General features: G+C 65.0%; 42 protein-coding genes. 14 read left to right on the forward strand and 28 right to left on the reverse strand.

The window, feature by feature from the left end; genetic code table 11:
• Window positions 1–273 (forward strand): MFS transporter (locus NP534_RS06555; protein ID WP_337994312.1); only part of this gene is annotated, 273 nt, incomplete at its 5' end.
• 38 nt (window positions 274–311) lie between these two features.
• Here the strand turns inward: NP534_RS06555 and purT are convergent.
• The 5 genes from purT to NP534_RS06580 form a co-directional block, all read right to left on the reverse strand.
• Window positions 312–1,493 carry a formate-dependent phosphoribosylglycinamide formyltransferase gene (gene purT / locus NP534_RS06560; RefSeq protein WP_274098197.1) on the reverse strand — a complete coding sequence of 394 codons (1,182 nt, stop codon included), beginning with the start codon at window positions 1,491–1,493 and terminating at the stop codon, window positions 312–314.
• A gap of 76 nt (window positions 1,494–1,569) precedes the next feature.
• Window positions 1,570–2,037 carry a VUT family protein gene (locus NP534_RS06565; protein ID WP_033700966.1) on the reverse strand — a complete coding sequence of 156 codons (468 nt, stop codon included), beginning with the start codon at window positions 2,035–2,037 and terminating at the stop codon, window positions 1,570–1,572.
• A 79-nt stretch (window positions 2,038–2,116) separates the two neighbouring features.
• Window positions 2,117–2,323: a DUF1289 domain-containing protein gene (locus tag NP534_RS06570; protein WP_033700967.1), complete on the reverse strand. Its 207-nt coding sequence runs from the start codon at window positions 2,321–2,323 to the stop codon at window positions 2,117–2,119.
• Window positions 2,316–2,840 (reverse strand): gamma carbonic anhydrase family protein, encoded by a 525-nt coding sequence (locus NP534_RS06575; RefSeq protein WP_033700968.1) that lies wholly within the window; start codon window positions 2,838–2,840, stop codon window positions 2,316–2,318. Before NP534_RS06575 ends, NP534_RS06570 begins: the two co-directional genes overlap by 8 nt.
• Before the next feature lie 57 nt (window positions 2,841–2,897).
• Complete coding sequence (locus NP534_RS06580) at window positions 2,898–3,497, reverse strand: CoA pyrophosphatase (protein ID WP_033700969.1); 600 nt, start codon at window positions 3,495–3,497, stop codon at window positions 2,898–2,900.
• A gap of 125 nt (window positions 3,498–3,622) precedes the next feature.
• Here NP534_RS06580 and NP534_RS06585 point away from each other — a divergent pair, with 125 nt between their 5' ends.
• The 4 genes from NP534_RS06585 to NP534_RS06600 all read left to right on the forward strand — a co-directional run bounded on the left by NP534_RS06585 (window position 3,623) and on the right by NP534_RS06600 (window position 11,145).
• On the forward strand, window positions 3,623–4,174 hold the full coding sequence (locus NP534_RS06585; RefSeq protein ID WP_274098198.1) for an NUDIX hydrolase: 552 nt from the start codon (window positions 3,623–3,625) through the stop codon (window positions 4,172–4,174).
• A gap of 21 nt (window positions 4,175–4,195) precedes the next feature.
• Complete coding sequence (locus NP534_RS06590; RefSeq protein WP_274098199.1) at window positions 4,196–4,750, forward strand: L,D-transpeptidase family protein; 555 nt, start codon at window positions 4,196–4,198, stop codon at window positions 4,748–4,750.
• A gap of 161 nt (window positions 4,751–4,911) precedes the next feature.
• On the forward strand, window positions 4,912–6,591 hold the full coding sequence (locus NP534_RS06595) for a ShlB/FhaC/HecB family hemolysin secretion/activation protein (protein ID WP_274098200.1): 1,680 nt from the start codon (window positions 4,912–4,914) through the stop codon (window positions 6,589–6,591).
• Window positions 6,592–6,618: 27 nt separating this feature from the next.
• On the forward strand, window positions 6,619–11,145 hold the full coding sequence (locus tag NP534_RS06600; RefSeq protein ID WP_274098201.1) for a hemagglutinin repeat-containing protein: 4,527 nt from the start codon (window positions 6,619–6,621) through the stop codon (window positions 11,143–11,145).
• Between the two features lie 207 nt (window positions 11,146–11,352).
• On the opposite strand, the gene NP534_RS06605 is transcribed toward NP534_RS06600, so the two are convergent.
• The 12 genes from NP534_RS06605 to NP534_RS06660 are packed head-to-tail and all read right to left on the reverse strand — an operon-like array spanning window position 11,353 to window position 21,813.
• A complete protein-coding gene (locus NP534_RS06605) occupies window positions 11,353–12,012 on the reverse strand; it encodes a general secretion pathway protein GspN (RefSeq protein ID WP_274098202.1) in 660 nt (219 codons plus the stop codon).
• Window positions 12,009–12,395, reverse strand: a complete 387-nt coding sequence (gene gspM / locus NP534_RS06610) for a type II secretion system protein GspM (RefSeq protein ID WP_274098203.1) — start codon at window positions 12,393–12,395, stop codon at window positions 12,009–12,011. The genes NP534_RS06605 and gspM overlap by 4 nt, the downstream gene beginning before the upstream one ends.
• On the reverse strand, window positions 12,392–13,477 hold the full coding sequence (locus NP534_RS06615) for a GspL/Epsl periplasmic domain-containing protein (protein ID WP_274098204.1): 1,086 nt from the start codon (window positions 13,475–13,477) through the stop codon (window positions 12,392–12,394). Before NP534_RS06615 ends, gspM begins: the two co-directional genes overlap by 4 nt.
• Window positions 13,474–14,064, reverse strand: coding sequence for a type II secretion system protein (locus tag NP534_RS06620; protein WP_274098205.1), 591 nt, complete (start codon window positions 14,062–14,064; stop codon window positions 13,474–13,476). The genes NP534_RS06615 and NP534_RS06620 overlap by 4 nt, the downstream gene beginning before the upstream one ends.
• Window positions 14,061–14,429, reverse strand: a complete 369-nt coding sequence (locus NP534_RS06625) for a type II secretion system protein GspI (RefSeq protein ID WP_274098206.1) — start codon at window positions 14,427–14,429, stop codon at window positions 14,061–14,063. The genes NP534_RS06620 and NP534_RS06625 overlap by 4 nt, the downstream gene beginning before the upstream one ends.
• Window positions 14,426–14,863 (reverse strand): type II secretion system minor pseudopilin GspH, encoded by a 438-nt coding sequence (gene gspH, locus NP534_RS06630; RefSeq protein WP_274098207.1) that lies wholly within the window; start codon window positions 14,861–14,863, stop codon window positions 14,426–14,428. The genes NP534_RS06625 and gspH overlap by 4 nt, the downstream gene beginning before the upstream one ends.
• A gap of 2 nt (window positions 14,864–14,865) precedes the next feature.
• Window positions 14,866–15,300 carry a type II secretion system major pseudopilin GspG gene (gene gspG, locus NP534_RS06635; protein WP_033700983.1) on the reverse strand — a complete coding sequence of 145 codons (435 nt, stop codon included), beginning with the start codon at window positions 15,298–15,300 and terminating at the stop codon, window positions 14,866–14,868.
• A 17-nt stretch (window positions 15,301–15,317) separates the two neighbouring features.
• Window positions 15,318–16,520: a type II secretion system inner membrane protein GspF gene (gene gspF / locus NP534_RS06640; protein WP_274098208.1), complete on the reverse strand. Its 1,203-nt coding sequence runs from the start codon at window positions 16,518–16,520 to the stop codon at window positions 15,318–15,320.
• A 3-nt stretch (window positions 16,521–16,523) separates the two neighbouring features.
• Complete coding sequence (locus tag NP534_RS06645) at window positions 16,524–17,972, reverse strand: GspE/PulE family protein (protein WP_274098223.1); 1,449 nt, start codon at window positions 17,970–17,972, stop codon at window positions 16,524–16,526.
• Window positions 17,972–19,729, reverse strand: coding sequence for a type II secretion system secretin GspD (gspD, locus tag NP534_RS06650; protein WP_274098224.1), 1,758 nt, complete (start codon window positions 19,727–19,729; stop codon window positions 17,972–17,974). Before gspD ends, NP534_RS06645 begins: the two co-directional genes overlap by 1 nt.
• Before the next feature lie 21 nt (window positions 19,730–19,750).
• A complete protein-coding gene (locus NP534_RS06655; protein WP_095064066.1) occupies window positions 19,751–20,176 on the reverse strand; it encodes a pilus assembly protein PilZ in 426 nt (141 codons plus the stop codon).
• Complete coding sequence (locus tag NP534_RS06660) at window positions 20,173–21,813, reverse strand: lipoprotein UxpA (RefSeq protein ID WP_274098209.1); 1,641 nt, start codon at window positions 21,811–21,813, stop codon at window positions 20,173–20,175. The genes NP534_RS06655 and NP534_RS06660 overlap by 4 nt, the downstream gene beginning before the upstream one ends.
• Before the next feature lie 225 nt (window positions 21,814–22,038).
• Between NP534_RS06660 and NP534_RS06665 the strand changes: the two genes are divergently transcribed.
• On the forward strand, window positions 22,039–24,117 hold the full coding sequence (locus NP534_RS06665; RefSeq protein WP_274098210.1) for a PhoX family protein: 2,079 nt from the start codon (window positions 22,039–22,041) through the stop codon (window positions 24,115–24,117).
• A 141-nt stretch (window positions 24,118–24,258) separates the two neighbouring features.
• Here NP534_RS06665 and gspK read toward each other — a convergent pair whose 3' ends face one another.
• A complete protein-coding gene (gspK, locus tag NP534_RS06670; RefSeq protein ID WP_274098211.1) occupies window positions 24,259–25,224 on the reverse strand; it encodes a type II secretion system minor pseudopilin GspK in 966 nt (321 codons plus the stop codon).
• Window positions 25,225–25,371: 147 nt separating this feature from the next.
• On the opposite strand from gspK, the gene tatA reads away from it, so the two are divergent.
• Genes tatA through tatC form a run of 3 tightly spaced genes read left to right on the forward strand, consistent with a single transcriptional unit; the run spans window position 25,372 to window position 26,650 of the window.
• Complete coding sequence (gene tatA, locus NP534_RS06675) at window positions 25,372–25,605, forward strand: twin-arginine translocase TatA/TatE family subunit (RefSeq protein ID WP_274098212.1); 234 nt, start codon at window positions 25,372–25,374, stop codon at window positions 25,603–25,605.
• Complete coding sequence (gene tatB, locus NP534_RS06680) at window positions 25,605–25,895, forward strand: Sec-independent protein translocase protein TatB (protein ID WP_274098213.1); 291 nt, start codon at window positions 25,605–25,607, stop codon at window positions 25,893–25,895. Before tatA ends, tatB begins: the two co-directional genes overlap by 1 nt.
• Window positions 25,892–26,650 carry a twin-arginine translocase subunit TatC gene (tatC, locus tag NP534_RS06685; protein ID WP_274098214.1) on the forward strand — a complete coding sequence of 253 codons (759 nt, stop codon included), beginning with the start codon at window positions 25,892–25,894 and terminating at the stop codon, window positions 26,648–26,650. The genes tatB and tatC overlap by 4 nt, the downstream gene beginning before the upstream one ends.
• 43 nt (window positions 26,651–26,693) lie before the next feature.
• On the opposite strand, the gene NP534_RS06690 is transcribed toward tatC, so the two are convergent.
• Window positions 26,694–27,005, reverse strand: coding sequence for an NGG1p interacting factor NIF3 (locus NP534_RS06690; protein ID WP_110741613.1), 312 nt, complete (start codon window positions 27,003–27,005; stop codon window positions 26,694–26,696).
• Between the two features lie 3 nt (window positions 27,006–27,008).
• On the reverse strand, window positions 27,009–30,908 hold the full coding sequence (gene purL / locus NP534_RS06695; RefSeq protein WP_274098215.1) for a phosphoribosylformylglycinamidine synthase: 3,900 nt from the start codon (window positions 30,906–30,908) through the stop codon (window positions 27,009–27,011).
• Between the two features lie 298 nt (window positions 30,909–31,206).
• On the opposite strand from purL, the gene mltF reads away from it, so the two are divergent.
• Window positions 31,207–32,664, forward strand: a complete 1,458-nt coding sequence (gene mltF, locus NP534_RS06700; RefSeq protein WP_033701000.1) for a membrane-bound lytic murein transglycosylase MltF — start codon at window positions 31,207–31,209, stop codon at window positions 32,662–32,664.
• 55 nt (window positions 32,665–32,719) lie between these two features.
• Here mltF and tadA read toward each other — a convergent pair whose 3' ends face one another.
• From tadA to NP534_RS06720, 4 genes are all read right to left on the reverse strand, one after another.
• Window positions 32,720–33,199, reverse strand: coding sequence for a tRNA adenosine(34) deaminase TadA (gene tadA, locus NP534_RS06705; RefSeq protein ID WP_186654254.1), 480 nt, complete (start codon window positions 33,197–33,199; stop codon window positions 32,720–32,722).
• A complete protein-coding gene (locus tag NP534_RS06710) occupies window positions 33,199–34,581 on the reverse strand; it encodes a multicopper oxidase family protein (RefSeq protein ID WP_274098216.1) in 1,383 nt (460 codons plus the stop codon). Before NP534_RS06710 ends, tadA begins: the two co-directional genes overlap by 1 nt.
• Window positions 34,582–34,721: 140 nt before the next feature.
• On the reverse strand, window positions 34,722–35,495 hold the full coding sequence (locus NP534_RS06715) for an APH(3') family aminoglycoside O-phosphotransferase (RefSeq protein ID WP_274098217.1): 774 nt from the start codon (window positions 35,493–35,495) through the stop codon (window positions 34,722–34,724).
• Window positions 35,492–36,604: an NAD(P)/FAD-dependent oxidoreductase gene (locus tag NP534_RS06720; protein WP_337994313.1), complete on the reverse strand. Its 1,113-nt coding sequence runs from the start codon at window positions 36,602–36,604 to the stop codon at window positions 35,492–35,494. Before NP534_RS06720 ends, NP534_RS06715 begins: the two co-directional genes overlap by 4 nt.
• 99 nt (window positions 36,605–36,703) lie before the next feature.
• On the opposite strand from NP534_RS06720, the gene NP534_RS06725 reads away from it, so the two are divergent.
• On the forward strand, window positions 36,704–37,171 hold the full coding sequence (locus NP534_RS06725; protein WP_274098219.1) for a GNAT family N-acetyltransferase: 468 nt from the start codon (window positions 36,704–36,706) through the stop codon (window positions 37,169–37,171).
• A gap of 76 nt (window positions 37,172–37,247) precedes the next feature.
• Here the strand turns inward: NP534_RS06725 and guaA are convergent, their stop codons facing one another.
• The 4 genes from guaA to NP534_RS06745 form a co-directional block, all read right to left on the reverse strand.
• A complete protein-coding gene (gene guaA, locus NP534_RS06730; RefSeq protein ID WP_027595681.1) occupies window positions 37,248–38,825 on the reverse strand; it encodes a glutamine-hydrolyzing GMP synthase in 1,578 nt (525 codons plus the stop codon).
• Window positions 38,826–38,944: 119 nt separating this feature from the next.
• The gene (guaB, locus tag NP534_RS06735; protein WP_027595680.1) at window positions 38,945–40,414 is read right to left on the reverse strand and encodes an IMP dehydrogenase; all 1,470 of its coding nucleotides are present in this window, start codon (window positions 40,412–40,414) and stop codon (window positions 38,945–38,947) included.
• Between the two features lie 86 nt (window positions 40,415–40,500).
• Window positions 40,501–41,058 carry a hypothetical protein gene (locus NP534_RS06740; RefSeq protein ID WP_033701006.1) on the reverse strand — a complete coding sequence of 186 codons (558 nt, stop codon included), beginning with the start codon at window positions 41,056–41,058 and terminating at the stop codon, window positions 40,501–40,503.
• A 46-nt stretch (window positions 41,059–41,104) separates the two neighbouring features.
• Window positions 41,105–41,860 carry a sulfite exporter TauE/SafE family protein gene (locus NP534_RS06745; RefSeq protein WP_274098220.1) on the reverse strand — a complete coding sequence of 252 codons (756 nt, stop codon included), beginning with the start codon at window positions 41,858–41,860 and terminating at the stop codon, window positions 41,105–41,107.
• Between the two features lie 97 nt (window positions 41,861–41,957).
• Here NP534_RS06745 and NP534_RS06750 point away from each other — a divergent pair, with 97 nt between their 5' ends.
• The 3 genes from NP534_RS06750 to NP534_RS06760 all read left to right on the forward strand — a co-directional run.
• Window positions 41,958–42,854 carry a LysR family transcriptional regulator gene (locus tag NP534_RS06750; RefSeq protein ID WP_274098221.1) on the forward strand — a complete coding sequence of 299 codons (897 nt, stop codon included), beginning with the start codon at window positions 41,958–41,960 and terminating at the stop codon, window positions 42,852–42,854.
• Window positions 42,855–42,973: 119 nt separating this feature from the next.
• Entirely contained in the window at window positions 42,974–44,353 is a 1,380-nt protein-coding gene (gene xseA / locus NP534_RS06755; protein ID WP_033701011.1) for an exodeoxyribonuclease VII large subunit, read from the forward strand.
• Between the two features lie 3 nt (window positions 44,354–44,356).
• Window positions 44,357–45,088: peptidoglycan DD-metalloendopeptidase family protein (locus NP534_RS06760; protein WP_274098222.1), on the forward strand; the 732-nt coding region annotated here is incomplete at its 3' end.

The following is a 45,088-nucleotide window of genomic DNA, read 5'->3' on the forward strand; positions in this document are numbered from 1 at the left end:
CTCGTCAAGAGTCAGCGGTACATGATGGGGGTGACCTTCGCGCCAATGGGGGCGTTGCTGCCCGAGCTGTTCCCGACCCACGTGCGTTATACCGGCGCGTCGGCGGCGTATAACCTGGGGGGCATCCTGGGGGCTTCGGCGGCGCCGTTCTTTGCCCAGAAGCTGGTGAGCATGGGCGGCTTGAGCTGGGTGGGCGGGTATGTTTCGGTGGCGGCGGTGATCAGTCTGATTGCCGTGCTGTGCCTTAAAGAAACCCGGCATACCGAACTGTGAAGACGCTGGGGGCGCTTTGCGCCCCCAGCCATTTCAGATCAGAACTCGACCTTGACCGCCTGCGAAGCACGGGTCGCCTTGGCCCGCGCCGCTTCGATCGATTCGTCACGCGCCAGGCACACGCCCATGCGGCGCTGGCCGTTGATTTCCGGCTTGCCGAACAGGCGAATGGCCGTATCCGGCTCGCTCAGCGCAGCACCGAGGTTGGCGAAACTGGTCTGCTGCGATTGCCCCTGCGGCAGAATCACCGCCGACGCCGACGGCCCGAACTGGCGCACCACCGGGATCGGCAGGCCGAGAATGGCGCGGGCGTGCAAGGCGAACTGCGACAGGTCCTGGGAGATCAAGGTCACCAGGCCAGTGTCGTGCGGGCGCGGCGACACTTCGCTGAACCACACCTGGTCGCCCTTGACGAACAACTCCACGCCGAACAGGCCACGCCCGCCCAGTGCATCGGTGACCGCCTTGGCCACTCGTTGCGACTCGGCAAGGGCCTTCTGGCTCATGGCCTGGGGCTGCCACGATTCCTGATAGTCACCTTTCTCCTGACGATGGCCGACAGGCTCGAGGAAGGTGGTGCCGCCGACATGACGCACGGTCAGCAGGGTGATTTCGTAATCGAAGTCGATGAAGCCCTCGATGATCACCCGGCCCTTGCCGGCACGCCCGCCTTCCTGGGCGTAGTCCCAGGACTGCTGCAGGTCGGCATCGCTGCGCAGCAGGCTCTGGCCCTTGCCCGACGAGCTCATCACCGGTTTGACCACGCACGGGTAGCCGACATCGGCCACGGCCTTGGCGTAGTCTTCGTAGGTGTCGGCAAAGTGGTACGGCGAGGTCGGCAGGTCCAGCTCTTCGGCAGCCAGGCGCCGGATGCCTTCACGGTTCATGGTGAGCTGGGTGGCACGGGCCGTGGGCACCACGGTGAAACCTTCGCTCTCCAGTTCGACCAGGGTCGCGGTGGCGATGGCTTCGATCTCGGGGACGATGTAGTGCGGCTTCTCGGCCTCGATCACCGCGCGCAAGGCAACGCCATCGAGCATGTTGACCACATGGCTGCGGTGCGCCACCTGCATGGCCGGCGCATTGGCGTAGCGGTCCACGGCGATCACTTCGACGCCCAGGCGCTGCAGCTCGATCACCACTTCCTTGCCCAGCTCACCGCAGCCGCAGAGCAGTACACGGGTCGCGGTGGGCGACAATGGGGTTCCGATACGGGTCATTTCAGGTCCTCGAAGGCGTCCGGGGCTGCGCCAGGCTAAGCGCCGCCCGCTGAAAAAGGACCCGTATTCTACACCATCAACCGACCGCGGCAGCCCGCCGGGCGCGAAATGCCATGGCCAGCCAAACGGCGGTGACACCGGCGAACTTAGAGGCCATGGCCGTGCCGATCACGGCAGGGGTCAGCGCGCCGATCATGCCGAAGAAAATGAAGGTATCGACCGGAATGCTCAACGCCGAGCTCAGCCACAGGCGGTCACGCAGGGGCCGACGAGTGATGCTGAACACCAGCCAGTCGATCAGCTCGGAAACGAAGAACGCCGTGGCGCTGGCCAGGGCGATGGCAGGCTCAGAGGTGATGTAGGACAGCACCAGGGCCACCAGCATGGCGACCAGGGCGCCATGCCCGAAGCGGGTCTGCACCATGTCGCGCAGGATGAACACCAGGCCACCCCAGGCGGACCAGATGATGTCCAGGTGCGGGGCGCTGGAAAAGGCGTAGTTGATCAGCACTACGCTGCTGATATAGGCGATGAGATAGAACATGGCGGGTAATCTGTGGGCAAGCCGTACAGATTACCGCTGGCTGCTTCGCGGGTAAACCCGCGAGGCAGCCAGCGCCGAATCATTGCCCCATGATCAACCCAGCGGCCACCGCCCGCTCATGGCACAGCTTCAGTACGGCGCGACGCTCGGTGTTGTCCATCCGCCCCCAGCGGCCGATTTCGGCCACGGTCCGCTGGCAGCCGGTGCAGATATCCTGCTCGTCCAGCGCACAGATGCTGACGCAAGGCGAAGCGACCGGACGTTCGACGGCAATGACCTCACTCATCGTCAGCCACCAGTTCGCGCGCATAGCGCTGGGCATTGTGCACATAGTGCGCGGCACCGGCCTCGATCATGCGCATCTGCTGCTCGCTCAGTTCACGCACCACCTTGCCCGGCGAGCCCATCACCAGCGAACCGTCAGGGATCTCCTTGCCCTCGGGGATGAGCGCATTGGCGCCGATGATGCAGTGCTTGCCGATGCGGGCCCCATTGAGGATCACCGCATTGATACCCACCAGGCTGTAATCGCCGACCGTGCAGCCATGCAGCATGGCGTTATGGCCGACCGTCACGCCCTTGCCCAGGGTCAGCGGCGAACCCATGTCGGTATGCATCACGGTGCCGTCCTGGACATTGCTGTCCTCGCCGATGTCGATCAGCTCGTTGTCACCGCGCAATACAGCGCCAAACCACACGCTGGCACGGGCCTGCAGGCGCACGTTGCCGATCACGGTGGCGTTGGGCGCGATCCAACTGGTGGGGTGGCTGTCGACCCGCAGGTCGCCCAGGCGATATTTCATGCTCGCTCCTCAGGATAAACGGCGGCGGTTTGTAGCAGACGGCGGGGTGGGCCCCGCTCAGATCTCGATGTAACGCTCCGGGGGTTGATGCAGGCTGATGCCGGCGTCATACAGCAGGTTGACCAGCTCGACGATCATGATCGCCGACAACCCCCAGATCTTGTATTCGCCGTAGCGGTAACTGGGCACATACCAACTGCGGCCCTGGTAATCGATACGGTGGGTATGGTCGCGCGGGTCTTGGCGAAAGAACTCCAGCGGCACGGTGAATACTGCCGCGATCTCGGCATCATTGGCGCGGTACTCGACGAAATCGGGAATAAGCCCGACGAATGGCGTCACTTTCAGGCCGTGCAGCGAGATCAGCGGGCTGAGCGGGCCAATCACTTCCACCAGCCCAGGGGGCAGGCCGATTTCTTCTTCGGCTTCGCGCAGGGCGGTAAACACCAGGTCCGGGTCTTCAGGGTCGCGCCGGCCACCGGGGAAGGCAACTTCGCCACCGTGGGTCGACAAGCCCTTGGCGCGCAGGGTCAAGACCAGTTCGGGCGCTTCGCTGCGGGTAATGGGCAAGAGTACCGCCGCTTCGGGAAACCGTCGGTCGGTTTCCAGTGATGCGGGTTCATGGTTGCTCATTCGGCGAAGTAGCTCGTCCAGCATTGCGCACTCTCGTATCCAAGGCCTGTCTTGCATGATGCACCAAAGCCGAGAAGCACCCAAGCCCTGTGCGCTTGCGGCCGCCCGGCTGCCACGCCAAGATAGCCCTGTCATAAGGGAAGATAAGCATGAAATTCTGCAGCGCGTGCGGCCAGCCGGTCATTCAGCGGATACCCGAGGGCGATAGCCGCCTGCGGTATGTCTGCGAGTATTGCCAGACCATTCACTACCAGAACCCCAACATCGTGGCGGGGGTCCTGCCCACCTGGGGCAGCCAGGTGCTGCTGTGCCGGCGCGCCATCGAGCCACGCCGTGGCTATTGGACCTTACCGGCCGGGTTCATGGAGAACGGCGAGACCCTCGACCAGGCCGCCCGTCGTGAAACCGTCGAAGAAGCCTGCGCCCAGGTCGGGCCCATGAGCCTGTACCAATTGTTCGACCTGCCGCACATCAACCAGGTGCATGTGTTCTTCCGCGCCGAACTGGCCGACCTGCGCTTCGATGTGGGTATCGAGAGCCTGGAAGTGCGGCTGTTCGAGGAGCATGAGATACCGTGGAGCGAGCTGGCTTTCCGCACCGTCACACGCACACTAGAATGCTACTATCGCGACCGCATCGGGCAGCACTACCCCATAGGCCATGAGTACCTGCCACCGATGAATGTCACGTCTACCACCTAACGTCATCAGGGATACCGTTTCATGCGCTGGTTGCTCGCCCTTTTCTGCCTTTGCGTTACCTCGGTGTCCCAGGCGGCCTTCACCGAGACCATCGTGCGCAAGCCCCTGCCGGCAGCGCAAACACCGTCGCCTTCGCAGCAGGCCATGCAACCGCTGATCGACAAGGTGCTGGTGATCAAGTCCGAGCGCCGCCTGCAACTGATCAGTCGCGGCGAACCGCTCAAGACCTACCGCATTTCCCTGGGCAAGCAGCCCAAGGGCGCGAAGGAACGCGAAGGCGACCGCAAGACCCCCGAAGGCCTCTATTGGCTGGACTGGCGCAAGCAGAGCGACCGCTTCAACCTCGCCATGCACATCTCCTACCCCAACATCAAAGATGCCGCACGCGCCACCCGCGAAGGCGTGAGTGCCGGCAGCATGATCATGATCCACGGCACACCGGTCAATGATGACTACCCCGAGTGGTACTTCCACACACTGGACTGGACCGAAGGTTGCATCGCCATGCGCAACCACGACATGCAGGAGGTCTGGGAGCTGGTCAAGGACGGTACATTGATCGAGATTCGTCCCTGACACGTCCTGCATGCCGAGTCATCCTGTAGGAGCTTTCGCACCCTAAACGAGAACCCGCCTGACAGCCGCTTAGGCAGGGTACTGCATCCAAGCCAATCACTTAATTCTTAGCATCCACGCAGACGAATACGAAATCCGTACGTCCTCTGCGGGGTGCTTGAATGCCGTACCGAATTCTCATCATTGCCTGCAGGCTGCTGGTCTGCTGCCTGACCGTCGTGATGACCAGCGCCCTGGCATTGGCCGACGACCTGGCCAGCCAACAGTTGCGCGATCAGCAGCAAACGCTGCGACAACTGGAACAGCAACAACGCCTTGAGCGCTGGCAACGGGTGCCTGCCGCGCAAGGTAATCAGCACAGCCAGAGTGCACAGACTGCCGACAGCCACTGCTGGTCGGTGAGCGGCGTGCGCCTGGCCGGCCATCGACACGTGTCGGGGACAGCACTGGAGGCGACCGTGGTGCCGCTGATGCAACCTTGCATGGGCATCGTCGATATCAACCGCCTGCTCAAGGCCATTACCCAGCGCTATGTCCAGGCCGGCTATCCGACCAGCCGCCCCTACTTGCGCCAGCCCCCCGAAGATGACGCCCCGCTGGATATCGTCATCAGCGAAGGTTTTGTCGAGTCGATCGAGCTCGGTGCCGACCTGCCCCTTTCCTTGCGCGGCGCTTTTCCTGACGTACTGGGGCAGCCGCTGTACCTCCCCGACCTGGAGCAAGGGCTCGACCAGTTGAACCGCCTGCGTGCCTACGACTTGAGTGCCGACTTGCTCCCCGGCGAACTGCAAGGCGGCACTCGCGTGCGCGTTCAGCCCCACAAAGTCGCCTCTCGGTGGCATCTGGACGGCCGCCTGGACAACCGCGGCAGTGAACTGACCGGCCGCCATCGCCTGAACCTCGGGGTCGGCCTGGACAGCCCGCTGGGCCTTAACGACGACCTGCGCCTGTGGCTGGCCAGCACCGTCTTCGATGCGCCGGGCACCAGCACGGGCATCACGGTGTACTACAGCATCCCCTACGGTCCGTGGACATTCGCCTTCAACGCCAGCCAGTTGCGTTACCACGCCCCCATCCCGCACGGGCAACAGACCAGCAGTGGCCGCAGCCGCTTCCAGGGCGTGAGCGCCGAGCGCGTGCTGTGGCGCAATCAGCAGGGCATGCTCAGCGCCAGCGCCCGGGTGGACCGCAAGCAGATGGTCAACCGCACCGGTGGCGTTGTCGTCGACTTGCAGAGCCCTACCCTCACCAGCGTCGAGGCCGGCCTGCAGTGGCTCTGGCTTGAGAACGGACTGTGGAACGGGTATGTGGGGGTCGCCCACGGCCTTGAGGGGCTGTCCAAGGACAACCCGGCCATGCGCAGCAACGGGCTGCGCAGCGATTTCGTCAAATATCGCGCCTCCCTCCTGCACCTTCGCCAAGGCGCAGCAGCGCAGCCCTGGCGCTGGCAAAGCGAACTGGGGTTGCAGTACAGCCCCGACCCACTGCCCGCCGTCGAACAACTGCTGGCCAGCGACGACTCGGCGGTACGCGGGTTCCGCCTGCACACTTACGCCGGCGCCACTGGCGCGGCCTGGCGCAACACCTTGAGCCGCCCGCTGAGCCCCGCCTGGGCGGCACCGTTGCAAGTGCGCCCCTACGTCGGCCTCGACCTCGGCTGGACCCGACTCGCCAGTGACAGCCCCGTCCTGCGCCTGGCCGGTGCAGCGGCCGGCATCGAAGTGAGCCTGCCCGACAGCCGCCTGCGCCTCGATTATCAACGCGCCCTGTACACCAGCGACCGGCCCCGCACGCTTCTGGAGCCGGGCTTCTGGGTACTGGAGTGGCACCTGAACATCTGATTCACCCACAACAAAGAGAACGAGAACATGCAAACACTCTCGCAGTTGACGTATACCCACCCCAATACCTTGCGTTGGGCCATCTTCCTCGCCCTGCTCGGCTCCAGCACCGCGCAGGCCACGGGTGGCCTGGAAGCGGCCAGCGGCCCGGCAGGCACCCCGCTCATCAACAACGGCCATGGCGTCCCGGTCATCGACATCGTTGCACCCAACGCTGGCGGCCTGTCGCACAACCAGTTCCTCGATTACAACGTCGGCAACCCCGGCGTGGTGCTGAACAACGCCACGCAGGCGGGCCAGTCGCAACTGGCCGGCGCCCTTGCGGCCAACCCGCAGTTCCAGGGCCAGGCCGCCTCGACCATCCTCAATGAGGTGATCAGCCGCAACGCTTCGCTGATCGAGGGGCCGCAGGAAATCTTCGGCCGCCCGGCCGACTACATCCTGGCCAACCCCAATGGCATCACCCTCAACGGCGGCAGCTTCATCAACACCACCCGCGCAGGCTTCGTGGTCGGCACCCCGGAATTCGAGGACCAGCAACTCAAATACCTCGACACCCTCAACGCCAGTGGCTCCCTGCAGGTACTCGACGACGGCCAGAGCAACAGCACCGGTGCCCTTGACCTGATCGCGCCGCGCATAGACAGCAAAGGCTTGCTCATGGCTGCCAATGAACTGAACGTCACGGTTGGCCGCAACCGCATCGAGCACGCCAGCGGGCAGGTGGTCGAACACCTGCCCGGCGAACAGGGCAGTGTCGATGCCACCCTGTTCGGTGCCATGCGTGCCGGGCGTATCCGCGTGCTGAGCACCGCTGAAGGCGCGGGGGTGCGCATGGGGCCGGCAAAGGTGCATGCCAGCGACGGTATCGACATCCATTCGGCCGGCGACCTGCACATCAGCGGCAAGGCGGACAACCCCAGCGAACTGCACAGCGAACGGGGCGCACTGAACCTCAGCGCCGCGCAAGACCTGACCCTGCGGGCCGTCGATGGGCAGGCGCAACAGGTGGTGGTCAAGGCCGGCCAGTCACTCACCCTGGATGCCGACAGCCTGGCAAACACTGAACACGACCGCGAAAACTGGAAGAATAAGTTTCTCTTCATCACCCGCGAAACCTACAACCGCGAGCGCACCACCACCCAAAACCAGCAGCACGGCACGCAGTTGCGCGGCCAAGACAGCGTAACGCTGCAATCGGGCGCTGACATGCGCCTGGTAGCCGCCGATGTGAAGGCGGGCGGCGAATTGAGCGTCGACAGTGCCGGCAAGCTGGACATCGTGGCAGGCATCGACAGCCAGCACATCAAAGAACAGGTACGCCACCGCAAGGACTTGTGGCGCGGTGACAGCGACACCGAGCAAACCCGGGAAACAGCCCGGGGCAGCACGTTGAATGCCGAGCGCATGGCCCTCACTGCGGCCGATACCCTCACGCTTCAAGGCAGCACGCTGCACAGCAACAGCGACATGCAGATCAAGGCGCGACAAGTCGAGATCGGCACCACTGCACTGCAGGACAGCGGCACACAGCGCAACTACCGCGGCGACCTGGTCTCCGGGACCTTCTTTGGTGATCGCAAGGGTAATGACAGCCAAGGGCAGACAGTGGTTGGCAGCAATGTGACGGCAGACGGCAAGCTGAACGTGACGGCCGACCAGGTCACCATCAAAGGCAGCAAGGTGCACGGCAAGGAAGATTCGGTGCTGTACAGCGAAAAGGGCCTGCTGGCGATCGAGGCCGACCACGGCAGCAGCACGTCGACTGACCATCAGAGCAACAGCAAACTGTTCGGCCTGATCGGCAGCGATAGCAAGGACACCGCACGCAAGGACCAGGTACTGCTCAGCGACGTTTCGTCCAGCAGTAACCTGCGCCTGGCCAGCGCCGAGGAACTGCGCATCCACGGGGCAAAAATCGAAGCCGGCAAGCACCTGCAGGTGCAGGCCAAGGGCGACCTGACGATCGACAGCGCGCAGTCGCGCAGCGAAACACAAACCGATCAACAGCAACGCGGCTTCAGTGTCGGCGCCAAGCAGACCCAGGAGGCACAGGACGGCAAACCGCAATCACGCCAGTACGAAGCCAGCGTGGGCTACCAGGTCGCCAACACGACGGGCAAGGTGCAGGAAACAACGCAGGTCGCCAGCGAACTGAAAGGCGCTTCGGTCGAACTGCAAAGCGATGCCCACCTGCAGGTCAATGGCTCCAAGGTCGTGGCAAGCGCTGGCGACCTCACTGTGGCCGCCAAACAGGTCAGCCTTGGCGCAACCCGTAATGAACGCGAGTACGTCAGCAACGACAGCCAGAGTGGAGGCAGCTTGAAAGTGACAGGGGGTATCGATCGGCTGGGCAGTGCCTTCGCAGGCCATCACAACACCCAAAGCCAGCTCGAACGCGACAGCACCGTCCAACGCAGCGAGTTGCAGGCCAGTGGGGACGTGAAGCTGGACGCCGAGCGTTTGCTTACCGAAGCGGCGCGCGTCGAAGCCGGCCAGCAACTGAAAGTAACCGCCAAGCACATCGAGAACCGTGCCGTGCAAGATACCCAAGAGCGTGAAAGCGTCACCGACAACTGGGCAGGCAGCCTGGGCGCCAGCGTCGAATACCGTGACCTGACCCGCCCCATCGAACGGCTGGTGCTGGGCGAAGAGGCGGCGCGCTTCCAGCAGGGCTCGCCTGAAGACGCGATGGTGGCGCCAAGCGCCGGTGCCGACATGACCATAGACCACCTCAAGCGCCTGGAAAACCAACGCCGCGGCTTTGCCCAGGTGAGTGAGTTGTCGGGGGCTGCAGTCGAGGTCAAGGCCGATGTCATCGATGACCAGGGCACCGCGTGGAAGGCTAACGCCGGCAAGCTCTTGATCGATGCCACGCAGCACCACCTGAGCGCCGCCGAAAACACCCAGGCCGATACCGTGCAGCGCCTGGCCTATGGCGGCGATGCCCGCGTGGACACCAGCACCGGCAACGATCTCAATGTACGCATTGCCGGTAAAGGCGGCTCGCTGGATAAACACGACCTGGCCAGTACCGCCGTGCCCGGCAGCCTCTATGGCCAACAGGGTATCCAGGTGCAGTTGGGCAGCGATGGCAAGTACGAGGGCACGCGCATCGACGGTGGCGACGGCGCTGTGGTGATGCACAGCGGCGGCACGCTGTCGTTGCCGCAGGCCACTGACCGTAACAGCCAGGCATCAAAGCAGCTTGACGGCAATGCCTGGGCCAAGGTCGGCAACCGCCCCGGCAGCACCGGCGTCGACACCCGTGGCTACCTGGATCACAACCAGCAGAACAGTGCGCAGACCAAGGCGCAGGTGGCGCAAATCGACGCCAAGGGCGCTGTGCATCTGAGCAGTGAGGCTGACCTTGTATTGGAAGGCACGCGTATCGGCAGCCGTGAAGCCAAGGTCGGCGATACCGTGCTGGAAAGTGGTGGCCGCTTGCAGGTCACTGCGGCCAGCAATACCCAGCAGGCCAAGGGCGGCAGCCTGGGTGGCGGCCTGGAGCTGGCAGCCAAGAGTGGCGCGACCAAAGGTGGCGGTGTCGGCGGTCACTTCAACCATGGCAAGCAGAACGAAGACGCCAGCCAGGCCGTCAATGCCAGCTTCGAAAGCGCGGGCAAGCTCACCCTCAGCAGCCGTGCCCGGGAGGACATCGCCGTGCACCTTGAGGGCCTGCAAGCCTCGGCCGAACAGATCGAGCTCAACGCCGCAGGCGGCGGCATGCTGATCGAAGCTTCGAGCGACCGCGAGCAACGCGACAACCTCGACATCACGGCCGGTGCCGGCTTCAACATGGCCAAGGGCGCTACCGATACCCTCGGCCTGCATGGCCGCGCCCAGGTGGCGCTGGACAAACGAGACAACCACACGTGGAATGCCAGCCAACTGCGCGCCGAAAAAATCCAGTGGCAAAGCCGTGGCGACACGCGCATCGAAGGTGCCAGCCTGGAAGCCGGGCGCATTACCGGTGATGTTGGCGGCGACCTGCGCGTTGCCAGCCGCAAGGACCGCGTCGACAGCTTGAGCGTGAAAGGCGACCTGCGCCTGAGCCAGGAGAAGAACCCGCAGGGCTACACCAACGCCGCCAACGCGCTGGCTGGGCCGCTGAGTGACAAAATCGGCAAAAAAGCCGGCGCTGCCTTGAGCAAGGCCGATCCTGGTTTTTCCCCGACTTTGCGCCTGGATGTATCACACCAACAGCGCGACACCGTGACCAGGCAGGCCACGCTCAAGGGCAGTGAAGGGCTTGATCTCAAGGTCGGTGGCGATGCCCGCCTGGTGGGCGCCCGGCTGCAATCGGGCAAAGGCGCTGTCGAGTTGAAGGCCAATGCCGTTACCCGTGAAACCTTGAATGGCAGCGACTACCGCCGCGATGTGTCGATCGATGCGTCCAACTCGCCGGTGGACCTGGGCACTGCGGTGGCCGAATTCACCAAGGGCAAGGGCGCTGCAGACGGGGAGAATGCGCTTGACCTGGGCCTACTGCGCACCAGCGGGCACAACCGCAGCGAGCAGTGGGTATCGAGCGTTCAAGGCAAGGCGGAATAACCCGTTGCCCGTCGACGCTTTCATGAACCCATCCATGACGTGATGACTTGGCCGGGATCCTGTGGGAGCGGGCTTGCCCCGCGAATAAGCCGCGCGGTGCCTGGCACCGGCTTGGCCGGTGTTCGCGGGGCAAGCCCGCTCCCACAGACCCTCCGTATAAATCAATAAGTTAGCGATCCATCAATGGCCGCGACCTCATTCAAGTGATTACCACCTGATCAGCCGCTGCCCCGTTGTCGCCTCTGGCCCCAGCCATTGCGCACCGCGCAGCAGCGGCGTCAGGGCGGCATCGGGCTGCAGCGCGAGGGTGACCTGGGCCTGTCGCTCCAGCAGGTGCGCATCCACCTGCAACTGATGCTGCCCCTGCTGCACCAACTGCCCCAGCACATGCCAACCACCTCGGCACTGCACCTCGAGCCATCCCTGCCCTAACCCCAACGACCAGGGTTCACTCAGCGCCAGGTCCGCGACACTGATACGCCCCTCGGCAGCCTGGCATTGCCGCCCCGCACCGTGCACCCGCAGCGTACCCTGCCATTGCCCGACCAGGCGATAGGCCGCAGGCACAGTCACTTGTGCCGCTGCGGGCTGAACCTCAAGCCCCCAACGCCAAGGCCAGCCTTCAACCCGCACCTGCCAGGCCTGCCCCTGAAAGCCCAATGCCCCTTGGCCCTGCAAACGCCAAGGCTGCACGGCCCACTGCAATGGCCCGAACGGCCCAAGTTGCGTCGCCTGCCCCTGCCACAAGCTGCCGCTCACTCCCGTAGCCGGCAGGCCGAACCCACGCACCAGCCAACTGGCCGGCAGCTCCACCAGCAAGGTCAGCACGAACACCAGCAGCAGCCACGCCAGGCCGCCCCGGCTCATGGCCGCAGCACCAGGTCAAAACGCAGGCCGTTGGGGGCTTGCTCCACCCCCCACTGCAACGGTTGCGCGCCCTCGCTCTGCAGCGAAACGACCCAGCCCAGCAGGGCCTGCTCATCGGCCACCTGACCCTGCATGTGCCAGGCTTCACCCTGTGCGACCACTTCCTGCAACTCGATGCGCCGCGCTTGCGCCGACTGGTGCAGACGCTCCAAGCTCAGCGGCGCGCCCCCCTGCAAACCTGCCGCCTTCTGCGCCAACGCCCGCCATTGGCCAAGCGCGTGCCATTGCGCCAGACCTTCGCGTACAACCAGCACGCTCGACAGCAGCGCAATCAGCCCCCCGGCCAGCGCCAGGCGATGACGCTGTACCCAGTCCCGGTTCATGTCGCCACCTCCAGGTCGAAAACCACACGGGTCGACGATGCATCCCCGTTCACTTGCACCTGTGCCCCGACAGCACTGGCCATCTCGCCCCAGGGCGGTGCGGCCCCCTCCCCCTCCAGGCGCACATGCCAGCGTTGGCCGTCGAAGCGCACGGCTTGCAGGCGCCAGCCGGGATGCTCTAGTAACCAGGCCTGCAAGCGCCCCTGCAAGTCTGCCAACTGACGTACACGCAATTGCTGCTGCAGTTCGGCTTCGCGCAGGCGCTTGAGCGCCTGCGCCGCCTGCCGCGGCCCTGCCTGCTCGCCGGTCACGGCAAGCACCTGGGCTTGCCAGAGCTTTACCTGGCGCCATTGCTGGACCAACCACAGGCTGCCCCAGGTGCAGGCCAGCAGCAGGCAGGCGACAATCAACTGACGCTGCGCTCGCGAGGGGCCAACAAAGGTGCGAGGTCGTCGCTGCTCGAACAGGCCAGGCAGGCTGTCGAGCGGCGCCAACTCGTCGGGCCAACGCCCCTTGAGCGGCACCCTGCGCAGTTGCGGCCAGGGTTCGACCCGCACATCGCCCAGCACATCAGGCCAGGCCAACCAGCGTTCGCCCGCGCCTTCGCTCAGCCCCTTCATCAAGCTGAACCCGCCCGGCTTCTGCCAGCACCAGGCCACACCCGCCTCAGGAGCAGGCAGCAACTGAAATTCGGCCCAGCAACACTCGACCGACACCCCCCATTCCACACACTGCCCGCGCCAGCCCTCCAGATGCTGACGCGCCACGGTCAGTAGCCGCACCTGCCCGGCTTCACGGCCCAAACACCCACACACCACCTCATCCGCGCCCTGCAGCAAGCGGTCTTCAAGCAACAATGGCCATTCTTCACGCCTGAGCCCCGGCGGTGCGGGCAACTGGAAGTGGCTGCAGTGCTCGGCAGGCACGATCAACGCCACCCGCGCCTGCAGGTTCGCCGGGGGCTCGCCCTGCCCCTGGCGCTGCGCGATACCGCCCTCGACCAGCAGCCAGTCCCAAGGGCTGCCTGGGCGCAACAACAGCCAAGGCCGGGCCGGCGAACGTCGACGCCAATCAACCTTCATGAACGCCCCCAGGGAATAACGAACGTGCAGACATACGGTGCTCCATCACGCTGCAGCTCCAGGCGCACACCACGGCCGGGGTGCGCCGGTTGATCGGAAGGCCAGGGCTGCCAGCGGCCGCCCTGGTGATACAGAACGTTCACCTTGCTCACCCCTTCAAGTTGCTCGCGCAATACCCAGCGCGCAGCAGTCGCGGCATACAAGTCGGCCGAACTCTCCAGCAACAGACGCTGCTCGCGCGCCTCGAAGCGCAAGCGCTGGCGCTGTAGGCGCGACCCGCCTTCAGCTTCAGGCAGGCCGGTGGCCGCCACCCACAGCAGTTGGCCGTTCGCGGGTTGCCAATCGAACCAGCGGCTGGCCAAGGGCAGACGCTGTTCGTACACCCGGCGCAGCACCGGGCTGTCGAGGCGCCGCTCCAGCGCCAGGCAAAAGTCCAGCACCGAGGTTTGCTGACTGCTCACCTGCAACCGCTCACGCACCTTCAGCCAGCCGTTGACCAATGCCGCCAGCATGATGCCGAGCAGCGCGGTCAGGGCCAGGGCGACCATCAGTTCGATCAGGGTAAGGCCTGCCTGATGCCGCTTCATGGGCGCTCCAGAAATACACTGTATTGGCCAAGCGGCAGCCGCTGGTCGCGGTCGCCGAACACCTGCAGTTCGCCCCGGCGCAGGTCACGCACGCCGGTGCGGCGCAACTGCATCTGCCAATGGCACAGCTGGCCGCCCTGGCTCAGTTGGCCGCCCACCTGGTTGCTGGCCGGCCAGTACTGTTCGACGACGAAACGGGCTTGCAGCTCGCGCGCGCACAGCAGGCCAAGGCGGTGCTGCTGCAGGTTGTCCTGCACCGCCAGGCGCTGGCGCAAGACCTGGCTGGTGATCACCGCCAGCACGGCGGCAATCGCCAGGGCCACGGTCACTTCCAGCAGGGTGAAACCGCGCTGCTGGCGCTTCATGGCAGTGGCGCCATCTGTAGCTTGCCATCGCGGCGCCAGGCCCATTGCTGGCTGCCTTCGGCCCATTGCCAGCGCACCGAGCCCGGCTGGGCCCAGCCTTGCGGCGTGAACAGAAGCTGCGGCTGCGCGCTGGCGGGCCAGTCCGGGCGCAGGCCCTTGGGCCAGTCGCCGAGCGCGACGGTCTCGACCACCCAGGCGTTGCCCTCGCGGCGGACAAACTCCGGCCGCTGGCCAGTCCAGCGCAACCCGCGCAACTGCCCGGCATGGCGGGCCAGCGCCGCCTGGGTCCGGGTTTCGGCCGCCAGGCGTTGCAGCGCTTGGTCGACATTCGTCTTGCCGCTGTCGAGCCAGGCCACGGCCAGGGTGGTCATCAACCCGGCGATGGCCAGCACCACCAGCAATTCGATCAGGCTGAAGCCTTGTTCACGGCGCACCCTTACAGCGCCCAGTTACCCAGGTCGGCATCCTGCCCTTCGCCGCCAGGCACACCATCGGCACCCAGCGAATAGACATCAACGCGCCCATGCTCGCCAGGCATGCGGTACTGGTACGGCGTCCCCCATGGGTCTTGCGGCAGGCGGCGCACATAGCCATCGCTGCGCCAGGCACGCGGTAGCGGCGCCTGCTCGGGCTTTTTCACCAGCGCAGCCAAGCCTTGCTCGTTACTGGGAAAACGCAGGTTATCCAGCCGGTACATGTCCAGCGCCTGTTCGAGTGTGGCCAGGTCTGCCATGACCTTCTGCCGCATGGCCTTGTCCTGGTTGCCGAGCACACTGGGTGCGACCACGGCGATCAACAGGCCGATGATGAAGATCACCACCATGATCTCCATGAGGGTGAAGCCACGCTGACGGTTACGACGATGCTGCATGGAAGTACTCCTTGTGTTCACAATTGCAGGCCCTGGTTGAGTTGCATGATCGGCAGCAGCACCGCCAGCACGATGAACAGCACCACGGCGCCCATCACCAGAATCATCAGCGGTTCGAAAAGCGCCATGGCGGTGTCCACCTGGCGGGCGAAACCGCGCTCTTGGTCGTCGGCCACCCGTTCCAGCATGTCGGCCAGGGTGCCGCTGGCCTCGCCACTGCCGACCATGTTCACCAGCAACGGCGGAAACTGTTGGCAGGCATCCAGCGCGCGGTGCAGGCTGGTGCCGCCCTGCACCTGCTGGCGCACCTGCTCCATGGCCAGGCGGATGCGCCGGTTGGAAACTGTCTCGGTGGCCACCTGCAGGGCTTCGAGCAGGGCCACGCCGCTGCTGCTGAGAATCGCCAGGCTACGTGCCAGCCGCGCGCTTTCCAGTACCTGCAACAGGCCGCCCACACGCGGCAGGCGCAACAGCAACTCATCACGGCGCAGGCACCAGTGCGGCTTGCGCAGCAGCCAGCCACCGAGCAGCGTCAGCAGCATCGCCAGGCCCAGCAACCAGGGCCCGGCGTGCACCAGCCCCTGGCTCAGGCCGATCAGCAAGGCGGTTATCAACGGCAGGCTCTGCCCGGCATGGGCAAACTGCTCGGTGAGCTTGGGCACGACGAAGGTCATCAGGCCGATTACCACGGCAAGCGATACACCCATCAGCACACAGGGGTAGATCAATGCAGTACGCGCCTTGTGCTGCTGGCGTTGCACCTGTTCCAGGTGATCGGCCAGGCGCGTGAGCACCTGGGCCAGGCGCCCGGAGCGCTCACCGGCCTCGACCAGCGCACAGTACAGGCCGCTGAACGGCGCCCCCTGGCGGGCCAGGCTGCGCGCCAGCCCCAGGCCTTCGGCGAGCGAACCGCGCAAGGCCACCAGCACGCTGTGCAAGGCAGGCTGGCGCAGTTGCCGTTCGAGGGTGGCCAGGGCATCGACCAAGGGGATGCCTGCACCGGTCAAGGTCGCCAGCTGGCGGGTCAGTTCGCACAGTTGCGCACGGCTCAGGCGCTGGCGGCGGGGTTGCCGCACGCCTGCCTCGTGGCGCTGCAACTGGCGGGCGAACAGGCCCCGCTCACGCAACAGCTGGCGCGCATGGCGCTCGCTGTCGGCCTGCAGGCTGGCCTTGTAGGTCTTGCCGGCCAGGTCGACGGCTTGATAACGATAGGTCGGCATGGCTCAGCCCTGTACCACGCGCAGCACTTCGGCCAGGCTGGTCTCGCCACGCGCCAGGCAATCGCTGGCCATGGCTACCAGGCTGCGCCGACGGTCGACCAGGTAGTCCTGCATGGCTTGTTCACTGGCGCCGTCGTACAGCAGCGCGATCAGGCCGGGGTCAAGCTCGACGAATTCGTACAGGCCCAGGCGCCCGACATAGCCGCTGCCCTGGCACTGCTCGCAACCGACGGCGTGGTAACTGCTGCCCAGCGCACACAGCTCGGGCCACAAGTCACGTTCGGCGGTTTGCAGCGGCTGCGCCACCGCACACTGGCACAGCCGCCGCACCAGGCGCTGCGCCAGCACACCGCGCAGGCACGACGCGATCAGAAAGGGTTCAATGCCCATGTCACGCAGGCGGGTCACCGCCCCCACCGCACTGTTGGTGTGCAGGGTCGACAACACCAGGTGGCCGGTGAGGCTGGCTTGCACGGCAATCTGCGCGGTTTCCTGGTCACGGATTTCGCCGAGCATGATCACATCCGGGTCCTGGCGCAGGATGGCGCGCAGGCCAGTGGCAAATGTCAGCCCGGCGCGTGGGTTGATGGCCGTCTGGCCGATGCCGGCGATGGCGTACTCCACCGGGTCTTCAACGGTAAGGATGTTGCGGCTGCCATCGTTGAGGCTGTTGAGGCTGGCGTACAGCGTGGTGGTCTTGCCCGAGCCGGTGGGGCCGGTGGACAGCACGATGCCATTGGGCCGCGCCAGGCAACTGCGCAGACCTTGCAGCACGGCGGCCGGCATGCCCAGGTTGTCCAGCGCCAGCAGGCTGGCCTGCTTGTCGAGCACGCGCATCACCACCCGTTCACCGTGAATGCCCGGCAGCGTCGAGACCCGCACATCGACCTCGCGCCCTGCCGCCCGCAAGGTGATGCGGCCATCCTGGGGCTGGCGTTTCTCGGCGATGTCCAGCCGCGCCATGACCTTGATGCGTGACACCAGCATCGCCGACAGCGCCCGCGGCGGGCGCAGCACCTCGCGCAGGTGGCCGTCGACCCGCAGGCGCACTACCAGGCTCTGTTCGAAGGTCTCGATATGGATATCCGAGGCACGCAGGCGCAAGGCCTGGCCGAACAGCCCGTTGATCAGGCGAATCACCGGCGCCTCGTCATCGCTTTCGAGCAAGTCCTCGATGCGCGGCATCTCGCTCATCAGGCTGTCCAGGTCGACCTGGTCGCCGATACCTTCGATCAGCGCTGCGGTGGCCGCATCGCCGCCCTGATACAGCTGTGCCAGTTGCTCGTCGAATGCTGCGGGCTCCAGGTAGGCCAGCGCACCGGGCTGGCCATGCACCCGCAGCAGCTCCTGCAACACCTCGCTGTCGGCGTCGCGGCGCAGCCACAATTGCCAGCCGTCTTGCCCGGGGGTCATGGCCAGGCCTGCCTGGCGTGCCAGCCGATAGGGCAACATCACCAGTTACCGCCGTCCAGGCGCGCCCGGCTGGCGGGGAACACCTGCAGCAGCGGCGTGGTGCCTTCAGCACCGGCAAGGTCCGGCAGTTGCAGCGGGGTGGTCTGCTGCAGGGTGCGGTACTTGCCTTCGCTGAGCCCGGCCAGGCTCGGCCCATCGCGCAGGATGCGCGGGCGAATGAAGACCATCAGGTTCTGTTTGGTGTTCTTGCTGGCGTCGGAGCGGAACAGGCGGCCCAGGTAAGGGATGTCACCCAGCAGCGGTACGCGCTGGTTGCTGGTACTCAGCTCGTCGCTGATCAGGCCGCCCAGAATCACCAGGCCGTTGTCTTCGACCATGACCTTGGTCTTGATCTCACGCTTGTTGGTGATCACATCGCTGGCAGCGCTGGAGTCGGCAATCGACGAGACCTCCTGGACGATGTCCAGGCGCACGCTGTTGTCGATGTTGATCTGCGGTTTGATCCGCAGCTTGACCCCGACCTCCTTGCGCTCGATGGTCTGGTAGGGGTTGGCGTTGTTCTGCGTCACCGAGCCGGTGACGAAGGGCACTTCCTGGCCAACCAGGATCGACGCCTCGGCGTTGTCCAGGGTCAGCAAGGTTGGCGTGGACAGCAAGTTGAAGCCGCTCTTGCCCTTGAGCGCATTGACCAGCATGGCGAAGTTGAAACCGCCGCCGAAGTGGCCGATGCCGGCAGTGGCCCCGGCGGTGGCAGACAACAGCTTGCCCAGTGCCTCGGTGTCTTCGCCGGCGGCAGCCCCGGCGATGTTGGCGATGTTCACCCCGTTGCTGCCGAAGTTGACGATACCGGCACCGAACTTCTCATCGGCGAACAGCCACTGCACACCCAGCTCCTGGGCACTGCTGTCGGACACCTCGGCGATGATCGCCTCGACCACCACCTGGGCACGGCGGATATCCAGCTGCTCGACGATGGCACGGTAGGCGGCCAGCTCGCTGTCGGGGCCGACCATGACTACAGCGTTGGTACCCTCTTCGTATTCCAGGCGAATGCCCGAGCCACCGGGGGCGGCCATCACCGGCCGGTCCTTGGCTTCGCCCTCGGCCACGCCTTCTGCCGGCGCCATGCCTTCCTGGCTGAGCCCGCGCAGCACCTTGACCACTTCACTGGCCGTGGCGTGCCGCAAATAGATGACTTGGGTACTGCTGCTGCCCGCCGTCTCGCTGGGGCGGTCGAGCTGACGCAGCAGGCTGGCGATGCGTTCGAGGTTGCTGCGCCAGTCGGTGACGACCAACTGGTGCGCCGCCGGGTACGGGGTGATCACCCCAACCCGTGGGTCGATCAATGGCTTGAGTATGCCAAGCACCTGCTCGGTGGCGGCGTTGCGCACATTGAATACGCGGGTAGCCACGCTGTCGCTGCCTGCGCCCTGCTGCCCGGCAGGCTCCACCGGCACCGGCTCCAGGCGCGCCGCCTGGTCGGGGACGATCTTCACGCTGCCATTGGGCAGGTCGACGGTGGCGTAGCCCTGGGCGCGCAGTTGGGCGAGGAAGATGTCATAGATGGCATCGGCGTCGTGCAGGTCGACGGTGCGCACGGTGACCTTGCCCTTGACCCGCGGGTCGACGATGAACGTGGTACCGGTGATGCGCGACACGCTGTCGATGAATTCACCCAGCTCGGTGTCGACGAAGTTCACCTCGTACATCGGCGTGCCGTCGTCATCGAACACCGGCTCCTCGGCGCTCGCAACCGGCAGGCCCACGGACAAGGCCAGGCTCAGTGCAGCCGCCATGCAGTATCTAACAGGCATCGTTCATCCTTGCCGCTTGAGGCCGGTCACGGCGGGGCGTGGCGGCCAGGGCAGGCGTTCGCGCCGCCCCTGGTTATTGAAAATCAGGCCATCGCTGTCGATGTCCTGCAGCACGATCCCCGGTGCCAGGCGCTGGCCGCGGGCCAGGGTGCGCACCTGCTGTTCGTAACGCAGCACCACCACGCTGGCCGACAACGGCTGGGCCTTGAGGCCACCGAGGTAGTGCAAGGGCAAACGGGTGATGACGATCGCGCCGTCGTCGACGGGCGCCTGCCAGTGGCCGACCATCAACCCCGGCAGTTGCGTCTCGGTGGCCGGCGAGCGGCTGGCCGGTTGTGGCTGGCGGCCCAGTTGCAACACGCACTGTGCAGCGAGCCAGCCGGCCAGGGTCAGGCAGCCACCGGTGATCAGCCGCGAAGCGAAGCTCACGAGGCCATCTGCCGGGGGTGCCAGCCTGGGTGACCCTGCACATAGCGCACTTCGGGCCATTGCAGCGCTGTCAGTTGCCAGTCAGGCGCCTGCCGTGCCAGCCAGGCCTCTACCCGTTGCCAGAGCGGCTCGCCGGCCTGCGACGCGAACTGCAGGCCAAACGTGCGGCACAACCCCTCGGTCGGCTGCAGGCCGCTGATGCGTTTGCCCTGGGGGCTGTAGCTGACTTGCCAGGCCTGGCCCTGCCAGCGCGGCAGGTCCTGGCTGTTGTCCAGCAGCAACGGGTCGCCGAACAGCTGTTCTGCGGCATTTTCCAGCACTTGCTCGACCTGCCGGGCTGGAGCCTCGACCACCGGGGCCGGGTAACCGCCGGTCAGGCTGATCAGGTGCTCACGGGTAATCGCTGTACCTGCCGCCAACGGGCAGTCGTAACGCAGGCCCGGCAGCAACACTGGCAGGCTGCCGTCATCGGCCAAAGCCTGATGCAGCAGGCGGTCCCAGCTGCCGCCACGGGTGTCACGCCGCCACAGCGCCTGGGGCGCCCGGGCCAGCGGTTGATCGAGCCACGCCGCGTGGCCGGCGCGCTGTTGGTTCAACTGCGCCTGCAATTGCCCGGCACGCACCTGCGCTGCCGGTGAAAGCGTCTGTTCGAACGCCGGGAAGAAGCGCCCCTCGAACTGCCATTGCCCCGCCACCTGCTTGCAGCGCAAGCGAAACGCACCGCTGCCCCGGCAGCCGGCGAACAGCACCGGCACGCGGCGGCCGCTGGCCTGGGTGGCCTGCACCGGCGTTGGCCACAGGTCCTGGCCACGCGCGCACAGCAACAGGTCGATGGCCGGCAGCCGTTCAGCCAGCCACAGCCCCGGCCCGGTACCGACATCGGCCAGGGCCACCACCAGGTCGGCCTCGCGCCGGGCCTGTTGGAAAACCGGCAGCAAGGCCTGATACCACTGTTTGAGGGAGGCTTTCTGGTCTTGCGCGTAAGGGTCGGTGACGCCGACCACGGCAATACGCGCGCCGCCCCGTTCGAACAGCTGCAGGGGTTCGAGCCCAAGGGCCTGGCGTTGTTCGTCAGCGAGCCCGGCGCCCAGCGTAGTGGCAGATGCCTGGCGGTAGAGTGCTGCGCTGCGTTGTGGCCAGAGCACGCGCTCGTCACTGCTGACCCGCGCTTCGCTGCCCAGCAGTTGGCTGCCCTGCACGCCACTTTCACCCTGGGTCAGGTAGGCCAGGCCGCTGCCATTCCAGCCTTGGCCGTTCTCCAGGGTCAGGCTGTTGCCTGCACCGGCCTCGCCACGCAATTGCTCCAGCAAGGCGGCGAGTACGGCATAGCCACCCAGGTTGGCCTCGTCGGCCCGGCCGGCATCGAGCAGTGGCGCCAGCTGCGGAAAGGCGATGCTGGCGCTGGCACCGGTCATCCACGGCGCACGCCCGAGGTGGCTGACCGGCCCCAGGCGCGTCGCCGGAACCACAGCCCGGCCGGGTTGGCGAGCATCAAGGGTGTCGGCGACATACAGCAAATCAAGGTTGGCGCTGCCTGCGCGCTGCCCTGGCAAGGCGGAACAGGCGCCGAGCAAGGGTGCCAAGGCACCGACGCCCATCCAGCTGATCACTTCGCGCCTGTTCACACTGCTTGCCATCGAGCCCGCCATCCTTAACCAAGTTCACGTTGGGCTCCGGATGTTGCGGCGTTCGCATGACAGTTTGATGGCAGAAATCCGACAGCAATTCCGAATTGATCTGTCAGGCTCGAAAGTAAGAACGTGTAGTTTTAAGCGCGCATTCATATTTCTGCCAAGGAATCATCATACTTGCGCTCTAAAGTCGCGGTTTCCTCCAACTCAGCCAAACATAAGGACACCCTGATGAGTCGAGATACCGGCGACAACCTGGACCGGAACCACAGCGGCAATCTGCCGATGGCCAGCGTCATGGACGCTTACCTCAGCCGCCGCAGCATCATGCGTGGCAGCCTGGGCGCCGCCATCGCCATGATCGCCGGTACCGGCCTGACAGGCTGCTTCGACGGTGGTGGCGGTTCCGATCACGATGATCCTGTCACCGAGCCACCGGTGACCGAACCACCCGTAACCGAGCCAGAAGTGCCGAAACTGGCACTGGGCTTCCAGTCCATCCCAGGCTCGCGCACCGATGCCTGTGTCGTCGCGGCAGGCTACAGCGCCTACGTGCTGGCGCCGTGGGGCACCCCGCTGAACAGCAATGCCAACCCGTGGAAGTCCGATGGCAGCAACACCTCGACCGACCAGGCCAATGCCATGGGCATGCACCACGACGGCATGCACTTCTTCCCTATCAATGGCAGCTCCGAAGACGGCTTGCTGGCCATCAACTTCGAGTACATCGACGCGGCCGCCCTGCACCCGGCCGGCCCGACCGTTGATGTCAACGGCAAGCGCCCGGTCGAAGAAATTCGCAAAGAGATCAACGCCCACGGCGCTGGCGTGGTGCGCCTGCAGAAGGTCAGCGGGCGCTGGCAGGTGGTCGACAACGACCCACTGAACCGTCGCTTCACCACCGCCTCGCGCATGGAAATCACTGGCCCGCTACGCGGCACCGACCACGTCAAGACCAAGTACTCCAGTGCCGGCACCCACTGCCGCGGCACCAACAACAACTGCGGCAACGGCTACACCCCATGGGGCACTTACCTGACCTGTGAAGAGAACTGGCCGGGCATCTTCGTCAACAAGGGCACCCGCCCTGAAGACCAGCGCCGCATCGGCGTGGGCACCTCCAGCGGCCAGTACAAATGGGAAAGCGCTGCCGGTGACAGCACCGAAGTGGCCGACGAATTCACCCGTTTCGACGTCACCGTCAAAGGCGCCAGCGCCACCGACGACTACCGCAACGAAGCCAGCACCTACGGCTACATCGTCGAAATCGACCCGTACAACAACGCCACCCTGGCCACCAAGCGCACCGCGCTGGGCCGCTTCCGCCACGAAGGCTGCTGCCCGGGCCTGCCGGTGGCCGGCAAGCCGCTGGTCTGGTACATGGGTGACGACTCAAACAACGAGTACCTGTACAAGTTCGTCTCCACCGCCGTGTGGGACGCCGCCGATGCCAGCCCGGCCGACCGCCTGGCCACCGGTGCCAAATACATGGACCAGGGCAAGCTCTACGTGGCCCGCTTCAATGCCGACGGCACAGGTGTATGGCTGCTGCTCGACGTGGCCACGGCCACCACCGGCGGCAGCACCCTTGGCGCGCTGTACGGCGACCTGCCGGGCATCATCCTCAACACTCGCGGTGCGGGCGATGCCGTGGGCGCGACCCCGATGGACCGCCCGGAATGGACCACAGTCAACCCGCTCAATGGCGATGTCTACCTGACCCTGACCAACAACAGCGCGCGCACCCCGGAAAAAGTCGACGCCGCCAACCCGCGTGGCCCGAACCGTCACGGCCACATCATCCGCTGGCACGACAGCGACGATCAGCTGAGCTTCACCTGGGACATTTTCGTGTTTGGCGCCAACGCTGCCGGCACCGCCGACATCAACCGCTCCGGGCTGACCGAGCTGAACCAGTTCGCCAGCCCCGATGGCATGAGTTTCGATAGCCGCGGCGTGTTGTGGTTCGAGACCGACAACGGTGAGAGCACCCTGACCGATTACACCAACGACCAGTTGCTGGCGGTGATCCCGACAGACCTGGTGGATGCCACGGGCAAACAGGTGCCAGTCAACGCGCAGAACCAGGTGGACCTGCGGCGTTTCTTCGTTGGGCCGAACGGCTGCGAGGTGACGGGGATTGCCTTCAGCCCGGACAACAAATCGATGTTCGTGAACATCCAGCATCCGGAGAACTGGCCGTATACCGACAAGGCTACCGATGCTACGCCGGCAGGCGCTACGGTAAGGCCGCGGGCTTCGACGGTGGTGATTCAGCGTGATGATGGCGGGGAGATCGGCACCGCCTGACCGGGAGCTGGTCAGTCAGCCTTGCGCTGGCTGTACCGGCCTCTTCGCGGGGCAAGCCCGCACCCACAAGCAACCCCCTAGCCTCAAGGACAGTGGGGTACCTGTGGGAGCGGGCTTGCCCCGCGAAGAGGCCGCCAAGGTTCACCAGAGCATCGGCTCCCGGCTACGCACCCGCACCTGCTGCGCCGGCACGCGTGCGTGCCACTGCACCACCCCCAGCGCCTCCACCTGGAACTCGCTGCGCATCACCCGCCCCTCTTCCTCGAACGACAGCTGCAACACAAAGTGCCCACTGTTGAGCAGCAACCCTTCGCTCAACCGTTCGAACGTCTCGTCATCCACCGCCCCCAACGCCTGGCGCAGCGCCGCCGCATCCACGTAGCCTGACGCCGGCCGGCCACTGACGATGCGGCTGAGCAGCGAACGCGAATACCGCCCCTCATACAGGGCATCGAGCAACGGCAGATGCTCCAACCCCAGGGCATTGACGTTCAAGCGCCAGCCCGTGGTCTGCGGCAGGGCGCACAGCATCGGGTAGCGGCGCTGGCGCGTGGCGTCCGGCTCCAGCAGCAGGTTCAGCTCGCTGGTGTCGAGCATCGCCTGATTGGCCGCGAGGCGCGGGGGTTGCTGGCGCAGGTACTGGGCACTCTCGGCCCCCTGCAAACGCGCATCGCTGTCACTGTCGAGCCAGTCGGCCAGGCCGTCGACCAGGCGCTCGGCCGCCATGTCATCGCCCAGCAGGCGGCGCAACTGGCGCTCGGCACGTTCACCGTCGGCACCGAGCAACGCGTTGACGTTGAAGCAGGTGTGCTGGTCGCGTACCCGCAATTGCGCCTGGCCTGCGCCAAAGTCGTAGTTCAGCGGCTGCCCACGCAACGCCTGCCAGAACAACGGGCTAAGCCGCCAGGCCGGGTCGCGCAGCGCCTGCTCGGCATAGGCCAGGCCGGCCTGTTCCATCGCCCGCACCTGCACCCGTTGGTGCAACAGGCGCACTTCATCGACCTGGCGCCGGCCATCCTCCACCAGCCAGGCCATACCAGCCGCGAGCATCGCCAACACCACCATTACCATCAGCAGGGCCGCGCCCTGCTGTCGTCTGCCGCCCATCCGCGTGCGCCTCTCATGGCCCGTAAAAGCGCCAGTCAACACGCCGGTTGTTGCAGGTAGATGGCAATGGCGCTTTCCGTCATGTTCACGTCATCTACACGAGGCAGGATTGCCCTTCCTTTTCATGGCCTTACAGGAGTAGTCGCAATGGGTGGCATTGGCATCTGGCAACTGGTGATCGTACTGATGATCGTATTCCTGCTGTTTGGTACCAAGCGCCTCAAGGGCCTGGGCAGCGATGTTGGCGAGGCGATCCAGGGGTTTCGCAAGTCCATGGGCGGTGACAACGACGTCAACGCGCCCGGGGCGGCTCAGGTACAACAGCAGGCACCGCTGACCGGCCAGGCTACGCCACAGCCGCAAGCGGACCGTCAGGCCTGATGTTCGAGGTAGGCTTCAGCGAGTTGCTGCTGGTTGGCATCGTCGCACTGCTGGTGCTCGGGCCCGAGCGGCTGCCGGTTGCGGCGCGCACGCTCGGGCGCGGCCTGGGCCAGGCGCGCAGGGCCATGCACGGCCTGCGCGCACAGATGGAGCGGGAGATCGAGTTGCCCAACTTCGACAGTGCGCCCCTGCAGCGCCTTGAGCAGGACATTCGCCAGGGCATCAGCCTTGCTGCGCAACCGGCCAATGACCCGGCAACCGTCCCAGTGCCCAGGGAGAATGCCTCATGAGCCTCGCCATGGACCCTGCGGCAGCGATGCCGCTGACCGAGCACCTGCGCGAGCTGCGCAAGCGCCTGGTGCGCTGCCTGGCAGTGGTCGCGTTGGTATTCGCAGGGCTGTTCCCCTTCGCCCAGCCCCTCTACACACTGATCTCCGAACCGCTGCGCCGCTTCCTGCCAGAAGGCGCCAGCATGATCGCGACCAGTGTCACCTCACCCTTTCTGACCCCTTTCAAGCTGACAGCAATGTGCGCGTTGTTCGTCGCCATGCCGCTGTTGCTGCACCAGGCGTGGGGGTTTCTGGCGCCGGGCCTGTACCGCCGCGAACGGCGCATTGCCCTGCCGCTGCTGGTGTCGAGCATTTTGCTGTTCTATGCCGGCATGGCATTCGCGTTCTTTCTGGTGTTCCCGATGATGTTCGGCTTTTTCGCCAGCGTGACGCCCGATGGCGTGGCGATGATGACCGACATCAGCCAGTACCTGGACTTCATCATGGCGCTGTTCCTGGCGTTCGGGCTGGCGTTCGAGATCCCGGTGGCGACGTTCATTGTGGTGTGGGTGGGGCTAGCGGATGTCGCGACGCTCAGGCGCAGCAGGCCCTACGTGATTGTCGGGTGTTTTGTGGTGGGGATGATTCTGACGCCGCCGGACGTGTTTTCGCAGACGATGCTGGCGGTGCCGATGTGGGTGCTGTTCGAGGTGGGGTTGTTGGCATGTGCGGGGTTGCGGCGAGGCGAGCAAGGCCGCGAGATTGTGGCCGGTTGAAAGGGCCTCTTCGCGGGTAACCCCGCGAATCGGCTGATGCGGTCTAGAACTCGGCGAGCCGCCAGACCTCGTAGGCTGGCGTCTCGTACGGGTGGCTCTGCTTGAGCGCAGCGACGACCTGAGCGATCAGGTCGTCGGCCACCACCAGCTCCACCTTCCACTCCTCCACCACCTCGACCTGCCCGGCTTGCCCGAGAAATGGCTGGCTGCCATCCAACGGGCGAAACTGGCCTTGGCCCAGGGTTTGCCAGGCGCAGTGGTCATAGTCACCGATGCGTCCGCCGCCAGCGGCAAACACAGCGGCCTTGACCACCTCGACATGGCTGGCCGGGACGAAGAAGGCGAGCTTGTACACGCCTTAGTTCACCCAGACCCGCGCGTTGCGGAACATACGCATCAGCGCGGCATCTTCCTGCCACTCATCCGGGCGCCAGGAGTTTTGCACGGCGCGGAACATACGCTCTGGGTGCGGCATCATGATGGTCACACGGCCGTCGCGGCTGGTCAGGCCGGTGATACCGCGCGGCGAGCCGTTCGGGTTGGCCGGGTAGGTTTCGGTGACCTTGCCGTGGTTGTCGACGTAGCGCAGGGCCACGCAACCGGACACGTCGGCTTCCAGCAATGCTGCTTCGTTGGCGAACTCGGCATGGCCTTCGCCGTGGGCGATGGCGATCGGCATGCGCGAACCGGCCATGCCCTGCAAGAAGATCGAGTTGGACTTCTGCACCTCGACCATGGCCACACGGGCTTCGAACTGCTCCGAACGGTTACGCACGAAGTGCGGCCAGAACTCGGTGCCAGGAATCAGCTCGTGCAGGTTGGACATCATCTGGCAACCGTTGCACACGCCCAGGGCGAAGCTGTCGGTACGCTCGAAGAAGGCCTGGAAGGCATCGCGGGCACGGGCGTTGAACAGCGCTGACTTGGCCCAGCCTTCACCGGCACCCAGCACGTCACCGTAGGAGAAACCACCGCAGGCAACCAAGCCCTTGAAGGCTTCAAAATCAACGCGGCCGGCAAGGATGTCGCTCATGTGCACGTCGATGGCGGCGAAGCCGGCGCGGTCGAAGGCGGCAGCCATCTCGACCTGGCCGTTGACGCCCTGCTCACGCAGGATCGCCACTTGCGGGCGCACGCCTTTCTTGATGTACGGCGCGGCGATGTCGTCATTGACGTCAAAGCCCAGCTTGACCGACAGGCCCGGGTTGTCTTCTTCGAGCAGCGCGTCGAATTCCTGGTCGGCGCATTCGGCGTTGTCACGCAGGCGCTGAACCTGGTAGCTGGTCTCGGCCCACTGGCGTTGCAGCAGGCGACGGTCGCCTTTGAACAGCTCCTCGCCGTTCAGGCGCACGACCACTTCGCTGTTGTTGATCGGCTGGCCGATCACCGCGACGCAGTCTTCACCCAGGCCAGCGGCGCTGAACTGAGCCAGTACGTCCGGGGTGGCATCCTGGCGAACCTGGATCACCGCACCCAGCTCTTCGTTGAAGAGGATGGCGGCGACTTTTTCTGGCTTGCTGGTCAGCGTGTCCAGTTCCAGGTCGAGGCCACAATGGCCGGCGAAGGCCATTTCCAGCACGGTGGTCATCAGGCCACCATCGGAACGGTCGTGGTAGGCCAGCAGGTGACCATCGGCGTTGAGGCCCTGGATCACGGCGAAGAAGGCCTTGAGGTCCTCGGCATCGTCGACGTCCGGTGCGGCATTGGCCAACTTGCCGTGGGTCTGCGCCAGGATCGAGGCGCCCATGCGGTTCTGGCCACGGCCCAGGTCGATCAGGACCAGGTCGGTCTCGCCCTTGTCCATGCGCAGTTGCGGGGTCAGGGTCTTGCGAATGTCGGTGACCGGGGCGAAGCCGGTGATGATCAGCGACATCGGCGAGGTCACGCTCTTCTCGACGCCCTCTTCGCTCCACTTGGTCTTCATCGACATCGAGTCTTTGCCGACCGGGATGGTGATACCCAGCTCAGGGCACAGCTCCATGCCCACGGCCTTGACCGTGTCGTACAGGCGGGCATCTTCACCTGGGTGGCCGGCGGCGGACATCCAGTTGGCCGACAGCTTGATGTCGGACAGCTTCTCGATCTGCGAGGCCGCCAGGTTGGTCAGGGTTTCGCCGATGGCCATGCGCCCAGACGCCGGGGCGTCGAGCAGGGCCAGCGGGGTGCGTTCACCCATGGCCATGGCTTCACCGGTGTAGACGTCGAAGCTGGTCGCGGTGACGGCGCAGTCAGCCACCGGCACCTGCCATGGGCCAACCATCTGGTCACGGGCTACCAGGCCAGTGATGGTGCGGTCGCCGATGGTGATCAGGAAGCTCTTGCTGGCCACCGCTGGGTGGTGCAGCACGCGCTCGACGGAATCGGCCAGCGACAGGGTGCTTGGGTCGAACTCATCGCCAAGCTCGGCTTCGCGGGTGACCGAGCGGTGCATGCGCGGCGGCTTGCCCAGCAGCACGTCGAGCGGCATGTCCACCGGCGTGTTGCCGAAGTGGCTGTCGGTAACGGTCAGGTGCGGCTCTTCAGTCGCCTCGCCGACCACGGCGAACGGGCAGCGCTCACGCTCACAGATGGCCTGGAAGCGGTCGAAGTCGACGGCGCTGACGGCCAGCACGTAACGTTCCTGCGACTCGTTGCTCCAGATTTCGTGCGGGGCCATGCCCGGCTCGTCGTTGGGCACGTTACGCAGTTCGAAACGGCCACCGCGGCCACCGTCGTTGACCAGCTCAGGGAAGGCGTTGGAGATACCACCGGCGCCGACGTCATGGATGAAGGCGATCGGGTTCTTGTCACCCAGCTGCCAGCAGCGGTCGATGACCTCCTGGCAACGGCGCTCCATTTCCGGGTTTTCGCGCTGTACCGAAGCGAAGTCCAGGTCGGCGGAGCTGGCGCCGGTGGCGACCGACGAAGCCGCACCGCCACCCAGGCCGATCAGCATGGCTGGGCCGCCGAGCACGATCAGCTTGGCACCGACGGTGATTTCGGCCTTCTGCACGTGCTCTTCACGGATGTTGCCCATGCCGCCTGCGAGCATGATCGGCTTGTGGTAGCCGCGCACTTCTTCGCCGTGCGGGGTGTTGATCGCCTGCTCGAAGGTACGGAAGTAGCCAGTCAGTGCCGGGCGACCGAATTCGTTGTTGAACGCAGCACCACCCAGCGGGCCTTCGACCATGATGTCGAGTGCGTCGACGATGCGCTCAGGCTTGCCGTATGCCTGCTCCCACGGCTGTTCGAAGCCCGGAATACGCAGGTTGGACACGGTGAAACCGGTCAGGCCAGCCTTGGGCTTGGCACCGCGGCCGGTAGCGCCTTCGTCACGGATTTCGCCGCCGGAGCCGGTGGAGGCACCGGAGAATGGCGCGATGGCGGTCGGGTGGTTGTGCGTCTCGACCTTCATCAGGATGTGCACCGGCTCCTGCACCGCGCCGTACTGGCGGGTCTCAGGGTTCGGGAAGAAACGGCCGGCCACGCTGCCGACGATCACCGAGGCGTTGTCCTTGTAAGCCGACAACACACCTTCGCTGTGCATCTGGTAGGTGTTCTTGATCATGCCGAACAGGCTCTTTTCCTGAGCCTGGCCGTCGATGTCCCAACTGGCGTTGAAGATCTTGTGGCGGCAGTGCTCGGAGTTGGCCTGGGCGAACATCATCAGTTCGATGTCGTTCGGGTTGCGCGCAAGGTTCTGGAAAGCCGCGACCAGGTAGTCGATCTCGTCTTCGGCCAGGGCCAGGCCCAGGTCGACGTTGGCCTTGGCCAGCGCGTCTCGGCCACCGCCCAGGATATCCACCGAGGTCATCGGCTTGGGCTTGGCGTGGCTGAACAGGTCGGACGCCTGTTCCAGCTGGGCCAGCACGCGCTGGGTCATGCGGTCGTGCAGTTCGGCGGCGACGGCCAGTGCATCGGCTTCGCTCAGGTTACCGGCAACGTAGTAGGCGATGCCGCGCTCCAGGCGCTGGATCGACTGCAGGCCGCAGTTGTGGGCGATGTCGCTGGCCTTGCTGGCCCAGGGCGAAATGGTGCCCAGGCGCGGCACGACCAGGAACAGGCGGCCGGTCGGCTCCTGTACCGGCACGCTCGGGCCGTACTTGAGCAGACGGCCCAGCACCTGCTGCTGGTCGGCGGTCAGCTCGCCATCGACATCGGCGAAGTGGGCGAATTCGGCATACAAACCAGTAACAGCGGGGACTTTCTGGCTCAGTTGCTCGAGTAATTTACCGTGGCGAAAGGCAGAAAGGGCAGGAGCGCCGCGCAGGATCAACATCGTCGGGACAGCCTCAGGAAGGGGTGTGCTTAGAGGCCGTGCATTCTAGCCTAATTCCGCGGCTTTCGGCACCCGCCAGAGGGCAATGCTGCCGGGCGGCGGAACCGGACTTCGGGGTCAAAAAAAAGCGACCATCTGCAAGCGGCAAGCGGCAAGAAAAAAGCGACCTGCGCGCCACCTGCTTTTTTCTTGCCGCTTGCAGCTCGCGGCTTGCAGCTTCCATCACAGAACGCGGTACCAGACAAGCTAACCGTTGTCGAGATATGGCGGCCCTCGTCCTTTGCGTATACTGCAAGCTATGTTCGCCCATACTGCTCTGCGCCAGCGTTGCGCCAAATGGCTTCTCGCAACCGGACTCTTTCTGATGCTCGGTGCCTGTGTTGAAAAACCCAGCACCCTAGAGCGCGTGAAGGAGGATGGCGTGCTGCGCGTCATCACCCGCAACAGCCCGGCCACCTATTTCCAGGATCGCAACGGCGAAACCGGCTTCGAATACGAACTGGTCAAGCATTTCGCCGACGATCTCGGCGTAAAGCTGCAGATCGAGACCGCCGACAACCTCGACCAAGTGTTCGACGAACTGGGCAAGCCCTCCGGCCCGGTGCTGGCCGCCGCCGGCCTGGTCAGCAGCGAGCGGCGCAAGGCCCAGGCAAAATTCTCTCACCCTTACCTGGAAGTCACCCCACAGGTCATCTACCGCAACGGCCGCTCCCGCCCCACCGAGGCCAAGGGCCTGGTCGGCAAGAAGATCATGGTGCTCAAGGGCAGCAGCCATGCCGACCAGCTGGCCGAGCTGAAAAAACAGTACCCAGGCCTGGAATACGAAGAATCCGACGCTGTCGAGGTGGTCGACCTGCTGCGCATGGTCGATGAAGGCCAGATCGACCTGACACTGGTCGATTCCAACGAACTGGCGATGAACCAGGTGTATTTCCCCAACGTACGGGTCGCCTTCGACCTGGGCGACACCCGCGATCAGCGCTGGGCGGTGGCGGCCGGTGAAGACAACAGCCTGCTCAACGAGGTCAACGAGTTCCTCGACAAGGCCCAGAAGAACGGCACCCTGCAGCGCCTCAAAGACCGCTACTACGGCCATGTCGATGTACTCGGCTATGTCGGCGCCTACACCTTCGCCCAGCACCTGCAGCAGCGCCTGCCCAAGTACGAGAAGCACTTCAAGAGCTACGCCAAGGTCGAGCAGGTCGACTGGCGCCTGCTGGCGGCCATCGGCTACCAGGAATCCATGTGGCAGCCGGAAGTCACGTCCAAGACCGGCGTGCGCGGCCTGATGATGCTGACCCAACGCACCGCGCAGGCCATGGGCGTGTCCAATCGCCTGGACCCGAAGCAGAGCATCCAGGGTGGTGCCAAGTACTTCATGCTGATCAAGCAGCAGCTCGACGACAGCATTCAGGAACCCGACCGCACCTGGTTCGCGCTGGCCGCCTACAACGTCGGCAGCGGCCACCTGGAAGACGCCCGCACCCTGGCCAAGCGTGAGAAGCTCAACCCGAACAAGTGGCTGGACGTGAAGAAGATGCTGCCGCGTCTGGCGCAGAAGCAGTGGTACAGCAAGACCAAGTACGGTTATGCCCGTGGCGGCGAGCCGGTGCACTTCGTGGCCAACATCCGCCGCTACTACGACATCCTCACCTGGGTGACCCAGCCGCAGCTCGAGGGCCAGATGGCCGAAGGCAACTTGCATGTGCCCGGGGTCAACAAGGACAAGCCGGCAGAGCAGTCGCCGCCGATGTGACCGTTGCCGGCCTGGCCACTGTCGATCTCCTGCCCCGCGAAGAGGCCCGCACTGACTAGCGCATGGCCCGCCGAGCTTTGAAAAACTCGCTCAAGATCGCCCCGCACTCCTCGGCCAGCACCCCACCCTCCACCATCACCCGATGATTGAGGAAACCCTGGCCAAAGAACTGCCCCTGGCTCTGCACGATCCCCGCCTTGGGCTCCAGCGCCCCGTACACCACCCGCGCTACCCGCGAATGCACGATCAACCCCGCGCACATGCTGCAGGGCTCCAGGGTCACATACAGCGTGCTGCCCGGCAGTCGATAATTGCTCGCTGACTTGGCGGCTGCCCGAATGGCGACCATTTCGGCATGGGCGCTGGGGTCACTGTCGACGATCGGCCGGTTGAAGCCCTGCCCGATCACCTGGCCATGCTGCACCAGCACCGCCCCCACCGGCACCTCACCCATCGCCGCCCCTTCGGCGGCCAGTGTCAGGGCCAGGCGCATGAATTCTTGATCGCGGCTGCGATCGATGATTTGCGGGCGCATCAGACCACCGTGATCGCGGCCATCAGGCCGGTTTCCATGTGGTCGATGACGTGGCAGTGGAACATCCAGGTACCTGGGTTATCCGCCACCAGCGCGACCTGGGCGCGCTCGTTCTTGCCCAGCAGGTAGGTATCGGTGAACCACGGTTCGACGATCTCACGGCGGTTGGAAGCGATCACCTTGAAGCTCATGCCGTGCAGGTGGATCGGGTGCTGGTACTGGGTCATGTTCTTCAGCTCGAAGATGTAGCTCTTGCCCTTCTGCAGCGTCGCGATGGGCCGGTCGGCGCAGGTCTTGTCGGTGATGTCCCAGGCCTGGCCGTTGATCTGCCACAGGCTCGGCGGCCTGCCATTCTCAGTGTTGACCGAGACCTTGCCGACCCATTCGAAATTGAAGTTGAGCTTTTCGGCATTCTCCAGGTCCGGCTCGGCCACCGGGTTCGGTGGCAAGGCTGGCGGCCAGTCGCTGGGGGCGTCGTTGCTGGCCACCGAACGCAAGGTACCCAGGCGCACGAAGCCATCGCGCAGGGATATTTCCTCTCCCGCCACGGGAATGCGAATCGCCAGGCAGATACGCATGCCTGGCCCCAGCCAGTAATCCTCGTCCAGTGACCGTGGGGTGACCGGGTTGCCGTCGAGCGCGTAGATCTTTGCCTCGCAGTTGCCCTTGAGGTTCAGGCGGTAGGTCCAGGTGTTGTCCAGGTTGAGCAGGCGCAAGCGCACCACTTGGCCGGCGGGCAACTCGGTCACCGAATCGGGCTGGCCGTTGATGGTGATCAGGCGCCCGGCAGTGCCGTTGCGCGCGGCCTCGCGGGGGATGCTGAACGGCAGCCAGGCGCCCTGCTCGTCGACGTGCCAGTTTTTCAGGCTCAGGGTGCGCTCGTGCAGAAACCCGGTAGGCTCGCGCTCCTCGACGATCAGCGGCCCGACCAGCCCGCGGCCAAGCTCTTCGGAGCTGCTGACGTGCGGGTGGTACCAGTAGCTGCCGGCATCCGGCACGCGGAACTTGTAGTCGAAGTACTCGCCAGGCTTGACCGGCAGTTGCGACACATAGGGCACGCCGTCCATTTCCAGCGGCAGGCGGATGCCGTGCCAGTGGATGGTGGTTTCGACCGGCAGGTGGTTGATGAAACGCACTCGCAGCCAGGTACCCTGGCGCACCCGCAATTCGGTGCCCGGCGCCGACGGGCCAAAGGCCCAGGCCTCGGTCTTGAAGCCCGGCACCAGCTCCACTTCCAGGGGCGCGGCGATCAGTTCGTAGTCGTGCCCGGCATTCTCGTCCTCGACCTTGCCCAGCCAGTACCGCGCCGCGCCTCCGGCGCCCAGGCCTACCACAACCAGGCCGGTGAGGCCCTTGAGCATTTGTCGACGGGTGAAGGACATCGGTGCGGGTACCTCGTTTCGGCGCAATCAAGCTGCCAGCATGGCTGGCGATGAAGGGCGAATACGATACACCTGCAAATGGGAAAGATTAAGTGAAGTCTTGTCGCAGGGAGGTCTGGGCCTGATACCTGCGCGCAGCGTCAAAAGAATTCGTCCAGCAATCGATAAAAGCGGATCCGGGCAGGATCCGCTTCAACCCCATAGCTTGCCAGAAAGGGCGCCACCCACTCATCCCCCAGGTCAGCGGCGATATCCCGGGTTGCTAACGCCAAGTCCTGCCAACGGTCGGCCACACCCAGGCGGCCACAGTCGATAAAACCGCTGAAGCGTGCACCCTCAGCCATCAGATTCGGTAGACAGGCATCGCCATGGGTCACCACCCGGTCCTCCTTCGCCGGGCGCGCCGCCAACAGGTCGGCGAACACGTCACTGGCCGTGCGCCCAAGTTGCTCTTCATCGAAGTCTGCCTCATCGACCAGGCCAGCCGTCATGCGCGCTTGCGCCAACCTCACCCGCGCCGCCAGCGCATGATCGAACGGGCACTCCCCGGCCGGTCGCTGGTGCAGCTGGCGCAGTGCCTCGGCCATCAGGGCAACCGTGGCCGCTGGCGTACGCTTAGCCGACTCGGCCAAGCTCTGGCCTGGCACTGCCGTCATCAACAACCAGTGCCGTCCCTGTTCAGTAACGGCATCGACGACCCGAGGCGCCGGCATGCCCTGCCCCGCCATCCAGCGCAGGCGGCTGACCTCGCCTGGGAGCTCCGCCAGCGCCGCCACGGGCTCGGACTTGAGGAACAGATCTTCGGCGCATTGCCGGCGCAGGCGCAAGACACTGGCCCCAGACTCGCCAAGCGCCTGAACCTCCATCGCCACAACGCCATGGGTCTCTCGCCAGCCTGGTGGCAGGCTCGTCATGGCATCTGCCCTTTGAGGATGTCTTCGCAGGCCTCGCTGCCCATGAGCGGCGCCAGAATAACGCCTGGGTGAGCGACCGTGACGTACAGCCCTTCGAACCCCTCAAGGAACGTACGCAGTGGCAGGCCACTGTCGGTTTTTGGCCGGTACACTGCCTGGATTGATCGCAGCGACAGTTCGCAACTGGGGTGAAACAAACTGGCAACCGCTTGCAGGCTGCTACGACCGAGCTCGGCCATCCCCGCTTCACCCGGGAAGTCAGCTGCCGACAGCAGCCCACCACCCGGACCGGGCCGCACTTCCAGCGACTGCCCGTACAGCAGATGGCGCAGCGGCACCTGTGCGGCATCGAACCGCAGCAGCACCGCAGGCGCTTCGTGGATGGGCAGCGCCTGCCCCAGTTGCCGGGCCAGGCTCTGGGCGCCCATGGCATTGGCCAGTACGACGACATCCGCCGGCACGATGCCCGCGTGGGTACGCACACCGGTAATGCGCGCACCCTGCACCTCCAGCGCCAGTACCTCGCACGCCTCAAGCACCTTGGCGCCTTCGCCCTGGGCTGCCGCCAACAAACGCTCAGCCAGTGCCTCAGGCTCGACCGCAAAATCGTCCGGTGCCCAGATTGCCATGTCCGGAGGCTGCACCAAACCGGGCTCCAGCTCGCGGATGCGCTCGCGCCCCACCGCCATCATCGACACCCCGGCCGCCTGCTGCTCGGCAAGCATGGCCAAGGTCTCCTGCTCGCTGTCGAGCCAGATCAAACCACCTTGCGCTGCGACCGGCAGCGGCCCGAGCGCTTGCGTCAGCTGCGCAAATTGAGCCAGGGCACGCTGCTCCAGGGCAAAGCCTGCCGGGTGCTCGGAAGGGAGGCGGCTGCCGGTGCCCACCCAACCATACGAGTGCCCGGTGACACCCCGGGCAATGGCCCGCTCGCGTTCAAGCACGGTGACCGGAGCACCCCGCCGGGCCAGGTGCCAGGCGATGGAGGCACCGATGATACCGCCGCCCACCACCACTACATGAGGAACGTTGCGTGCCATTGCGTTTGTCCTTGCGCAAATCCGAGGAAGCGTAGTGTGCGCAATGGCAGCCTTAACGTCTGTGAACAATCGTATTCCCGTTCAATGGCGGCCGCCGGCTTACGTTTGCTCACAGACGCGCAGACAGTCGTCTACGCACAATGGCGTTTTCAACGTGAGGCCAGACGTATGACCGCCATAACCTTTCGCCCCGCAGCACCTGAAGATGCCGCAACCTGTATGACCCTCCGGGCATTGACCCGGGAAAACGCGTTCACCGAAGAAGACCTGCGCGCCCTGGGCATCACCGTCGATTCCTGGAGCAGCAGCATTCGCGATGGCAGCGGCCCAGGCTTCGTGGCTTGCAAGGACGACCAGATGGTGGGCTACTGCTTCGCTGACAAGGACAGCGGCGAGGTCACCGTGCTCGCACTGTTGCCGGCATATGAGGACCAAGGGATCGGCAAACGCTTGCTCCAGATGGTCGTCGATCACCTGGGGGAACTGGGGTTCGAGCGATTGTTCCTGGCGTGCTCCAGCGACCCGAACGCGCGCTCTTATGGGTTCTATCGCCACCTGGGGTGGACGTCGACAGGCGAGCACGATGAAGCGGGCGATGAGATCTTGCAGCTCGGGCTCGACAACAGCGCTCAATAAAACGCAAAAAGCCCGCAATCAAGCGGGCTTTTTGTTGCTTCCTGCTATCGGACGCCGGCCATGGCCGGGCGCGAAATCATTCCCACTCGATGGTGGCAGGCGGCTTGCTCGAGACGTCGTAAGTGACGCGCGAAATGCCTTCGATTTCGTTGATGATACGGCCGCTGACGGTTTCCAGCAGCTCGTACGGCAGGTGTGCCCAACGCGCGGTCATGAAGTCCACGGTCTCGACGGCACGCAGGGCCACGACCCAGGCGTAGCGACGGCCGTCGCCAACGACACCCACCGACTTGACCGGCTGGAACACCACGAACGCCTGGCTGGTCTTGTGGTACCAGTCAGCCTTGCGCAGCTCTTCGATGAAGATGTGGTCGGCGCGACGCAGGATGTCGGCGTATTCCTTCTTCACTTCACCCAGGATGCGCACGCCCAGGCCCGGGCCCGGGAACGGGTGGCGGTAGACCATGTCGTACGGCAGGCCCAGTTCCAGGCCGATCTTGCGCACTTCGTCCTTGAACAATTCGCGCAGCGGCTCGACCAGCTTGAGGTTCATTTCCTCAGGCAGGCCACCGACGTTGTGGTGCGACTTGATCACGTGGGCCTTGCCGCTTTTGGCGCCAGCCGACTCGATCACGTCCGGGTAGATGGTGCCCTGGGCCAGGAACTGGATGTTGTCCAGCTTGCTGGCTTCGGCATCGAAGATGTCGATGAAGGTGCGGCCGATGATCTTGCGCTTCTTCTCCGGGTCCGCTTCGCCTTCCAGGTTGCCCAGGAACTGCGCCTCGGCGTCGGCACGGATCACCTTGACGCCCATGTTCTCTTTGAACATGGCCATCACCTGGTCGCCTTCGTGCAGGCGCAGCAGGCCGTTGTCGACGAACACGCAGGTCAGCTGGTCGCCGATGGCGCGGTGCAGCAGCGCGGCAACCACGGACGAGTCGACGCCGCCAGACAGGCCCAGCAGGACGTTGGCCGAACCGACTTGCTCACGTACCTGGGCGATGGCGTCTTCGACGATGTTGGACGGGGTCCACAGGGCTTCGCAGCCGCAGATATCCTGGACGAAGCGCGAGAGGATGCGACCACCTTGCTTGGTGTGGGTCACTTCCGGGTGGAACTGCACGCCGTAGTAGCCGCGCGCATCGTCGAACATGCCGGCGATCGGGCAGCTCGGGGTGCTGGCCAGCACGTGGAAGTCGCCCGGCATCTGGGTGACCTTGTCACCGTGGCTCATCCAGACGTCCAGGCCCAGTACGCCGTCAGCGTCCACGTGGTCTTCGATGCCGTCCAGCAGGCGGCTCTTGCCGACCACGTCAACGCGGGCGTAACCGAATTCGCGCAGGTCCGACCCGGTAACCTTGCCGCCCAGTTGCTCGGCCATGGTCTGCATGCCGTAGCAGATGCCCAGCAGCGGTACGTTCAGGTCGAACACGGCCTGCGGCGCGCGCGGGCTGTTGGCTTCGTGTACCGACTCGGGGCCGCCGGCGAGGATGATGCCGCGCGGGTTGAATTCGCGGATCGCTTCATCGTCCATGTCGAACGGATGCAGTTCGCAGTACACGCCGATTTCGCGCACACGGCGGGCGATCAGCTGGGTGTACTGGGAACCGAAATCGAGGATCAGGATGCGGTGAGCGTGAATGTCGAGGGCCATGACTCAATCTCTGGTGCAACTGCAAGCATCTAGCTGCGAGCTGCAAGTTGATCGGGGAAAACGCGGTAGCTGCTGCAACGCAACTACCGCTTGAAGCTTGCTACTTACCGCTGCAGGCCTCAGCCGACCCGGTAGTTAGGGGCTTCTTTGGTGATCTGCACGTCATGCACGTGGGACTCGGCCATGCCGGCACCTGTGATGCGCACGAACTCCGGCTTGGTACGCATCTCTTCGATGGTCGCGCTGCCGGTATAGCCCATGGACGAACGCAGGCCGCCCATCAGCTGGTGGATGATCGCAGCCAGGGCGCCCTTGTACGGCACACGGCCTTCGATACCTTCCGGTACCAGCTTCTCGGCACCGGCCGAGGAGTCCTGGAAGTAACGGTCGGAAGAGCCCTGCGCCTGTGCCATGGCACCCAGCGAGCCCATGCCGCGGTAAGCCTTGTAGGAACGGCCCTGGAACAGTTCGACTTCACCCGGGGCCTCTTCGGTACCGGCGAACATCGAACCCATCATCACGCAGGAAGCACCGGCAACGATGGCCTTGGACAGGTCACCGGAGAAGCGGATGCCACCGTCGGCGATCAGCGGCACGCCAGTGCCTTCCAGCGCGGCAGCGACGTTGGCGATGGCGCTGATCTGCGGTACGCCGACACCGGCGACGATGCGGGTGGTGCAGATCGAACCTGGGCCGATGCCGACCTTGACGGCGTCAGCGCCAGCTTCAGCCAGGGCCTTGGCCGCAGCGCCGGTGGCGATGTTGCCGCCGATCACCTGAACCTGCGGGTAGGTTTCCTTGACCCAACGCACGCGGTCGATCACGCCTTTGGAGTGACCGTGGGCGGTGTCGACCACCACCACGTCAACGCCGGCGGCAACCAGGGCGGCTACGCGCTCGCCGGTGTCCTTGCCGGTACCGACGGCGGCGCCGACGCGCAGGCGACCTTGGTCGTCCTTGCTGGCCAGCGGGTAGGCCTTGGCTTTTTCGATGTCCTTGACGGTCATCATGCCCTTGAGGCTGAACTTGTCGTCGACGATCAGGACTTTTTCCAGGCGGTGCTTGTGCAGCAGCTCGCGGACTTCGTTCTTGTTGGCGCCTTCGCGCACGGTGACCAGACGCTCTTTCGGCGTCATCACATCGCGGACCTTGGCATCCAGACGGGTTTCGAAGCGCACGTCACGGGAAGTGACGATGCCGACCAGGTCGCCGTTTTCCAGCACCGGAACACCCGAAATGTTGTTCAGGCGGGTCAGGTCGAACAGGTCGCGCACGGTGGCGTCTGCTTCGATGGTGATCGGGTCCTTGACCACGCCAGCCTCGAACTTCTTGACCTTGCGGACTTCGCCGGCCTGCTGTTCGATGGTCATGTTCTTGTGGATGATGCCGATGCCGCCTTCCTGAGCCATGGCAATGGCCAGACGCGCTTCGGTCACGGTATCCATGGCAGCGGAAACCAGCGGAATGTTCAGCTCGATGCCACGAGTCAAACGGGTCTTGAGACTGACTTCATTGGGCAGTACCTCGGAATAGCCAGGTACAAGGAGGATATCGTCGAAGGTCAGGGCTTCTTGGCTGATACGCAGCATCGCGGGGGCTCCCGGGCGGGAAAAATGGAAGCGCGCCATTATACTCATCCACGGCGCGCCGCTCAATGCAAAATAAGGGCCTTCGGTCAGCCTTGTGGCAGTTTTACCTGCACCACGGCCACTGGCTGGTCCAGCCAGTCGGCGAAGCTGTCGAGAAAGGCCTGGGTGAACCCGGCCTCGCCCCAGTTGTTGAAGATGAACCCCAGGTTGGAAAAGGCACATGGCTGCAGGTAAAGAAAGCCGTTGATGTCGTCTTCGAAGCCGCACAGCGGGCAGGTGAAGTTGTCACTGACCCCTGGCATCCACTCTTCCAGGCTCTCGAACAACGGCTCGCCGACCTCGCGCCGGCACTCCGGGCAGCCGGCTTCTTCGAGAAAACCGTTGGTCGGGGTGTAGATGCAGCGCTTGAGCATGATCTCCAGGCCGTTGGCTTGTTCGCCGAACGGCAGTTTGTCCGGGTGCAGGGCCACCTTGCGCGCACCGTCGGCCAGGGCATGGCCCATGCGGTTGCCGGTGCGACCGCAGGTGGTGAGTTGTTCCTCGATGACTTTCTCGCGCACCAGCCAGCGCACGATCGCCCGGGCGCGGGCCTCGTGAGCCGGGACGGTGGAAAGCTTGGGGACGATGATGCTCTGGGTGTTCATTAAGGAGGCAAGCCTGCGAACTGCGGTAATGCAGCAATTCTACCGCTCACAGGCTCAGGTAGCGACCGATCATGGCCAGGCCGCTGGCCAGCACCAGCCAGGTGACCAGGCGCACAAAAGCCTCGCGGGACAGCTTCAGGGTCAGCCGGCGCCCGACCCACAGGCCGACGAACATCACCGGCAACAGGCAGGCAGCGAGCAACAGCAGGCTGCTGTCGGCGTAGACCCCGGCAATCAGAAACAGCGACAGGCGCACCACGGTGCTGCAACTGATCAACGCGCTCTGGGTAGCGCGCACCTGCTCTTTCGCCTCCAGGCGCGCGCTCAGATAAAGGGCATAGAGAAACCCGCCACTGCCGAACAACGCACCGAACAAGCCCCCCACCGTGCCCATGGGCACCGCCCAGAAGCCTGAAAGGTTCGCCGGGCGCACCCTCACCGCCAAGCCATAGACCGCATAGGCGCTGACGAACAACCCCATCAGCAACAGCAACACGTCAGCCTTGAGCCGCAGCAGAAACACCACGCCCAGGGTGCAGCCTATCGCCATGAAGGGCAGTAGACGCAGCAGTTCGCCACGCACCACATCCCGGCGCGACGGCAGCAGGTTGCCAATGGCCGCCACGAAGTCCAGCAGCACCAACAGCGGGATGATGCGCGACAGCGGCATGAAGTGGATCAGCACCGGGCCGGCCACCAGCGCGGTGCCGAAACCGGCAATGCCGAAGACGATGTAGGCCAGGCCGACACCGAGCAGGATGGGCAGCCAATCGAGGCCGGAGAATGGCAATTGGGTGAGCATGGCGTGTGTTCCTGGAAGGTCATGCAAAGGTTAGCCAGCCATGAGCCATGCCGACTAATATGCCTTTTCGCCATTACCTATCTCGAAAAGGCATGACATGACGTCGATCCGCCAGTTGCGTTACTTCGTGGAGATCGCTGAAAGCGGTAGCTTCAGCGTTGCCGCCGAGCGGCTGTATATCGCCCAATCGGCGCTGAGCCGGCAGATCAAGGAGCTGGAGCAGCACTTGGGTACGCCGTTGTTCGAACGTACCGCCCGGCGGCCACGGCTGACGCTTGCTGGGGACGCCTTTTTGCAGCGTGCCCGCCGCTTGCTGGCCGACCTGGCGCACGCTGAGCGTATCACCCGTGACGTGGGGGATGGCTTGCAAGGCAGCTTGCGCCTGAACCATTCCAGTACCGTGCCGCTGACCGGGCCGCTGCTGGCTCGCCTGGGCTGTTACTTGCAGGGCCACCCAGGGATCTCGCTGGAAATCGCGCAGCAGTCGTCGGAGGCGCAGCTGGAGGATATTGCCGCTGGGCGGCTGGATATCGGCCTGCTGCGGCTGCCGGTGCTGCGCCAGCATGAGGGGGTGGTGCTGCATGAGCTGTTCAGCGAGCCGTTGTTGCTGGCCGTTGCGGCGGGGCACCCTTTGGCTGAAGAGGCAGTCGTGCGACTGGAGCAGTTGCGTGGGGAGCGGTTCATCTCTATCCCGCACCGTGATCGTGGCGGTTTGAGCTACCTGTCGGCGTCGTTGTGCATGGAGGCTGGGTTCTTCCCGCAGGCGGCCCAGGTGGTTTCACGCAAGACCACGCAATTACAGCTGATTCAGGCGGGGTTCGGGGTGGCGCTATTGCCTGAATGCATGCGTGATATTGCGCCGGCATCGGTCAGATTCGTGGGGTTGGGGGAGCCTTGTGAGAGTACCGTGGCATTGGCCTGCAGGCGCGATGCGGGGGTGATGGTGCGGCAGTTTTTGGCGGCGATGTTGGGGGGGGGTGATGGGGGCCCGTAGTGCATGACGGTGGTTATTCGGCGCCCTGCACCTGGCAGCCCCACCCCCTCCAATCCTCCCAGCCCCAACCCCAGCCCCAACACAGACAACCGCCCCCGATGTCCTTTATGATGCCCGCCATGATCAGAGACCCTTTCGAACGACTCGGCCTGGACCGCGAGGTCCTCACCGTCAGCCAGCTCAACGGCCGCGCCCGGGTGCTGCTGGAAGACGTGTTCCGCAGCGTCTGGGTGGAAGGCGAGATTTCCAACCTCGCCCGCCCGGCCTCCGGCCACATGTACTTCACCCTCAAGGACAGCGGCGCCCAGGTGCGCTGCGCGCTGTTCCGCCAGAACGCCACGCGGGTCCGCCAGGCCCTGCGTGACGGCCTGGCGGTGCGGGTGCGCGGCAAAGTCTCGCTGTTCGAAGGGCGTGGCGATTACCAACTGATCCTCGACACCGTCGAAGCGGCCGGTGACGGTGCGCTGCGCCTGGCGTTCGAAGCACTGAAAGAGAAACTCGGCGCCGAGGGCCTGTTCAGCGCCGAACGCAAGAAACCGCTGCCGGCACATCCGCAACGCATCGGCATCATCACCTCGCCCACGGGCGCGGTGATCCGCGACATCATCAGCGTATTCGGCCGCCGCGCCCCGCAAGTCGAGCTGAACCTGATACCCACAGCCGTGCAGGGCCGCGAATCCATCGCCCAGATCGTGCGCGCCGTGCAACTGGCCGACAGCCTTGGTTTCGATGCGCTGATCCTGGCACGCGGCGGCGGCTCGCTGGAAGACCTGTGGAGCTTCAACGAAGAAGCCGTGGCCCGCGCCGTGGCCGCCTGTGTCACGCCTATCGTCAGTGCCGTCGGCCATGAGACCGACGTGTCGATCTGCGATTTCGTCGCCGACGTCCGCGCGCCCACCCCGTCCGCCGCCGCCGAACTGCTGGCCCCCGACAACAGTGGCTTGCAGCACCGCCTCGACAGCCTGCAGCGGCGCCTGCTGCTGCGCATGCAGAACCGCCTGAGCCACGACCGCCTGCGCGTGGAGTCGCTGGCCCGGCGCCTGCGCCACCCAGGCGAGCGCCTGCGCCAGCAGGCCCAGCGCCTGGACGATCTGGACATGCGCCTGCGTCGCGCTTTCCTCGGCAACCTCAACCAGCGCCGCGAGCGCCTGGGGCGCCTTGATACCCGCCTGGCCGCGCAGCACCCGGGGCGCACCCTGAAGCTGCTGAACCAGCGCCTGGACAGCCTTGCCGAACGCCTGCCCCGGGCCATGCGCGAGGTGCTCAAGGACCGCCGCCAGCGCTTCCAGGCCCAACTGCAAACGCTGCAAGTGGTCAGCCCGCTGGCCACCCTCGCCCGCGGCTACAGCATCCTGCTCGATGAGCGCGGCCAGGCCATCCGCAGCGCCGAGCAGACCCACAACGGCCAGCGTCTGACCGCTCGCCTGAATGAAGGCGAACTGCAGGTGCGGGTCGAAGACAACCACCTGACGCCCGTTACCCTCTCACTACTGGACTGACCCATGCCCCGCCTGTTCGCGCCCCTGCTCGCCCTTTCCCTGCTGTTGCTGGCCTGCGGCGCCCAGGCCAGCTACATCACCCGTACCTTGAACAAGCCGGTGCCCGGTGGCGTGGCAGTGGTTGACCTGGGGCCTGCCAGCACGGCGCCGAATGCGCGCTTTGACGGCAAGCCGGTGCTGGTGGTCAAGGAACAGGACAACTGGCTGGCGATCGTCGGCATCCCGCTGACCCAGAAGCCCGGCACCGCCGTACTGAGCCAGGGCGGCCGCAGCCTGCCCTTCACGGTCGCGAGCAAGAAGTACCCCGAGCAGCGCATCACCCTGAAGAACACGCGGCAGGTCAACCCGAACCCGGCCGACCTCAAGCGCATCGAGGGCGAACTGGCCGAACAGATCAAGGCCTACCGCAGCTTCAGCCCGGCCCTGCCGAGCAACCTGATTCTCGACAAGCCGGTCAACGGCCCGCTGTCGAGCAAGTTCGGCGTGCGCCGCTTCTTCAATGGCGAAGAGCGCAACCCGCATGCCGGCCTGGACTTCGCCGTGCCCGCCGGTACGCCCATCAAGACCCCGGCCAATGGCAAAGTGATCTTGGTGGGTGATTATTTCTTCAACGGCCGTACCGTGTTCGTCGACCATGGCCAGGGCTTCATCAGCATGTTCTGCCACATGTCGAAAATCGATGTGGCCGTGGGGCAGGCGCTGCGCCGCGGTGAGGTGGTTGGCCGGGTTGGCTCG

Source organism: Pseudomonas sp. 39004, assembly GCF_028682155.1.
Classification (GTDB): Bacteria; Pseudomonadota; Gammaproteobacteria; order Pseudomonadales; family Pseudomonadaceae; genus Aquipseudomonas; species Aquipseudomonas capeferrum.

Coding starts and splice junctions, on each gene's coding strand:
- purT (WP_274098197.1), bottom strand. CDS start 1,493: ATGACCCGTATCGGAACCCCATTGTCGCCCACCGCGACCCGTGTACTG.
- NP534_RS06565 (WP_033700966.1), bottom strand. CDS start 2,037: ATGTTCTATCTCATCGCCTATATCAGCAGCGTAGTGCTGATCAACTAC.
- NP534_RS06570 (WP_033700967.1), bottom strand. CDS start 2,323: ATGAGTGAGGTCATTGCCGTCGAACGTCCGGTCGCTTCGCCTTGCGTC.
- NP534_RS06575 (WP_033700968.1), bottom strand. CDS start 2,840: ATGAAATATCGCCTGGGCGACCTGCGGGTCGACAGCCACCCCACCAGT.
- NP534_RS06580 (WP_033700969.1), bottom strand. CDS start 3,497: ATGCTGGACGAGCTACTTCGCCGAATGAGCAACCATGAACCCGCATCA.
- NP534_RS06585 (WP_274098198.1), top strand. CDS start 3,623: ATGAAATTCTGCAGCGCGTGCGGCCAGCCGGTCATTCAGCGGATACCC.
- NP534_RS06590 (WP_274098199.1), top strand. CDS start 4,196: ATGCGCTGGTTGCTCGCCCTTTTCTGCCTTTGCGTTACCTCGGTGTCC.
- NP534_RS06595 (WP_274098200.1), top strand. CDS start 4,912: ATGCCGTACCGAATTCTCATCATTGCCTGCAGGCTGCTGGTCTGCTGC.
- NP534_RS06600 (WP_274098201.1), top strand. CDS start 6,619: ATGCAAACACTCTCGCAGTTGACGTATACCCACCCCAATACCTTGCGT.
- NP534_RS06605 (WP_274098202.1), bottom strand. CDS start 12,012: ATGAGCCGGGGCGGCCTGGCGTGGCTGCTGCTGGTGTTCGTGCTGACC.
- gspM (WP_274098203.1), bottom strand. CDS start 12,395: ATGAACCGGGACTGGGTACAGCGTCATCGCCTGGCGCTGGCCGGGGGG.
- NP534_RS06615 (WP_274098204.1), bottom strand. CDS start 13,477: ATGAAGGTTGATTGGCGTCGACGTTCGCCGGCCCGGCCTTGGCTGTTG.
- NP534_RS06620 (WP_274098205.1), bottom strand. CDS start 14,064: ATGAAGCGGCATCAGGCAGGCCTTACCCTGATCGAACTGATGGTCGCC.
- NP534_RS06625 (WP_274098206.1), bottom strand. CDS start 14,429: ATGAAGCGCCAGCAGCGCGGTTTCACCCTGCTGGAAGTGACCGTGGCC.
- gspG (WP_033700983.1), bottom strand. CDS start 15,300: ATGCAGCATCGTCGTAACCGTCAGCGTGGCTTCACCCTCATGGAGATC.
- gspF (WP_274098208.1), bottom strand. CDS start 16,520: ATGCCGACCTATCGTTATCAAGCCGTCGACCTGGCCGGCAAGACCTAC.
- NP534_RS06645 (WP_274098223.1), bottom strand. CDS start 17,972: ATGTTGCCCTATCGGCTGGCACGCCAGGCAGGCCTGGCCATGACCCCC.
- gspD (WP_274098224.1), bottom strand. CDS start 19,729: ATGGCGGCTGCACTGAGCCTGGCCTTGTCCGTGGGCCTGCCGGTTGCG.
- NP534_RS06660 (WP_274098209.1), bottom strand. CDS start 21,813: ATGGCAAGCAGTGTGAACAGGCGCGAAGTGATCAGCTGGATGGGCGTC.
- NP534_RS06665 (WP_274098210.1), top strand. CDS start 22,039: ATGAGTCGAGATACCGGCGACAACCTGGACCGGAACCACAGCGGCAAT.
- gspK (WP_274098211.1), bottom strand. CDS start 25,224: ATGGGCGGCAGACGACAGCAGGGCGCGGCCCTGCTGATGGTAATGGTG.
- tatA (WP_274098212.1), top strand. CDS start 25,372: ATGGGTGGCATTGGCATCTGGCAACTGGTGATCGTACTGATGATCGTA.
- tatB (WP_274098213.1), top strand. CDS start 25,605: ATGTTCGAGGTAGGCTTCAGCGAGTTGCTGCTGGTTGGCATCGTCGCA.
- tatC (WP_274098214.1), top strand. CDS start 25,892: ATGAGCCTCGCCATGGACCCTGCGGCAGCGATGCCGCTGACCGAGCAC.
- purL (WP_274098215.1), bottom strand. CDS start 30,908: ATGTTGATCCTGCGCGGCGCTCCTGCCCTTTCTGCCTTTCGCCACGGT.
- mltF (WP_033701000.1), top strand. CDS start 31,207: ATGTTCGCCCATACTGCTCTGCGCCAGCGTTGCGCCAAATGGCTTCTC.
- tadA (WP_186654254.1), bottom strand. CDS start 33,199: ATGCGCCCGCAAATCATCGATCGCAGCCGCGATCAAGAATTCATGCGC.
- NP534_RS06710 (WP_274098216.1), bottom strand. CDS start 34,581: ATGTCCTTCACCCGTCGACAAATGCTCAAGGGCCTCACCGGCCTGGTT.
- NP534_RS06715 (WP_274098217.1), bottom strand. CDS start 35,495: ATGACGAGCCTGCCACCAGGCTGGCGAGAGACCCATGGCGTTGTGGCG.
- NP534_RS06725 (WP_274098219.1), top strand. CDS start 36,704: ATGACCGCCATAACCTTTCGCCCCGCAGCACCTGAAGATGCCGCAACC.
- guaA (WP_027595681.1), bottom strand. CDS start 38,825: ATGGCCCTCGACATTCACGCTCACCGCATCCTGATCCTCGATTTCGGT.
- guaB (WP_027595680.1), bottom strand. CDS start 40,414: ATGCTGCGTATCAGCCAAGAAGCCCTGACCTTCGACGATATCCTCCTT.
- NP534_RS06740 (WP_033701006.1), bottom strand. CDS start 41,058: ATGAACACCCAGAGCATCATCGTCCCCAAGCTTTCCACCGTCCCGGCT.
- NP534_RS06745 (WP_274098220.1), bottom strand. CDS start 41,860: ATGCTCACCCAATTGCCATTCTCCGGCCTCGATTGGCTGCCCATCCTG.
- NP534_RS06750 (WP_274098221.1), top strand. CDS start 41,958: ATGACGTCGATCCGCCAGTTGCGTTACTTCGTGGAGATCGCTGAAAGC.
- xseA (WP_033701011.1), top strand. CDS start 42,974: ATGATCAGAGACCCTTTCGAACGACTCGGCCTGGACCGCGAGGTCCTC.